The sequence below is a fragment of the Kingella pumchi genome (assembly GCF_022288825.1).
GTDB lineage: Bacteria > Pseudomonadota > Gammaproteobacteria > Burkholderiales > Neisseriaceae > Kingella_D > Kingella_D pumchi.
Map to the genome: position 1 here is coordinate 489 of NZ_JAKOOW010000032.1, position 56,084 is coordinate 56,572.

General features: G+C 61.1%; 53 protein-coding genes (1 of these 53 only partly in view). 14 read left to right on the forward strand and 39 right to left on the reverse strand.

The features are described 5' to 3' along the window. Positions 1-118: 118 nt before the first annotated feature. The 8 genes from dnaE to MB824_RS08575 form a co-directional block, all read right to left on the reverse strand. A complete protein-coding gene (gene dnaE / locus MB824_RS08540) occupies positions 119-3,565 on the reverse strand; it encodes a DNA polymerase III subunit alpha (RefSeq protein WP_238748044.1) in 3,447 nt (1,148 codons plus the stop codon). Positions 3,566-3,861: 296 nt separating this feature from the next. After that, positions 3,862-4,599: an endonuclease/exonuclease/phosphatase family protein gene (locus MB824_RS08545; protein ID WP_238748045.1), complete on the reverse strand. Its 738-nt coding sequence runs from the start codon at positions 4,597-4,599 to the stop codon at positions 3,862-3,864. A 179-nt stretch (positions 4,600-4,778) separates the two neighbouring features. Continuing rightward, entirely contained in the window at positions 4,779-5,609 is an 831-nt protein-coding gene (locus tag MB824_RS08550; RefSeq protein ID WP_238748046.1) for a transporter substrate-binding domain-containing protein, read from the reverse strand. Between the two features lie 209 nt (positions 5,610-5,818). Beyond that, positions 5,819-6,823 carry a murein tripeptide/oligopeptide ABC transporter ATP binding protein OppF gene (gene oppF / locus MB824_RS08555; protein ID WP_238748047.1) on the reverse strand — a complete coding sequence of 335 codons (1,005 nt, stop codon included), beginning with the start codon at positions 6,821-6,823 and terminating at the stop codon, positions 5,819-5,821. Continuing rightward, positions 6,820-7,836 carry an oligopeptide ABC transporter ATP-binding protein OppD gene (gene oppD / locus MB824_RS08560; RefSeq protein WP_238748048.1) on the reverse strand — a complete coding sequence of 339 codons (1,017 nt, stop codon included), beginning with the start codon at positions 7,834-7,836 and terminating at the stop codon, positions 6,820-6,822. The genes oppF and oppD overlap by 4 nt, the downstream gene beginning before the upstream one ends. A gap of 37 nt (positions 7,837-7,873) precedes the next feature. Further along, positions 7,874-8,779 carry an oligopeptide ABC transporter permease OppC gene (gene oppC / locus MB824_RS08565; protein WP_238748049.1) on the reverse strand — a complete coding sequence of 302 codons (906 nt, stop codon included), beginning with the start codon at positions 8,777-8,779 and terminating at the stop codon, positions 7,874-7,876. Between the two features lie 113 nt (positions 8,780-8,892). Further along, entirely contained in the window at positions 8,893-9,816 is a 924-nt protein-coding gene (gene oppB, locus MB824_RS08570; RefSeq protein ID WP_238748050.1) for an oligopeptide ABC transporter permease OppB, read from the reverse strand. Positions 9,817-9,917: 101 nt separating this feature from the next. Further along, the gene (locus MB824_RS08575; protein ID WP_238748053.1) at positions 9,918-11,555 is read right to left on the reverse strand and encodes an ABC transporter substrate-binding protein; all 1,638 of its coding nucleotides are present in this window, start codon (positions 11,553-11,555) and stop codon (positions 9,918-9,920) included. Between the two features lie 386 nt (positions 11,556-11,941). Between MB824_RS08575 and fba the strand changes: the two genes are divergently transcribed. Further along, complete coding sequence (gene fba / locus MB824_RS08580; RefSeq protein WP_238748055.1) at positions 11,942-13,006, forward strand: class II fructose-bisphosphate aldolase; 1,065 nt, start codon at positions 11,942-11,944, stop codon at positions 13,004-13,006. A gap of 202 nt (positions 13,007-13,208) precedes the next feature. On the opposite strand, the gene MB824_RS08585 is transcribed toward fba, so the two are convergent. Then, complete coding sequence (locus MB824_RS08585) at positions 13,209-13,616, reverse strand: bacteriohemerythrin (protein ID WP_238748058.1); 408 nt, start codon at positions 13,614-13,616, stop codon at positions 13,209-13,211. Positions 13,617-13,955: 339 nt separating this feature from the next. Between MB824_RS08585 and MB824_RS08590 the strand changes: the two genes are divergently transcribed. The 4 genes from MB824_RS08590 (at position 13,956) to MB824_RS08605 (ending at position 17,859) form a co-directional block, all read left to right on the forward strand. Next, complete coding sequence (locus MB824_RS08590; RefSeq protein WP_238748060.1) at positions 13,956-14,228, forward strand: oxidative damage protection protein; 273 nt, start codon at positions 13,956-13,958, stop codon at positions 14,226-14,228. A 178-nt stretch (positions 14,229-14,406) separates the two neighbouring features. Then, a complete protein-coding gene (gene acpP / locus MB824_RS08595) occupies positions 14,407-14,643 on the forward strand; it encodes an acyl carrier protein (RefSeq protein ID WP_238748062.1) in 237 nt (78 codons plus the stop codon). 125 nt (positions 14,644-14,768) lie between these two features. Next, the gene (fabF, locus tag MB824_RS08600; protein WP_238748063.1) at positions 14,769-16,016 is read left to right on the forward strand and encodes a beta-ketoacyl-ACP synthase II; all 1,248 of its coding nucleotides are present in this window, start codon (positions 14,769-14,771) and stop codon (positions 16,014-16,016) included. 292 nt (positions 16,017-16,308) lie between these two features. Further along, positions 16,309-17,859: an L-lactate permease gene (locus tag MB824_RS08605; RefSeq protein ID WP_238748064.1), complete on the forward strand. Its 1,551-nt coding sequence runs from the start codon at positions 16,309-16,311 to the stop codon at positions 17,857-17,859. 301 nt (positions 17,860-18,160) lie between these two features. Here MB824_RS08605 and MB824_RS08610 read toward each other — a convergent pair whose 3' ends face one another. From MB824_RS08610 to MB824_RS08630, 5 genes are all read right to left on the reverse strand, one after another. Beyond that, positions 18,161-20,356, reverse strand: a complete 2,196-nt coding sequence (locus MB824_RS08610; RefSeq protein ID WP_238748065.1) for a RelA/SpoT family protein — start codon at positions 20,354-20,356, stop codon at positions 18,161-18,163. Between the two features lie 141 nt (positions 20,357-20,497). Then, positions 20,498-20,950, reverse strand: a complete 453-nt coding sequence (locus tag MB824_RS08615; RefSeq protein ID WP_238748066.1) for a DUF6636 domain-containing protein — start codon at positions 20,948-20,950, stop codon at positions 20,498-20,500. Between the two features lie 211 nt (positions 20,951-21,161). After that, complete coding sequence (waaA, locus tag MB824_RS08620) at positions 21,162-22,442, reverse strand: lipid IV(A) 3-deoxy-D-manno-octulosonic acid transferase (RefSeq protein WP_238748067.1); 1,281 nt, start codon at positions 22,440-22,442, stop codon at positions 21,162-21,164. Between the two features lie 187 nt (positions 22,443-22,629). Then, positions 22,630-23,211 (reverse strand): azurin, encoded by a 582-nt coding sequence (azu, locus tag MB824_RS08625; RefSeq protein WP_238748068.1) that lies wholly within the window; start codon positions 23,209-23,211, stop codon positions 22,630-22,632. Positions 23,212-23,439: 228 nt separating this feature from the next. Further along, a complete protein-coding gene (locus MB824_RS08630; protein ID WP_238748070.1) occupies positions 23,440-23,859 on the reverse strand; it encodes a DciA family protein in 420 nt (139 codons plus the stop codon). A 174-nt stretch (positions 23,860-24,033) separates the two neighbouring features. On the opposite strand from MB824_RS08630, the gene MB824_RS08635 reads away from it, so the two are divergent. The 3 genes from MB824_RS08635 to MB824_RS08645 all read left to right on the forward strand — a co-directional run bounded on the left by MB824_RS08635 (position 24,034) and on the right by MB824_RS08645 (position 26,751). Further along, on the forward strand, positions 24,034-25,008 hold the full coding sequence (locus MB824_RS08635) for an alpha/beta hydrolase (protein WP_238748071.1): 975 nt from the start codon (positions 24,034-24,036) through the stop codon (positions 25,006-25,008). 92 nt (positions 25,009-25,100) lie between these two features. Next, complete coding sequence (locus MB824_RS08640; RefSeq protein ID WP_238748072.1) at positions 25,101-25,796, forward strand: hypothetical protein; 696 nt, start codon at positions 25,101-25,103, stop codon at positions 25,794-25,796. An 85-nt stretch (positions 25,797-25,881) separates the two neighbouring features. Continuing rightward, a complete protein-coding gene (locus MB824_RS08645; protein WP_238748073.1) occupies positions 25,882-26,751 on the forward strand; it encodes a siderophore-interacting protein in 870 nt (289 codons plus the stop codon). A gap of 392 nt (positions 26,752-27,143) precedes the next feature. Here MB824_RS08645 and MB824_RS08650 read toward each other — a convergent pair whose 3' ends face one another. The 7 genes from MB824_RS08650 to MB824_RS08680 all read right to left on the reverse strand — a co-directional run bounded on the left by MB824_RS08650 (position 27,144) and on the right by MB824_RS08680 (position 31,774). Beyond that, positions 27,144-27,800: a class I SAM-dependent methyltransferase gene (locus MB824_RS08650; protein ID WP_238748074.1), complete on the reverse strand. Its 657-nt coding sequence runs from the start codon at positions 27,798-27,800 to the stop codon at positions 27,144-27,146. Positions 27,801-27,843: 43 nt separating this feature from the next. Further along, a complete protein-coding gene (rnhB, locus tag MB824_RS08655) occupies positions 27,844-28,458 on the reverse strand; it encodes a ribonuclease HII (RefSeq protein ID WP_238748075.1) in 615 nt (204 codons plus the stop codon). Positions 28,459-28,467: 9 nt separating this feature from the next. After that, positions 28,468-28,665: a DNA gyrase inhibitor YacG gene (gene yacG / locus MB824_RS08660; RefSeq protein ID WP_238748076.1), complete on the reverse strand. Its 198-nt coding sequence runs from the start codon at positions 28,663-28,665 to the stop codon at positions 28,468-28,470. A gap of 98 nt (positions 28,666-28,763) precedes the next feature. Then, complete coding sequence (ruvA, locus tag MB824_RS08665; protein WP_238748077.1) at positions 28,764-29,348, reverse strand: Holliday junction branch migration protein RuvA; 585 nt, start codon at positions 29,346-29,348, stop codon at positions 28,764-28,766. Between the two features lie 235 nt (positions 29,349-29,583). After that, a complete protein-coding gene (locus MB824_RS08670; RefSeq protein ID WP_238748079.1) occupies positions 29,584-30,399 on the reverse strand; it encodes a septal ring lytic transglycosylase RlpA family protein in 816 nt (271 codons plus the stop codon). A gap of 71 nt (positions 30,400-30,470) precedes the next feature. After that, on the reverse strand, positions 30,471-30,935 hold the full coding sequence (gene trmL / locus MB824_RS08675; protein WP_238748080.1) for a tRNA (uridine(34)/cytosine(34)/5-carboxymethylaminomethyluridine(34)-2'-O)-methyltransferase TrmL: 465 nt from the start codon (positions 30,933-30,935) through the stop codon (positions 30,471-30,473). Positions 30,936-31,066: 131 nt separating this feature from the next. Then, the gene (locus MB824_RS08680) at positions 31,067-31,774 is read right to left on the reverse strand and encodes a ComF family protein (protein ID WP_238748081.1); all 708 of its coding nucleotides are present in this window, start codon (positions 31,772-31,774) and stop codon (positions 31,067-31,069) included. Here MB824_RS08680 and bioH point away from each other — a divergent pair. After that, positions 31,773-32,543, forward strand: a complete 771-nt coding sequence (gene bioH / locus MB824_RS08685; RefSeq protein WP_238748082.1) for a pimeloyl-ACP methyl ester esterase BioH — start codon at positions 31,773-31,775, stop codon at positions 32,541-32,543. The genes MB824_RS08680 and bioH overlap by 2 nt on opposite strands. 117 nt (positions 32,544-32,660) lie before the next feature. Here bioH and MB824_RS08690 read toward each other — a convergent pair whose 3' ends face one another. The 4 genes from MB824_RS08690 to MB824_RS08705 form a co-directional block, all read right to left on the reverse strand. Then, a complete protein-coding gene (locus MB824_RS08690) occupies positions 32,661-33,143 on the reverse strand; it encodes a DUF2004 domain-containing protein (RefSeq protein ID WP_238748083.1) in 483 nt (160 codons plus the stop codon). An 80-nt stretch (positions 33,144-33,223) separates the two neighbouring features. Further along, positions 33,224-34,771 (reverse strand): ABC transporter permease, encoded by a 1,548-nt coding sequence (locus tag MB824_RS08695; protein ID WP_238748084.1) that lies wholly within the window; start codon positions 34,769-34,771, stop codon positions 33,224-33,226. A gap of 171 nt (positions 34,772-34,942) precedes the next feature. Continuing rightward, positions 34,943-35,548, reverse strand: coding sequence for a nitroreductase family protein (locus tag MB824_RS08700; protein ID WP_238748085.1), 606 nt, complete (start codon positions 35,546-35,548; stop codon positions 34,943-34,945). Between the two features lie 10 nt (positions 35,549-35,558). After that, positions 35,559-35,960 (reverse strand): DoxX family protein, encoded by a 402-nt coding sequence (locus MB824_RS08705; RefSeq protein WP_238748086.1) that lies wholly within the window; start codon positions 35,958-35,960, stop codon positions 35,559-35,561. A 120-nt stretch (positions 35,961-36,080) separates the two neighbouring features. On the opposite strand from MB824_RS08705, the gene MB824_RS08710 reads away from it, so the two are divergent. Continuing rightward, positions 36,081-36,989 (forward strand): LysR family transcriptional regulator, encoded by a 909-nt coding sequence (locus MB824_RS08710; RefSeq protein ID WP_238748087.1) that lies wholly within the window; start codon positions 36,081-36,083, stop codon positions 36,987-36,989. Between the two features lie 126 nt (positions 36,990-37,115). On the opposite strand, the gene MB824_RS08715 is transcribed toward MB824_RS08710, so the two are convergent. From MB824_RS08715 to lspA, 4 genes are all read right to left on the reverse strand, one after another. Further along, positions 37,116-37,889, reverse strand: coding sequence for an NAD-dependent epimerase/dehydratase family protein (locus MB824_RS08715; protein ID WP_238748088.1), 774 nt, complete (start codon positions 37,887-37,889; stop codon positions 37,116-37,118). Positions 37,890-38,063: 174 nt separating this feature from the next. Then, positions 38,064-39,197 carry a molecular chaperone DnaJ gene (gene dnaJ / locus MB824_RS08720; RefSeq protein WP_238748089.1) on the reverse strand — a complete coding sequence of 378 codons (1,134 nt, stop codon included), beginning with the start codon at positions 39,195-39,197 and terminating at the stop codon, positions 38,064-38,066. A gap of 113 nt (positions 39,198-39,310) precedes the next feature. Continuing rightward, complete coding sequence (gene ispH, locus MB824_RS08725) at positions 39,311-40,246, reverse strand: 4-hydroxy-3-methylbut-2-enyl diphosphate reductase (RefSeq protein WP_238748090.1); 936 nt, start codon at positions 40,244-40,246, stop codon at positions 39,311-39,313. A 25-nt stretch (positions 40,247-40,271) separates the two neighbouring features. After that, a complete protein-coding gene (lspA, locus tag MB824_RS08730) occupies positions 40,272-40,757 on the reverse strand; it encodes a signal peptidase II (protein WP_238748091.1) in 486 nt (161 codons plus the stop codon). 237 nt (positions 40,758-40,994) lie between these two features. On the opposite strand from lspA, the gene rpmE reads away from it, so the two are divergent. Next, a complete protein-coding gene (gene rpmE / locus MB824_RS08735) occupies positions 40,995-41,216 on the forward strand; it encodes a 50S ribosomal protein L31 (protein ID WP_238748092.1) in 222 nt (73 codons plus the stop codon). A 158-nt stretch (positions 41,217-41,374) separates the two neighbouring features. Here rpmE and grxB read toward each other — a convergent pair whose 3' ends face one another. The 4 genes from grxB to MB824_RS08755 form a co-directional block, all read right to left on the reverse strand. Continuing rightward, positions 41,375-42,019: a glutaredoxin 2 gene (gene grxB / locus MB824_RS08740; protein ID WP_238748093.1), complete on the reverse strand. Its 645-nt coding sequence runs from the start codon at positions 42,017-42,019 to the stop codon at positions 41,375-41,377. Positions 42,020-42,091: 72 nt separating this feature from the next. After that, complete coding sequence (locus MB824_RS08745; RefSeq protein WP_238748094.1) at positions 42,092-42,739, reverse strand: hypothetical protein; 648 nt, start codon at positions 42,737-42,739, stop codon at positions 42,092-42,094. 73 nt (positions 42,740-42,812) lie between these two features. Further along, entirely contained in the window at positions 42,813-43,775 is a 963-nt protein-coding gene (locus MB824_RS08750; protein ID WP_238748096.1) for a peptidylprolyl isomerase, read from the reverse strand. Next, complete coding sequence (locus MB824_RS08755; RefSeq protein WP_238748097.1) at positions 43,772-46,090, reverse strand: LPS-assembly protein LptD; 2,319 nt, start codon at positions 46,088-46,090, stop codon at positions 43,772-43,774. The genes MB824_RS08750 and MB824_RS08755 overlap by 4 nt, the downstream gene beginning before the upstream one ends. Before the next feature lie 55 nt (positions 46,091-46,145). Between MB824_RS08755 and amgK the strand changes: the two genes are divergently transcribed. Further along, positions 46,146-47,150, forward strand: a complete 1,005-nt coding sequence (gene amgK / locus MB824_RS08760) for an N-acetylmuramate/N-acetylglucosamine kinase AmgK (protein WP_238748098.1) — start codon at positions 46,146-46,148, stop codon at positions 47,148-47,150. 117 nt (positions 47,151-47,267) lie between these two features. Continuing rightward, on the forward strand, positions 47,268-47,759 hold the full coding sequence (gene yidD / locus MB824_RS08765) for a membrane protein insertion efficiency factor YidD (RefSeq protein ID WP_238748099.1): 492 nt from the start codon (positions 47,268-47,270) through the stop codon (positions 47,757-47,759). 48 nt (positions 47,760-47,807) lie between these two features. On the opposite strand, the gene MB824_RS08770 is transcribed toward yidD, so the two are convergent. The 6 genes from MB824_RS08770 to MB824_RS08795 form a co-directional block, all read right to left on the reverse strand. Next, entirely contained in the window at positions 47,808-49,154 is a 1,347-nt protein-coding gene (locus MB824_RS08770) for a DUF58 domain-containing protein (RefSeq protein WP_238748100.1), read from the reverse strand. A 9-nt stretch (positions 49,155-49,163) separates the two neighbouring features. Then, the gene (locus MB824_RS08775; protein ID WP_238748101.1) at positions 49,164-50,156 is read right to left on the reverse strand and encodes an AAA family ATPase; all 993 of its coding nucleotides are present in this window, start codon (positions 50,154-50,156) and stop codon (positions 49,164-49,166) included. Between the two features lie 108 nt (positions 50,157-50,264). Further along, positions 50,265-51,668, reverse strand: a complete 1,404-nt coding sequence (locus MB824_RS08780; RefSeq protein ID WP_238748102.1) for a DUF4350 domain-containing protein — start codon at positions 51,666-51,668, stop codon at positions 50,265-50,267. Then, on the reverse strand, positions 51,665-53,215 hold the full coding sequence (locus MB824_RS08785; RefSeq protein ID WP_238748104.1) for a DUF4129 domain-containing protein: 1,551 nt from the start codon (positions 53,213-53,215) through the stop codon (positions 51,665-51,667). Before MB824_RS08785 ends, MB824_RS08780 begins: the two co-directional genes overlap by 4 nt. Then, positions 53,212-54,198, reverse strand: coding sequence for a stage II sporulation protein M (locus tag MB824_RS08790; RefSeq protein WP_238748106.1), 987 nt, complete (start codon positions 54,196-54,198; stop codon positions 53,212-53,214). The genes MB824_RS08785 and MB824_RS08790 overlap by 4 nt, the downstream gene beginning before the upstream one ends. Then, positions 54,195-54,959 (reverse strand): RDD family protein, encoded by a 765-nt coding sequence (locus MB824_RS08795; protein ID WP_238748107.1) that lies wholly within the window; start codon positions 54,957-54,959, stop codon positions 54,195-54,197. Before MB824_RS08795 ends, MB824_RS08790 begins: the two co-directional genes overlap by 4 nt. A 329-nt stretch (positions 54,960-55,288) precedes the next feature. Between MB824_RS08795 and MB824_RS08800 the strand changes: the two genes are divergently transcribed. After that, positions 55,289-56,084: the 5' portion of an autotransporter assembly complex protein TamA gene (locus tag MB824_RS08800; RefSeq protein WP_238748108.1), read on the forward strand. It continues 1,175 nt past the right edge of the window; only the first 796 of its 1,971 coding nucleotides appear in the window; it begins with the start codon at positions 55,289-55,291; the stop codon falls past the right edge of the window.

Sequence of the window (56,084 nt, forward strand, 5' to 3'; positions counted from 1 at the left end):
TACCTGCCTAATCTGCTTCCTGTTTCAGGCTGCCGGTGATATTCGCAGCAGCCTGAAATACAAAAAGCAGCCTGAAAGCCAAACAAACGGTTTTCAGGCTGCTTTTTTCAGGCTGCCGTTAGCGGTCGATCTGCACGGCGCGGTTGCCGAGCAGGGTTTCCAGGGCGGCGAGCAGTTCGGGGTTGGGGGCGGTGCGCCATTGGGCGGCGGGCATCAGGCTGCCGGCGGCGTGGCGGTTGCGGTAGTTCAGGCGCACGGGGATGCGGCGTTCGGCGGCGGGGTCGGTGTGCGGGCGCAGCAGTTCGGCCAGGGCGGCGATGTCGTGGTGCGGCTCCAGATGCAGGGTCAGGGCGGCGGCATAGTGGCAGCGCGCCTGGTTGAGCGTGAGTACGCTGTTGGCGTGGATGCGCAAGCCGCCTTCGCTGCTGAAGGTGTCGGCGGAGATGCGGCAGTCGCACACCAGTATCTGGTCGCTTTTGAGTGTTTCGCGCGGCAGCTCGTCGAGCAGTTCGCCGGCAACGGTTACTTCGGCTTTGCCGCTGTCGTCTTCGAGCTGGATAAAGACGACGCGGCCGCGCTTGCCCATGATGCTGCGGATGCCGGTGGCAAAGCCGGCCACGCGCACGCTGCCTTCTTGCGGGCGCAGTTGGGCGAGCGGGGTTTTGGCCAGTTCGCGCACTTCGCCGGCGTAGGGCGAGAAGGGGTGGCCGGAAAGGTAAAAGCCGACGGCCTGCTTTTCTTCGGCCAGCTGTTCGGCTTCGCTCCACGGGGCGTGGGGAACGAACGTGAGCGCTTCGATGGCGTCTTCGACCATATCGAACAGCCCGCCCTGGTTGGCGTTGTCGGCTTTTTGTTCGGCATGGTTCATGGCCAGTTCGACGTTGGCCAACAGCATGGCGCGGTTGGGCTCGATGCTGTCGAAGGCGCCGCCGCGGATCAGGGCTTCGATGGTGCGGCGGTTGACGTGCTGCTTGCCGACGCGCTCGCAAAAGTCGAACAGGTCTTTGAATTTTCCGCCGGCCTTGCGGGCGGCAACGATGTCGGCAACAGCGGCTTCGCCGGTGCCTTTGATGGCGCCGAGCGCGTAGCGGATGTGTTTTTGGCCGTCGGGTACGAAACGGTAGTCGGATTCGTTGATGTCGGGCGGCAGGAAGGTGATGCCGTTCAGGCTGCTTTGGGCGTCGTCGAAAAAGACTTTGAGCTGGTCGGTGTTGTCCAGTTCGCTGGACATGGTGGCGGCGATGAATTCGGCGGGATAGTGGGCTTTGAGCCAGGCGGTCTGATAGGAAATCAGGGCATAGGCGGCGGCGTGGGATTTGTTGAAGCCGTAGCCGGCGAATTTTTCCATATAGTCGAAGATTTCGTCGGCTTTGGCGCGGGAGATGCCTTGTTTGGCGGCGCCTTCGGCGAAGATTTCGCGGTGCTTGACCATCTCTTCGGGCTTTTTCTTGCCCATCGCGCGGCGCAGCAGGTCGGCGCCGCCGAGCGAGTAGCCGCCGATAATCTGCGCGGCCTGCATCACCTGCTCCTGGTAAACCATAATGCCGTAAGTCGGCTCCAAAACCGGCTCCAGCAGCGGGTGGATATAGGCGAATTTCTCGCCTTTCATGCGGGCGACGAAATCGGGGATGTTGTCCATCGGCCCCGGGCGGTAGAGCGACACAAAGGCGATCAGTTCTTCAAACTTGGTGGTGTGGGCAGTTTTCAGCATCCGCTTCATGCCGCTGGATTCAAACTGGAAAACGGCGGTGGTGTTGGCGTCGCGGAAAATCTGGTAGGCCGCCTGATCGTCGAGCGGGATGGCGGCCACATCGACGGCATCGCCGGTGGTGGCGCGGATATTGTCCTGCGCCATTTCGATAATGGTCAGGTTGCGCAGGCCGAGAAAGTCGAATTTCACCAGGCCGATGTCTTCGATGTCGCCCTTGTCGTACATCGATACCGGCGACGACGACGCATCGGCCTGATACACCGGACTGAAATCGGAAATCTTGCCCGGTGCGATCAATACGCCGCCGGCGTGCATACCCAGGCCGCGCGTCAAGTCTTCCAGCTTTTGCGCCAGCACCATCAGCTCGTCCGCTTCCTCGGCTTCGATCAGCTCGCGGATCTGCGGTTCGGCTTCCATCGCTTTTTCCAGGCTCAGCGGCTTGTTGGCTTCCAACGGAATCAGCTTGGACAATCTGTCGCACAGCGAAAAGGGCAGATCGAGCACGCGGCCGACGTCGCGGATCACGGCCTTGGACGACAGCGTGCCGAAGGTAACAATCTGGCTCACCGCCTGGGCGCCGTATTTTTCGCGCACATATTCGATTACGCGGCCGCGGTTGGACTGGCAGAAGTCGATATCGAAGTCGGGCATCGACACCCGCTCGGGATTGAGAAAGCGCTCGAACAGCAGCGCGTATTTCAACGGGTCGAGATCGGTGATTTTCAGCGAATAGGCCACCAGCGAGCCGGCACCCGAGCCGCGTCCCGGGCCGACAGGGCAGCCGTTTTGCTTCGCCCAGTTGATAAAATCCTGCACGATCAGGAAGTAGCCCGGAAACTGCATCTGGATGATGATGCCCAGTTCAAAATCCAGCCGCGCCTGATATTCCGGCATTTTCGCCGCGCGCTCGGACTCGTCGGGATACAGCTGCGCCATGCGCTCCTGCAGGCCTTCGTTGGAGAGTTTGGTCAGGTAGTCGTCCAAACTCATGCCCTCGGGCGTGGGAAACAGCGGCAGGAAGTTTTTGCCCAAAGTGAGCGTGAGATTGCAGCGCTTGGCGATTTCCAGCGTGTTGGCCAGCGCCTCGGGCACGTCGGCAAAGCGTTCGGCCACTTCCTGCGGCGTGGCGAAATACTGGCTGCGCGCGAATTCCTGCGGCCGTTTTTTGTCGGCCAGCGTCCAGCCACCGGCAATGCACACTCGCGCTTCGTGGGCGGTGAAGTCTTCGCGCGCCATAAACTGTGCCGGATGGGTCGCCACCACCGGCAAATCCATTTCCTGCGCCAGTTTCAGGCTGCCTGAAACCGCCGTTTCCCATTCCGGCTTTTCCGGCAGGCGCTGCAATTCCAGATAAAAGGCATCGGGAAACAGCGTGGCATAACGGCGGGCGGCGGCGGCGGCTTTTTCAGGCTGCCCCAGCATCAGCTGCGCGCCCACTTCGCCCAGATGTGCGCCGGACAGGCACAGCAGCCCGCTGTTGTCGCCCGCTTCCAGCCACTCGGGCTGCAAACAAGCCGGCTCGCTGCGGGCGGCATCGGTGTAGGCGGCGGTTAAAAGTTCGCTCAGGCGCACATAGCCGGCGTGGTTGCGGATCAGCAAAAGCGCACGGTAGGGCGCTTCGGGGCGGTCGGGATTGGCGATGCGCACGTCGGCGCCCATCAGCGGCTTGATGCCCGCGCCCATGCAGGTTTTGTAGAACTTCACCAGCCCGAACACATTCATCAGGTCGGTCAGCCCCAGCGCCGGACTGCCGTCGGCGGCGGCGCGTTTGACCAGGTCTTTGATGCGGATAATGCCGTCGGTAATCGAAAATTCGGAATGGGCGCGCAGGGGGATGTAGCGGGGAGAGGACATGGCAGGCAGCCTGAAAAACAAAGGCGGGATTCTAACACAGCCCCGCCGCCGCCCCGCCTTTCAGGCTGCCTTTGCCCCGCGTGCCGGCAGCCTGAAAAACAGCGGCTTAGGCCGGATGCAGGCAGCCTGAAAGCCGAGCCGCCGCCTGCCGGCGCAAAACGGGGGCATTGCGGTTTTCAGGCTGCCGCGGAGAACGGCACAGCCGGCACGCTTCACAGCAAAAAGCAGCCTGAAAGCACGATTGCGGCTTTCAGGCTGCTTTGGGGATGCGGCAGGCTGCTGCTTTCAGGCTGCCGTTAAATATCGCCACCGGCTGCGGTTTCCACCAGTACCGCCACCGGCAGATGGTCGGAAGCGACAAATAATTGCGGCAGGCCGTGGCCGTTCAGGCTGCCCTTGAGAAAGATATGGTCGAGCGCCTGCGTTGGCCGCCAGCTGGGATAGGTGGGCAAACAGCCTTTGATGTGGCGGTAGCCGTGGGCGGTGAGCACCGAAAGCTGGCGCGCCTGCGGCGGGCAGTTGAAGTCGCCCAGCAGGCACACGCGGCGGTAGGGCGACAGGGCTTGGCGGATGTGGCGCAGCTGGCGGTATTGGTCGAGCCGGCCGAGGCTGAGATGGACGTTGGCAACTACGATTTCATCGTCGCCCCGGCCGATGGCGGCGGCGAGCATGCCGCGGCCGGGAATGCGCGAGGGCAGCGGCGCGTTGCACACTTCGCGCAGCGGCAGTTTCGACAAAATCAGATTGCCGTGCAGCGACAGCTTGCCGACGGCGCGGTTGGTCTGGGCAACATAATGGCTGAACGGCGTGGCATCGAGCAGCTGGCGCACCTGGCTTTTGAAGCCGTTGCGCAGGCCGCCGAGATCGATTTCCTGCAGGCAGACCACGTCAAACGCGCTGATATAGGCGGCAATGCGCGAAAGCGTGCGCTCTTTGGCGGCGCCGGGCAGCACTTGGCGGTGCAGGCGGGTGAGATAGCTGAGATAGCTGTCGGCGGCGATGGCAGCCTGAATGTTGTAGCTGAGAATACGCATGGCGGGCAGTCGGGCAAAAAAGGACGGCGGCAACGATACCGATACGGTCAGCACGCAGGGTACCAAATAATAGGGCGCCGCACATACCGTTTTGCCGGCGCGGCAGGCAAAAAGCAGCCTGAAAACGGATGATCCCGCTTTCAGGCTACTTTATCAGGCAAAACCGGCTTTCAGGCTGCCTATTTCACGCTGACGTCTTCACCGAAAAACTGCTCGCCGAGTTTCTTCAGCGTGCCGTCCTGCTGCAGCTCTTTCATCGCCGCGTTGATTTTCGCCAGCGCTTCGTCGTTGCCCTTGTTGATTACCAGGCCGGCGCCAAGCTTCTCTTCAGACGGCGTGCGCCATACCGATTTCAGGCCGGAATTTGGGGTTTTCTTCAGGTAGTCCAAGAGCGAGAGTTCGTCGTTCAGCGTAATCTCCGCGCGCTTTTGCTGCACGATCAGCAGCCCCTGCGCCATGGTGTCGGTGTGGACGATATCGGCGCCCATTTTCTGCGCGACTTCGTCGTAGTTGGACGAGAGCATCACCGCGGTTTTCACGCCCTTGATGTCTTCGAGCTTGGCAATCGGCGCGTGGTCGGTGCGGGCGACAATCATCTTGCCGCTCCAGCTGTAGGGCTCGGCCTTGTCAAACGTCGCCTGGCGCTCGGGCGTGGTCAGCGCCACCTGGTTGGCCACCAGATCGAAGCGCCCCGCTTTCAGGCCGGCCATCATCGCATCCCACGGCGTTTCCTTAAATTCGACCTGCACCCCCAACTTGGCGGCAACCGCGCGGGTAACTTCGACATCGTAACCGGTGAGCTTGCCGTCCTGGTCGTGGTAGGTAAAGGGCGCGTAAGTGCCCATGGTGCCGACCAGCAGGGTTTCTTTATTGTTGATTTTGTTTATCAGGCTACCGGCCGCGGCTTCAGGCTGCGGGGCACTGCTCTGGGCGGGGGCGCCGCCCTCCTGGCTGCAGGCGGCAAGGCTCAGCGCCAGCGCGGCGCCAAACAGGACTTTTTTCAGCATCATGCTCTCCTTCACGGTAAAAGGACGGGATTGTATAGGCCGGCGCCCGCCAAACATAGAACTTTCGGCGCTATGCTTCAGAACGCGGCCTGTTTTTTTCAGCAAGCGTTGGGTCAAGACCCAACCTGCCTTACTAGAAAGCAGCCTGAAAAACAAAGGCAGCCTGAAAACCGTTTTTGCGGGCTTTCAGGCTGCTTTTTACCATCCGTACTTTAGCGCTGGGCAATCTCGGGGACGCGGTTTTTCAGGCAGGCGGCTTGGTGGATGTCGTTGCCGACCATGGCCGGCTTGCTTTCGGCGCATTCGCTGTCGGCAATCGGGCAGCGGGTGCGGAAGACGCAGCCTGAAGGGGGATTAATGGGGCTGGGCAGATCGCCGGGCAAAAGCTGGATGACTTTGCTGCGCTCGGCATCGGGGTCGGGCAGCGGCACAGCGGACATCAGCGCCTGGGTGTAGGGGTGGGTGGGGTGGTCGTACACCGCGCTGTCGGTGCCAAGCTCGATGGCGTTGCCCAGATACATCACCAGCACGCGGTCGGAAATGTGTTTGACCACGGAAAGGTCGTGGGCGATGAAAATCAGCGCCAGCCCCATTTCTTTTTGCACCTGCTTGAGCAGGTTGACCACCTGCGCCTGAATGGAAACGTCGAGCGCAGACACCGGCTCGTCACAGATAATCAGCTTGGGCTGCAGGATCAGGGCGCGGGCGATGCCGATGCGCTGGCACTGGCCGCCGGAAAATTCGTGGGGGTAGCGGTTAATCTGGCTGCGCAGCAGGCCGACTTTTTCCATCATGGTGTACACGCGCTGCTGGACTTCTTCATCGCTGAGATTGGGATAGTAGGTGCGCAGCGGCTCGGCGATGATGCGGCCGACACTCATGCGGGGATTGAGCGATGCCAGCGGGTCTTGGAAGATCATCTGGATGTCTTTGCGCTTGAGCCGCATGGCTTTGGGCGACAGGCCGACCAGCTCTTCGCCGTCAAACAAAATGCTGCCGGAGCGGGCTTTGACCAGGCCGATAATGGTGCGGGCAAGGGTGGATTTGCCGCAGCCCGATTCGCCGACCACGCCGAGGGTTTCGCCGGCTTTGAGATCGAAAGATACGCCGTTGACGGCTTTGAGGGTGGCGGGTTTTTGCCAGAACATCGCGCCGTCGCGCTTGATGTTGAAGTGGGTTTGCACGTCGCGTACTTGCAATAGGGGCTGGCTGCTCATCGTGCGGCTCCTTCCTGAACGGCTGCGGGTTCGATGGCGATGTTGTGGTGCGGGTGTTCCCAATGGCAGGCGCGCTGGCGGTCGTTGGGCAGGAATTTGAGTTCGGGCGGGGTGGTGCGGCAGATGTCCATCACATAGCTGCAGCGCTCTTGGAAGGGACAGCCCTGCGGCAGGCGCAGCAGGTTGGGCGGGTTGCCGGGGATGGTTTTGAGCTCGGCTTCGTTGCCGTCCAGCCGCGGCACGGCGCCGAGCAGGCCGATGGTGTAGGGATGGGTGGGGTGGTAGAAGATTTCGTGGGTGGGGCCGTAGGCCATGGTGCGGCCGGCGTACATCACCAGCACGCGGTCGCAGATGCCGGCCACCACGCCCAAATCGTGGGTAATCATAATGATGGTGGTGTTGAAGTCGCGTTTGAGCTCGTTTAACAGCGCCATAATCTGTGCCTGCACGGTTACGTCGAGCGCAGTGGTGGGTTCGTCGGCAATCAGCAGGCGCGGACGGCACAGCAGCGCCATCGCAATCATCACACGCTGGCGCATGCCGCCGGAAAATTCGTGCGGATACATGCCGATGCGTTTTTTCGCTTCGGGGATTTTGACCGCATCGAGCATTTTCAGCGACTCGGCCCAGGCGTCGGACTTGCTCATGCCTTTGTGCAGGCGCAGCACTTCGGCCAACTGGTCGCCGACGCGCATATAGGGATTGAGCGAGGTCATCGGGTCTTGGAAAATCATGGCGATCTGTTCGGCGCGGATTTTGTTCAGCTCTTTGGCGGGCAGGCCGAGAATCTCGCGGCCGTCGTACTGCACCGAACCGGAGGTGATGCCGTTTTTCGCCAGCAGCCCCATGATGGCGAAGGCGGTTTGCGATTTGCCGGAACCGGATTCGCCGACGATACCGAGGGTTTCGCCCTGACGCAGCACGAAGTTGAGATTGTTGACGGCGGTAACCTGGCCGTCTTCGGTTTTGAACTGCACGCGCAAATCGCGTACTTGCAGCAGTGGTGTGTCCATAGTTTTTTTCCGTTTGTTTCAGGCAGCCTGAAAATACTCAGCGGTCTTTCGGGTCGAGGGCGTCGCGCAGGCCGTCGCCGATGAAGTTAAAGCAAAACAACGTGGTAACCAGAAAGGCGGAGGGCACCAGCAACAGCCACGGCGCTACCTGCATGGTCTGCGCGCCTTCCTGCAGCAGCGCGCCCCAACTGGTCATCGGCTCCTGCACGCCCAAGCCGAGGAAGCTGAGAAAGGATTCGAACATAATCATGCCGGGCACCAGCAGCGAGGCATACACCACTACCACGCCCAGCACGTTGGGCACGATGTGGCGCAGCACGATATTGACGTCGGACACGCCGCAAACGTGCGCCGCTTCGATAAATTCCTTGCGCTTGAGGCCGAGGGTCTGGCCGCGGACGATACGGGCGATGTCCAGCCACGACACCATGCCGATGGCGACGAAAATCAGGATCAGGTTGCGGCCGAAGAAAGTAACCAGCAGGATCACGAAAAACATAAACGGGAAGGCACCGAGAATTTCCAGCCAGCGCATCATCAGGGTATCGACCTTGCCGCCCAGATAGCCGGATACCGCGCCGTACACGGTGCCGACCACCACCGCCACCAGCGCGCCGGCCAGGCCGACCATCAGCGAAATGCGCCCGCCGATGGCCACACGCACCAAAAGGTCGCGGCCGAGGGTGTCGGTGCCCAGATAGTGTTTGGTTTCTACTGACGGGGCAATCTGCATATTGCTCCAGTCGGGATCGGCGTAATTGAAGCCGGAAAACAGCGGTACGAAGATTACGAACAGGGTAATCAGCGCGACGATTAACACGCTGGCCAGCGCGGCCTTGTTGCGTTTGAAACGGCGCCAGGCGTCCTGCCACAGGCTGCGGCCTTTGATTTCGGCTTCCGCCGCCATCTGCTCAACGGCTTCGGTTTGTTTCTTGCTCAACATAGCAAAATGGTTCCTTGATTGCGGTATGGGTATTTTTCAGGCTGCCTGCGGCGGCGCAGCGCTTTGGGACAGCATCGGGCTGGCGCAAAGGCTGCACGGCGGCGGGCAGGGATTTAGTCGATGCGGATTTTGGGATCGATCATCGCGTACAGGATGTCGACCACCGCATTAAAGAGAATGGTCAGGACGCCGACGAGAATGGTCAGGCCGAGTACCATTCCGTAGTCGCGGTTCAGCGCGCCGTTGACAAACAGCTGGCCGATACCGGGCAGGCCGAAGATGGTCTCGATGACAATCGCGCCGGTGATGATGCCCACGAAAGCCGGGCCGAGATAGGAAATCACCGGCAGCATCGCGGGGCGCAGGGCGTGCTTGAGCACGATATAGGGAGTGGACAGGCCTTTGGCGCGGGCGGTGCGGATAAACGGGCTGTTCATCACTTCAATCATCGAACCGCGCATAATCCGCGAAATGCCGGCGATATACGACAGCGACAGCACAAACACCGGCAGCACCATATTCTGCACCGCGCCGCCGTTCCAGCCGCCGGCCGGAAACCATTTGAGCATCACGGCAAACACCAGCACCATCAGCGGGCCTTTGACGAAGCTGGGCACGACCACGCCGGTCATCGCCAGCGCCATGGTGCCGTAGTCGAGAAAGCTGTTTTGCTTGAGCGCGGCGAAAATGCCCAGCAGCATGCCGACAATTACGGCAATGATGAAGGCGTACACGCCGACTTCCAAAGACACCGGCAGCGCCTGCGCCAAAAGCTCGTTGACCGAGTAGTCCTTGTATTTGAAGGACGGCCCCAAATCTCCGTGCGCCAGCTGTTTGAGATAGTTGAGATACTGAAGCCAGATGGGGTCGTTCAGATGGTATTTGGCTTCGATATTCGCCAGAACGGCGGGCGGCAGGTTACGCTCGCCGGTAAAGGGACTGCCAGGCGCCAGCCGCATCACGAAGAAGGACACGGTAATCAGCACCAGCATGGTTGGAATGGCTTCCAAGAAGCGGCGGAGAATCAGTTTCAGCATAGCGGTAGTGTTTGTGAAGTTTATTATGGGAAAACGGTTTTCAGGCTGCCTGAACAGCCTGAAACCTTTTTCCTTATTGGGAGAAGCTCAAGCGGCGGCGGTCAGTGTTTCATCACTTTCCAGTCTTTTGCCTGCCAGTAGTTCAGCGGGTCGCGGTCGGAATAGCCGCTCAGATAGGGTTTGACCAAACGGGCGCTCACATAGTGGTAGGCGAAAATCGACGCGCTGTCTTTGTCGAGCTCAGCTTCGGCCTTGTGATAAAGCTCGGCGCGCTCTTCGCTGCTGACGCCGGGTGCCAGCGTCCGGCGCATCAAATCGTCATAAGCCGGGCTGTTGTAGCGGCCGTAGTTGCTGCTGTTGTTGGACTTGAACACGTTAAGGAAGGCCGACGGTTCGTTGTAGTCGCCGCACCAGCCGGAGCGCGCCATTTGGAATTTGCCGTTGCGCTTGCCGTCGAGATAAGTTTTCCATTCCTGGTTGTTGAGTTCGGCTTCGACAAAACCGAGATTCTCTTTCCACAGCGCGGCGACGGCGACAGCGTTTTTCTTATGGTTTTCGTTGGTGTTGTAGAGAATTTCAAACTTCAGCGGCTTCTCGGCGCTGTAGCCGGCTTCCTGCAGCAGTTTTTTCGCTTCTTCCAAGCGCTTGGCCTTATCCCAGGCTTTCCAGTCCGGCACATAGTCTTTCATGCCCTGGGTGGCGGTCGGTGTCAGCTGGTAGGCCGGCGCTTCGCCGCGGCCGACAATTTTCTCGACAAACAGCTCGCGGTCGAAAGCCAGCGACAGCGCGCGGCGCACTTTCGGATTGTCAAACGGCGCCTGGCGGTGGTTGAACTCGTAATAATAGGTGCAAAGATAGGGGGAGATTTTCATCTGATCGCCCATTTCTTCTTTCAGCTGCTTGAACTGGTCGCTGGGCAGATCGTTGTAAGTCATATCGATTTCGCCCGCCTTAAAGCGGTTGACATCGGTAATCGGCGAAGAAATCGGCAAAACGGTCAGGCGGCTGATGCTGTTGTCGGCGTTACCGAAAAATTTATCGTTGCGCTCGAGCACGATTTTTTCGTTGACCACCCACTCGGCAATACGCAAAGGGCCGCTGCCGACGAAGTTTTCAGGCAGAGTCCACTTGCTGCCGTGCTTTTCCACTACTTTGGCATTAACCGGACGGGTGGAGCTGTGCACCAGCATATCGGGGAAATACGGTACCGGCGAAGACAGGGTGATTTGCAGGGTTTTGGCATCCAGCGCCTTTACGCCCAGCTCTTCCGGTTTGGCTTTGCCGTTGGCGATTTCTTCGGCGTTTTTCACTTTGGCATCGCCCAGATAGGAAGCGTAGGGCGAAGCGGTCAGCGGATCGACCACGCGGCGCATGCTGTAAACAAAATCATCGGCGGTAATCGGATCGCCGTTACTCCATTGCGCCTCGCGCAGGTGGAACACCCAAGTCTGGTTGTCGGCAGATTCCCATTTTTCCGCCAGCGCGGGAACGGTTTTGCCGTCGGGATCGGTGCCTGTCAGACCGACCAGCAGTTGGTTGAGAATATTGCTTTCGGGCACGCCGGAAGATTTGTGCGGGTCGAGCGTTTCCGGCTCGGCGCCGTTATTGACCACAATTTCCTGCTTTTCGGCCGGTTCGTTGCTCACCTGTATGGGTTTTTGCGCGGCAGGTTCGCCGCTGCAGGCGGCAAGCGCCGCGCCCAGCCCCAAGGCCAGCCAGATTCGATATGCTTGGTTCACTTGAATACCATCCTTTCAGCTATTTTTCTTTTGCCCCCGAGCCCGAAAGCGCGGAGGGAGGGTGGCGGCAGCTTTCAGGCTGCCTTTACGATACGCCGCGTGCGTAGCCGGCTGATAATTCAAAAAAAAATACCGCAGACTACAGGCAATAAAAAAACGGCGGCCGCTACCATGCGGTCGCGGCTGCGTATCTTTAAAAAAATTTACGCTATTGTCAAGCAAGTTTACGCGGATAAAAGTAAAAAAACTGAATCAGCTATCGTTTTCAGGCTGCCTGCGCCCTTGGTTTGCCTTTGGCGCTGCTGATATAATCGCGCGCTTCATTACATAGCGTTACAGTTATATCGCTAATTACCCGTACTGCTTACAACAGGAGCACCCGCTTTATGGCACTCGTTTCAATGCGCCAGCTGCTCGACCACGCCGCCGAACACAGCTACGGCCTGCCCGCCTTCAACGTCAACAATCTCGAACAGATGCGCGCCATTATGGAAGCCGCCGATGCGGTAAACGCGCCCGTAATCGTGCAGGCTTCGGCCGGCGCGCGCAAATACGCCGGCGCGCCCTTTCTGCGCCACCTGATTCTCGCAGCGGTGGAAGAGTTCCCGCATATTCCGGTGGTGATGCACCAAGACCATGGCGCTTCGCCCGATGTGTGCCAGCGCTCCATCCAGCTCGGTTTCAGCTCGGTGATGATGGACGGCTCGCTACTGGCCGACGGCAAAACCCCGTCCAGCTACGAATACAATGTCGATGTAACCCGCACGGTAGTCAATTTCTCCCATGCCTGCGGCGTGTCGGTGGAAGGCGAAATCGGCGTATTAGGCAATCTGGAAACCGGCGAAGCGGGCGAAGAAGACGGCGTCGGCGCAGTCGGCAAGCTCTCTCACGACCAAATGCTCACCAGCGTGGAAGACGCCGTGCGTTTTGTGAAAGACACCGGCGTCGATGCGCTGGCGATTGCCGTCGGCACCAGCCACGGCGCCTACAAATTCACCCGCCCGCCCACCGGCGACGTGCTGCGCATCGACCGCATCAAAGAAATCCACGAAGCGCTGCCCAACACCCACATCGTAATGCACGGCTCCAGCTCCGTTCCCCAAGAATGGCTCAAAGTGATTAACGAATACGGCGGCAGCATCGGCGAAACCTACGGCGTGCCGGTGGAAGAAATCGTCGAAGGCATCAAATACGGCGTGCGCAAAGTCAATATCGACACCGACCTGCGCCTGGCATCCACTGGCGCCATCCGCCGCTTTATGGCCGAAAACCCGTCGGAATTCGACCCGCGCAAATACCTGGCCAAAACCGTGTCAGCAATGAAGGACATCTGCATCGCCCGCTACTTAGCCTTCGGCTGCGAAGGCCAAGCCGGCAAAATCAAGCCGGTATCGCTGGAAAAAATGGCCGAACGCTATGCCAAAGGCGAGCTGGCACAGATTGTGAAATAAAGCCCGATTCATACGGCAAAAGGCAGCCTGAAAACCTTTCAGGCTGCCTTTTCAAACGCCACCCACCGCACGCAGCCGGCTTTTTCGTCATCACCGGCGCAATAACGGCGGTCGGCCGGGATACAAAGCGGGAACGCTCAAACAATAAAGCAGCCTGAAAACCCCAATCATGGTTTTCAGGCTGCTTTTATCGGATAGCGGCTTAACGGCGCACGCCGGATTTTTTCACACAGTCGATATAGCCGTGGTCGTTCAGACGGATGTGGCGGAACAACCAGCCGTCGAGCAGGTTCAGCATTTCGGCTACGGCTTCGTTGTCGCCGTTTTCATAGCGGCTTTGGAAATCAACCATCTTGGTAACGAAGTTTTGGTGTACTTTTTTGTGCGGCTCCAGCATCGGATACTGGGCTTCGGCAAGCATCTGCTCTTCCAGGCCGAAATGCACACCGGCGTAGTCGATTACGCCTTGGATTTCGTTCAAAATCTGTTCGCGATCGCCGGTTTCGTTGACATCGTAGAGTTTGTTGATGTGGTCAACCAGGATTTTGTGCTGCTCGTCGATGTCGTCAAAGCCGGTGTCCAGATCGGCAGTCCAGAAAATAAAAGACATAATAAATGCTCCTTCAAGGGGTTGTGGGTGTGCGCAACGGCCGCTGCTGCGGCTGTTGCGGGGATATGCGCCCTTAGAAGCAATTTCAGCGCCTTTACCCGTAATACGGCAACAATCATTGACTTACGTCAAGTTTCACCCCTACCAAGCGCAAGCGCATACGCAAAAAGCAGCCTAAAAAGCAAAAAATCAAGAATAAACAATATAATATATACTCACTCTCATTTATTTCGGCTCAATTTCGGCACCTATGTGCCAAAGTTCGGCGCATGACGGCTACGGCAAATTTTGCTAATATGCGCGCCGGTTTCCACACATTCCTCTTTAGGAGAACACCAAATGAGCCGCATGGTACATTGCGTCAAACTCGGCAAAGAAGCCGAAGGCATGAAATTCCCGCCGCTGCCCAACGAACTGGGCAAGCGCATTTTCGAAAACGTTTCCCAAGAAGCATGGGACGCTTGGACGCGCCACCAAACCATGCTCATCAACGAAAACCGTCTCAGCCTGGCCGACCCCCGAGCCCGCCAGTATCTGGCGCAGCAGATGGAAAACTACTTTTTCGGCGACGGCGCCGATGCGGTTGCCGGCTACGTTCCCATCAGCGAATAACACGGCGCACAGGCAGCCTGAAAAGATTTTTCGGCCAAGAGTAGCCAAAATCGCATAATTGCGTTTAAAATCGCGCAGCATCAATTATAGGTAAAAAGCTCTAGGCGTTCGCCGCCGCAGCGATACTTCCCTAATTTTCCCGCCGCAAGGCTTAGTTTTCATTTTAAGGACTACACAAATGTCAGACATCCAACAAAAAGTCATCAGCATCGTTGCCGAGCAACTGGGCGTTCAAGAAGCCGACATCAAACCCGAATCTTCCTTTGAAGACGACCTGGGTGCCGATTCTCTGGACGTGGTTGAACTGGTAATGGCTCTGGAAGAAGCTTTCGGCTGCGAAATTCCCGACGAAGAAGCCGAAAAAATCAGAACCGTTCAGGCCGCGATCGACTACATCAAAGCGCACCAGGCCTAATTTCGCCGCACTTACGCCACAGCCTCTGATTAAGGATATTCCTGCATCGGAGGCTGTCGCACTCTTGACCGGCGCAAAAAACCGGCAGCGGCGGCGCATTCTTTACATCACACAGAGAAACACTTATGAATCAAAGACGAGTAGTCATCACCGGTTTGGGACAGGTATCGCCGGTAGGCAACGACATCCCGAGCGCATGGGACAACCTGCTGGCCGGCAAAAGCGGCATCGGCGCCATTACCCGTTTTGATGCCTCCGATCTCGCCTGCCGGATTGCCGGCGAAGTCAAAGATTTCGACATCAACCAGTACATCGGCCCCAAAGAAGCGCGCCGCATGGACAGCTTCATCCACTACGGCATCGCCGCCGCCCTGCAGGCCGTGGCCGACGCCGGCCTTGACGACTGCCCGACTCTCGACAAAGACCGCGTCGGCGTCAATATCGGCTCCGGCATCGGCGGCCTGCCCTCCATCGAAGAAACCGCCCGCGCCGTTTTTGCCGACGGCCCGCGCAAAATCAACCCCTTCTTCATCCCCGCCTCGCTGATCAACCTGATTTCCGGTCACGTTACCATTCTCAAAGGCTACCGCGGCCCCAGCTACGGCATCGTTTCCGCCTGCACATCCGGCGCCCACGCCATCGGCGATTCCGCCCGCCTGATCAAATACGGCAATGCCGACGTGATGCTGGCCGGCGGCGCCGAAGGCGCGGTATGCACCCTCGGCATCGGCGGTTTTGCCGCGATGAAAGCCCTTTCCACCCGCAACGACGACCCCGCCACCGCCTCGCGCCCGTGGGATAAAGACCGAGACGGCTTCGTGATGGGCGAAGGCTCCGGTGTTCTGGTGCTGGAAGAATTGGAGCATGCCAAAAAACGTGGCGCCAAAATCTATGCCGAGTTGGTCGGCTTCGGCATGAGTTCCGACGCCCACCACATCACCGCCCCCAATGCCGAAGGCCCCGCCCTCGCCCTGCGCCACGCGCTGGCCGACGCCGGTCTGAACGCCGACGAAATCGACTACGTCAACGCCCACGGCACCTCCACCCCGCTGGGCGACGCCAACGAAACCAACGCGCTCAAAGCGGTATTCGGCAACCATGCCAAAAAACTGGTGGTCAATTCCACCAAATCGATGACCGGCCACCTGCTGGGTGCCGCCGGCGGCGTGGAAGCGGTGTACAGCGTGCTGGCGGTTCACCACCAAGTGTCCCCGCCCACCATCAACATTTTTAACCAAGACATCGAAGGCGGCTGCGATTTGGACTACTGCGCCAACCAAGCCCGGCAAATGCCCATCCGCGCCGCAGTTTCCAATTCCTTCGGTTTCGGCGGCACCAACGGCTCGCTGGTATTCAAGCGCTTCGAGTCCTGATAAGCCCGCACCGCGCCAAAAGGCAAACGCCCCCCCCATCCGCATCAGGGGCGTTTTCACTTTCCGGCGATACCAAAAGCAGCCTGAAAACCGCCAATCCGACTTTCAGGCTGCCTTTTTTATACTGCGAGCCAAAGCCGCAGGCAGCCTGAAAAACGGCGGGGCATTGCGGCTCAAGGCCGACTACGTTTTTGCCGGCCGGATATATAGCCCTTAGCCGCAAACAATTCCGGCTATGCGCGGGGCGAAATAAGCTACAATCGCGGCTTTCAACCCGAGGATAAAGAACACCATGAGCATTTTGCTTTCTGTTTTGCCCATTCTGCTGCTGTTGGTGCTGATGATGTGGCTGAAAATGAGCGGCGACAAAAGCGCGCTGCTGGCGCTGGCCGCCGCCGCCCTGGTGGCGGTATTTGCCGTACCGAATATGGACGGCTTCGGCACGCTGCCTAAAAATTATTCCGCCGCCTATGTCGGCTGGGCGTTTGCCGAAGGCGTGCTCAAAGCCGTTTTTCCGATTTTAATCATTATCCTGATGGCGCTGTTCAGCTACAACGTGCTGCTGGAAAGCAAGCAGATTGACGTGATCAAACAGCAATTTATCAGCATCTCCGAAGACAAGCGCCTGCAAGTGCTGCTGATTGTGTGGGGCTTCGGCGGCCTGCTCGAAGGCATGGCGGGCTTTGGCACGGCGGTGGCGATTCCGGCGGCGATTTTGGTCGGGCTGGGTTTCAAGCCCGCCTTTTCCGCGCTGGTTTCGCTGATCGGCAACAGCGTGGCCACCGGCTTCGGCGCGGTGGGCGTGCCGGTGCTGACGCTGGCCAAAGAAGTGTACGGCACCGAAGTGACCGCCGCGCAAACCCATGCCGTGGCGGGCGATACCGTTATCCAGTTGGCGGTATTGATGTTTCTGGTGCCGTTTGTGATTCTGTTTCTTACTGACCGCAGCCGCAAATACCTGATTCCGAATATTATCCTGGCCGCCGTTATCGGCGGGATTTCGCTGGCGGTGCAGTTTGCCGCCGCCTACTTTATCGGCGCGGAAACGCCGGCCATTTTGGGCAGCATCGCCTGCATTATCTTCATCGTGGCCTATGCAAAAATTGCCGAAGGCGGCAAAGGCGGCAGCTTCACTTGGGGGCAGATCGGCAAAGCCTGGGCGGTGTACGGCTTTATCCTGCTGTTTATCATCCTTGCCAGCCCGCTGTCAGGCCCCGTGAGCGGCTTTCTGAAAAGCCATCTGGTGAGCAAAATCCACCTGCCGATCTACGCCGAAGGCAAAACCTTCAACTTCGGCTGGCTCTCCAATGCCGGCCTGATGCTGTTTCTCGGCGCCTTTATCGGCGGCCTGGTGCAGGGCGTGAAAGCCGGTAAGCTGATGGCGATTCTGGGCGCCACCACGCTGAAAATGAAAGCATCAGCCACCACCATCATCAGCCTGGTGGCCATGAGCGCGATTATGAGCCACAGCGGCATGATCAACGTGATTGCCAACGCACTGGTTGCCGCCACCGGCGGGCTGTATCCGCTGTTTGCCCCGCTGGTGGGCGCCATCGGCACCTTCGCCACCGGCAGCGACACTTCGTCCAATATCCTGTTCGGCAAACTGCAGGCCACCGTGGCCGACCAGATCGGCGTGGACAAAAGCTGGCTGGCCGCCGCCAACACCGCCGGTGCCACCGGCGGCAAGATTGTTTCGCCGCAGAGCATCGCCATCGCCGCCGCCGCCATCGACCAGCAAGGCCAGGAAGGCAGCTTCCTGCGCTCCGCCATCCCCTATGCCCTGGCCTATGTGGCGATTGCCGGGATTATGGTGTACTGCTTCGGCTGGCTGGCGCTGTAGTTCGGCCGCATAAAAAGGCAGCCTGAAAACGGAAAATACGTTTTCAGGCTGCCTTGTTTTTTCAGGCTGCTTCAAAAATCAGCGTAGTTGAGATTACAAACCCAAGCCGGCTTTACTTTTGCCAAACACCCAATTTCCCGCCCGACGCCATTCCCGCGCAGGCGGGAATCTTGTCGGAATTTCAGCAATGGTTTGTTTTTTCAAATATTTTCAAATACCGAGCAAGATTCCCGCCTGCGCGGGAATGACGTTGTTTGGTGAGATTGGGGCGGGAAAAGGTTTCAGGCTGCCTTTTGCTTTTTCACAGCCGCGCCACGCTGATTACGCCCTTAATCTCGCCCAGCGCCGCCAGTACGCGCGGCAGGTCGTTTACCTGTTTGACTTCCAGCGTGAAGCGCATGCTGGCTTCCAGGTTGCGGCTTTGGGTTTGCACGGCGGTTACGTTGGTTTTGTGGCGCGAGAGCGTTTCGGAAACGTCGCGCAGCAGGCCGTTTCGGTCTTGGGCGCGGATTTCGATGTCGATGGCGAACACTTGGCTGCCGTCGTGCTGCGCCGCCCATTCGGCGGCCATCACTTTTTCAGGCTGCGTGGCGGCCAGATGCTCGAAAGACGGGCAGCCGCGCCGGTGTACGGAAATGCCCCGGTCGCGGGTAACGAAGCCGACGATGGCGTCAGGCGGCGCGGGTTTGCAGCATTTGGCCAGCGTGGTGAGCAGGCCGGCTTCGCCGTCCACCAGGATGCCGTTTTTGCGGCCTTGGCTGATTTTGGATTTTTTGACGATGCTGATCTCGCTCACCGGCTCTTTTGGCGTTTCGTCCAGGGCGCCGGCGGCTTTTTGCACGGCGCGGGGGGTGATTTCGCCCTGGCCGAGTGCGGTGTAAAGCTCGTCGGTGCTTTTGAAGCCGAGTTTTTCGCACAGTTGCTGGTAATTGGGCTTGCTGCCGAGCTTGGCGATGGTTTTTTCAAACTGGCTGCGGCCTTCTTCACGCACGGCGTCGGCGTTTTGCTGGCGGATGTAGGCGCGGATTTTGGCGATGGCGCGTGAAGATTTGACCCAGCCTTCGTAGAGCCAGTTTACCGACGGCGCGCCTTCTTTGGCGGCGATGATTTCGACGCGCTGGCCGTTTTCCAGCGGGGTGGAGAGCGGCACGATCTGGCCGTCCACTTTGGCGCCGCGGCAGCGGTTGCCCAAATCGCTGTGCAGGGCGTAGGCAAAGTCGATGGGGGTGGCGCCGGCGGGCAGGGAAAACACTTTGCCGTGCGGGCTCAGTACGTAGATGGTGTCGTTGAACAGCTCGGTTTTGAAGGCGGCGGCCAGATCTTCTTTGCCGCTTTCGGCCATGTTTTCACGCCAGTCGAGCAGCTGGCGCAGCCAGGCGATTTTCTGCTCGTAGGCCGAATCGCCTTTGCCGCCTTCTTTGTAGCGCCAGTGCGCGGCCACGCCGAATTCGTTGTACTGGTGCATTTCTTTGGTGCGGATCTGCACTTCGATGCCCTTGTCTTCAGGGCCGACGATCACGGTATGCAGCGATTTGTAGCCGTTGCCTTTGGGATTGGCGATGTAGTCGTCAAACTCGCCGGGAATCGGCTGCCACAGGCTGTGGACGATACCCAGCACGGTGTAGCACTCCGGCACGGTGCCCACCAGCACGCGCACGGCGCGGATGTCGAACAGGCCGTCGAAATCGAGCTTTTTCTTCACCATCTTTTTGTAGATGGAATAGATGTGTTTGGGGCGGCCGGCAACGTCGTAATCGCGGATGCCGTGCGCCGCCAGCTCGGCTTTCAGGCTGCCTAAAAAGGCGTCGATGTATTGCAGGCGCTCGTCGCGCTTTTCATCGAGCAGCTTGGCAATGCGGCGGTATTCTTCGGGATTCTGGTGGCGGAAGCCCAAGTCTTCGAGCTGCCATTTGAGCTGCCACACGCCCAGGCGGTTGGCCAGCGGCGCGAAAATATCCAGCGTTTCCTTGGCGGCGGCGCGTTTTTCCGGGCTGTCGGGCACGCTGCCGAGAAACTGCATGGTGCGGGTGCGCAGCGCCAGCGCAATCAGCACCACGCGGATGTCCGACACCATCGCCAGCAGCATCTTGCGCATGGTTTCGGCCTGCGCCGCGCGCTCTTCGGGCGAAGCCAGCGCATCGACGCGGACAAAATGGGTGAGCTTGCGCACTTCGTCGATGCCACGCACCAGCGTGCACACCGTTTTGCCGCAGCATTCGGCCAACTCTTCTTCCCATTGCGGCCAGTGGCGCGGCATATCGGCCAGCACCGTTGCCGCCACCGCGTCGGGCAGCAGATCCATCTGCGCCGCCGTATCCGCCGCCGCCAGAAGGTGCGCGAGCAAAGGCTCGCCGAAAGAAGTCTGCGCGTCGGCCGGATAATGGGCATCCGCCGCCGACAAAGCCGCCAGCAGGCAGCGTTTGTCGTTTTCAGGCTGCCTTGCGGCGTAGTCCAGATAGGCTTGGCGGAAGGTTTCGTATTCAGGTGTGGCGCTCATGGCGGGATTCCGTGGCGGGTAACAGGCAGCCTGAAAACCGGCAGGCAGCCTGAAAAAAGATCGGTTTAGATGGTTAGATTTAACAGTCGCGAACCGCGCCGGCTGCCTGAAAGACGCTCAGGCAGCCTGAAAGATTCGGCATCAGAACAACTGCTGGAGCTTGCTGCTCAGCTTAAAGCCGTGGCCGCTGCGGTTTTTGCACAGCATGCCGTCTTGGTGGCTGGTGCACTGCCAGCCGCGGCCGCGGATGGTTTTGCCATAGGCCAGAGTGGGGCTGCCGGCTTTCATGGAAGTGTCGCCGCGGCAATCGACGGTCGGCCGGCCGTTGGCTTCCAGCGAAAAGCTGTTGCCCCAATCGAGCGGGCATTCTTCAACGCTCGGGCGTTTTTGCTGCGGCCGGATGTTTTCCACGGAATCGCGGATTTCGCAGGTAACGCCCCACCAGCCGTCTTTGCCGAACTCCAGGCGGGAATCGCCGGCACAGTGGATTTTGCCGCTGGGGCTGTTGAAATGGATGCTTTCGCCGGCAGACGCGGCGGCAGACAGGCCGAGCAAAACGGCGGAAAGGGTAAAGGGCAGCAAAATGCGGCGCATGGGGGGTCTCCTTAATAGCTAATAGCGGGTGCCGCAGCAGGCGCGGCGGCAGGCGGGATTCTAGCCCATCGCGGCGGGGCTGCCCAAACTTTGGCGCCCGAAAATGCGGACAGTGGCGGGAAAATGCCTACAAAATGGCTGCCCGCCGCGTTTTTCGCCTGATTTTCGCATTTTTATGGCAAAAAACCGCACCGCAACAGGTTTGGTTTTTTCAGGCTGCCTGAACGCCTTGCCGCCGGCTCAGCGCTTGGGCGACAGCATCGGCGGTTTTGGCGCTGGCGCCGCGGTAGCGGCCGACAAAATCCTGCGCCTGCACCGCCAAATCGGCATAGCGCGGCGGCTTGGCCAGCAGTTCGCCGGCCAGTGCGGTTAATTCATCCGCACTTTGCACCTGCAGGGCGGCGCCGGCGGCCAGCGCGCCTTCGCAGGCAGCCTGAAAATGGTAGGTGGACGGGCCGAACAGCACCGGCTTGCCGCAGGCTAGCGGCTCGATGATGTTCTGGCAGCCGGTATCGACCAGGCTGCCGCCGACAAACGCCAAATCGGCGGCCAGATAGTAGGCAAACATTTCGCCCATGCTGTCGCCGATCCACACTTGGGTGTCGGCGGCAAGCGGCTGCCCGTCGCTGCGCCGCTGCACTTTGAAACCGAGCGCCTGCGCGCTGTCGAAAGCAGCCTGAAAACGCTCGGGGTGGCGCGGCACGAGCACCAGCAGCGCATCGCCGCGGTAGGCGCGCCAGGCTGCAAGGATTTTCGCCGCTTCGTCTTCGTCGCCGTGGGTGCGGGTGCTGGCGGCAACCAATACCGGCCGATCGCCAATCAGGCTGCGAAACGCGGCGGCGGCGGTTTCGGCGGCGGGCGGGATTTCAACATCGTATTTGGTGTTGCCGCACACCAGCGGCGCCGGCGCACCAAGCTCGGCCAGCCGCGCGGCATCGGCTTCGGTTTGGGCAAAGCAGCCTGAAAGCTGCCCCAGCATCGGCGTAACCAGCCGCGCGACTTTGCGGTAGCTGTCGAAAGACTGGGGCGACAGGCGGGCGTTGGCGAGAAACAGCGGTACGTTTTCTTCGCGGCAGCCGTAGAGCAGGTTCGGCCACAATTCGGTTTCCATCAGCACGCCGAAGCGCGGCCGGTGTTCGCGCAGAAAGCGGCGGATCCAGTCGGGGCGGTCGTAGGGCAGATAGCGGCATTGGGCATCGGCAAACAGGCTTTGCGCGGCGGTGCGGCCGGTGGGGGTCATCTGGGTGAGCAGCAGCGGCGCGTCGGGAAAGCGGCGGCGCAGTTCGGCCACCAGCGGCACGGCGGCACGGGTTTCGCCCACCGACACCGCGTGCACCCAGATGGCATCCTGCACGGGATCGGGATAGGCGCCGCCAAAGCGCTCGTTCCAATGCTCGAGATAGGCGGGCGCCTGCTCGGCGCGGCGGCGCAGATAGCGGCGGATCAGCGGGGCGGCGAAATACCATAGGGCGGAATAGAGTTTGCGTAACATGATGGCGGGTGCGGGAAGTTTTCAGGCTGCCTGTTCGGCGGCGGTGGAAAAGGACAAACGGTTTAGCAGGGCGCAAGGCCGTGCGGCGGGCGGATTATATAGCGGATACGGCGCTGCCAGAGCGCAAAAAGGCAGCCTGAAAACGCCGCGCGGGCTTTTCAGGCTGCCTTGGGTTCGGATGCGGGGATTAGTCCACCAGCTTCACGCTGCCTTTCATCACGCCTTCGTGGCCGGGGAAGGAGCAGAAGAATTCATAGTCGCCGTCTTTGCTCAGCTTGGAAGTGTCGAGCTTCAGCGTGGTTTCTTCGCCGCCGCCGATCATGCCGCTATGGGCAAGGATGCGCGGGTCGTCGGCCTGCAGGTAGTCTTTGTCGGCACCGGCTTCGTTGGCGCCTTTGAGAATTTCGGATACGTCGGCGGTTTTGGCGATTACGATGTTGTGGCCCATCGCCGCTTTCTTGGCGGAACCGGTGTGCTTCAGGGTAACGGTGAACTCTTTGCACGAGGCTTTAACGTTGAGTTCTTTCACGTTGTACTGCATGGCGTCGTTGCTTTCCACCACGGTGGCGCACTCGCCGGCAGCCGGAGCGGCGGCTTCGCTGGCAGGAGCGGACGCAGCTTTGCTGGCAGGCGCATCAGATGCGGGCGCGGCTTCGGAAGCCACGGTTTCCTGCGCCGGCGGCGCGGCGGGCTGTTCGGCGGGCTTGTTGTCGCCACAGGCGCTCAAGGCCAGGGCAGCGGCGGCAATCAGGCTCATGTAATATTTCATAACAAACTCCTTAAAACGGTAAAGAAAAGAATGGGAAGCCAAAGGGCGAAACGGCAAAGCGCGTATTATGCGCTCTTTTTTGAAAGCCATTATCAGGTTTTATGCGGGAATGCGTAAAAGGATGTAAATTATCGCCGGCTTGGCGGCGGTTTTTAGCGGATTTCGTGCCGCGGGCGGCGTTGTTTTGGTTTAACCAAAAAGCCGTTTCAGGCAGCCTGAAACGGCAGTTCAGCGGCGGTGGCGTTCGGCCAGCGCGCGCATGGCGGCGGCCAGCTCGGGATGGTGCGCCAGCTCGCCGGCAGTGCGCTCGAAGCAGTCCAACGCCTGCTCGCTGATGTGAAAGTCCTTTTCCGGCGCGGCGGCGGCAGGCTGCGGCCGCGCCTTGATGCTCAGCCCGCTGATGCCGGCATCGGCCTGCTGCAAGCCGGCCAGCAGGCTGCCGGCGAGCATTTTCAGCCGCGCCGCCGCCATCGCGCTGTCGGCATAAACCACCAGGCTGCCTTCGCGCACACAAACAGCATGGCAGTGCGCGGCAACATTGGCCGGCAGAAGGCTTTTGAACAGCGCATCGAGCTGCTGCCAATGGCGCGCGGCATGCAGCAGCCCGCGCAGGTGGGCATCGCGGCCGGCGAGTCGGTCAAGATGCATGAAACAAACCCCTACTGAATAAAACAATGCCGGCAAATTATAGCCGATTGCGCGGCAGGCAGCCTGAAAGCGCGCGGCTAACGCAAAACTGCCAAATCTTGATAATCTTTTGCATTTGTTGCAGAATGCCGTGCTGTTTGTTTTTCAGGCTGCTTTGGCCGACCCGCACACACCATGACTTCACCTTTGAAAAAATACCTTGCCGCCGCCCTATTGCTGCTGCCCTTTGCCGCGCCGGCGGCGCAGCCTGAAAGCCATCCCGCCGCCCAAGTGGGCGCGCAGGAATTTATCTTGCGCGACAGTGCCGGCCTAAAGCGCGAATACCGCATCCAAGTGGCGGCGGTGGGCAAAGCGCCGGCAAGCGGCTATCCGGTGCTGTATGTGCTCGACGGCGACGCGCTGTTTCCGATGGTTACCGGCGCCGCACAAAACATGGTGATGCGGGCAGAAGAGAACAATGCCGTGCCGCTCTTGATTGTCGGCGTCGGCTATCCCAACGGCGAACTTTTTGATTTCGCCGCCCGTGCCGAAGACTACACGCCGCCCTCGGCCGATTACGCGCAAAGCGGCGACCGCATGAGCAAGCGCTTTGGCGGCGGCGAGCATTTCCACCGTTTTCTCACCGGCCGGCTGCGCGACGAAATCGCCGCCCGCTATCCGGTAAACCGCAGCCAGCAATGGCTGATGGGGCACTCCTACGGCGGCCTGTTTACGCTCTACAGCCTGCTCGTCCACCCCGGCAGTTTCAACAACTACCTGGCCGCCAGCCCTTCGGTGTGGTGGAACCAGCGCCGCATTCTTGAAAACATCCCGCCCTTTGTCAAAAACGCCGCCAAGCTGAAAAAACAAACCGCCGGCCGCGCGCCGCTGGGGCTGCGCATTACCGTCGGCGAATACGAGCAGACGCTGGTGCCGTGGATGCCGCAGGAAGCCGCGCGCAAAGAGCTTTTGGAAAAACGCGGCATGGTGCGCGACGCCCGCCACATCGCCCAAGAGCTCTCCGCCGTGCCGCCGCAGGTTTTGCACAGCGAATGGAAACTCTATCCGCAGGAAACCCACGCCACCGTGCTGCTGCCGGCGATTAACGACAACCTTAAATGGCTGTTTGCCCGCTGCAAGGCCGATGACACCTGCCGGCCTCAGCCCTGATATTTATTGTTTTTATGGTTTTCAGGCTGCCTGAAACCCAAGCAGCCTGAAAACCGCTCTTCCCCCAACCGCTTTTAACGAAAGGCAAAACCATGAAAAAAACCGCCCTGCTGCTGGCCGCCGCTTTCGGCGCCGCCGCCCTGCCCGCCGCCGCGGCCGATTTCGGCCACGAGCAAACCCTGAGCATCGACGGCAAACCCGCCTATCTGGCCGAAACCTCCGCCCGCGTGCTCGCCAACAAAGACTTCTCCGCCCCCGAGCTGGTGGACGACATCACCGACGGCCTGGGCAAACAAAAAATCCCCGGCTACAAAATCATGGTGATGGGTCGTACCTATTCTGTTACCGCCGAAACCAAACCGCCCAAAGAAGGCCAGACCCAATGGCGCGAAACCGCCTATGTGCACCGCGGCATCAAGCTCTTCATCGGCGTGCCGGTAGTCAAAGGTAAGGCCGACATCGCCCATGCCCGCCTGCTGAACATCGGCGTGGTGGACGATGACGGCGGCTCCGCCCCGCACAGCGCCGAAGACAAAATCCGTCCGGTCGGCAAACAGCTGATGAGCAAAGAAGCCAAAGTCGAAAACCCCGTGCTGCGCATCCGCGAGCTTGAGCTGCCGAACATGAAAAAAGGCGAAGCCAGCGGCGGCGGCGTGAAACTCGAAGCCGAAGCCACCGTCGACGGCAAACACATCCATACCAAGCTCGACAGCACCTTCACCCGCTTTTACACCGCCAAGCCCACCAGCAGCGCGCCCTTCAAGGCCGACGCCCGCTTCGTGAAATAAACCCGCTTGCACCTTTCAGGCTGCCTGTTGCCCGCGCCAAACAGCGCGGATTACAGGCAGCCTGAAAACTCTTTGCCGCGGCGTTTTGCCGTTTCAGACTGCCGCGCCGCATCCGAACCACCACACCATCCCGATTCCGACCATGACCGCCCCCAATCCCAAACGCGCCCGCCACATCCGCGTGCTCAGCCACCAGGATTTGAGCCCCAACCTGCGGCGCATCGTTTTTCACAGCCCCGATTTGGCCGACTACCCCTTTGTCTGCAACGGCGCCCACATCAAACTGCTGCTGCCGCTGCCCGGCCAGGAAGTGCCGGTGCTGCCCGAAGCCACGCCGCAGGGGCCCAAATGGGCAGACAAATCCACCCGCCCCATCGGCCGCACCTACACCCTGCGCGGCTACGACCGCGACGCCTGCACCATCAGCATTGATTTCGTCCTGCACAGCGACGCCGGCCCCGCCGCCGATTTCGCCCGCAACGCCGCCGCCGGCCAAACCCTCGGCGTTTCCGCCCCCGCTGGCCCCTCGCCGATGCTCAAACCCGCCGCCCGCTACCTGTTTGCCGGCGATTTGTCGGCGCTGCCCGCCATCGGCTCGATGATTGAAGACATGCCCGCAACTGCCGCCGGCGACGTGCTGCTGTGGCTGCCCGAAAAGGCCGACCTGCCCGCGCTGCCGCTGCCCGAAGCCGTGCGCCTGCACACCTTTTTCGGCGGCATGGAACAGGCCGCGCCGCTGATCGAACGCTTCCGCAGCCTGCGCCCCGCCGCAGACAGCGACACCTTCGTCTGGATCGCCGGCGAAGCCGGCATGGTGGCCGAACTGCGCCACAGCGCCCGCCGCGACTGGTCGCTGCCCGCCGCCCGCTGCTACGCCGTCCCCTACTGGCACCACGGCGAAAACGAAGAGTCCTACCACAACAAACGCCACGACTTTTTGGACAGCGAAGATTAAACTTTCAGGCTGCCTGCCACCTTGCCGGCAGCCTGAAACGGCAAACACGCAAAGCAGCCTGAAAGCCCGATGTACGACGTCGTTTTCCCCCTTTCGAACACAACAACCGTAGGGTGCGCCCCGCGCACCAAAGCAACCCAACCGGATAGCCGGTGCGCGGTGCGCACCCTACGGAAACGGCAAACATAAAAAGCAGCCTGAAAGCCGTTTTAAGCGGTTTCAGGCTGCTTTTGCCTTACGCTGTCAGCCGCAGGGACGCTCCGCGCACCCAAACAGCAAACCGATGCAAAACGGTGCATGGCATTCGCCCTACCCCGCACGCAAAGCAGCCTGAAAACCATTGCAAACGGCTTTCAGGCTGCTTTTGTTTGGCGGCGGGGCTGGCGCGGCACTTAGTTCTGCCGCTGCAGCAGCCAGCCGGAAACGGTCAGGCTGCGGAAATAGTGTTTGCGCACGGCAAAGCCGTTTTCGCCGGCCAGGCGCTCGAAGTCTTCGGCGCTTAGGGGGTGGATGTCTTCGGCAAAGCGTTGGGCGATTCTCGGCGCGGCTTCGGGCGGCATGCCTTTGGCCAAGGCAAATTGGGTCAGCGCCGGCATTTCGTCGCTTTCCACCACGTCGGTCTGCACCAGCCAGCCTTGCGGTTTCAGCCGCGCGGCGATTTGCGCCAGCAATTCGCCCTTGGCGGCGCGCTCGGGAATAAAGTGCGACACCAGCTGGCAGAGCACGGCGTCGAAAGGCTCGGTGGGCGGCAGCTCGGCGAGAAAGCCCAGATGAAAATGCAGATTGACGATGTGGGCGGTTTTCGCGCGCGCCTGCTCCAGCATCGCTTCCAGCGGCTCGACGCAGGTGAAATGCCAGCTCGGATTCTGGCGGTGCAGCGCCAGCACGTCGGCACCGGTGCCGGCGCCTACCACCAAAATGCGGGCGTCGTCAGGCAGCAGGGTGGCGAGCAGCGCGGCGCTGCTTTGGTGCAGCAGCTCGTGGCCGGGCAGAACGAAACTGATGCGCTGGTCGTATTGTTCGGCGTCTTCGTGGCGGAAATGGGACATGGCAGACTCTTTATGTTTGACGGAAATGCGAATCATACAGCGTTTAACTGTCGCCAAACAGCTGCCCCTGTGCCAGTACTTCGCGCACGGGGGCGAAGGCGGCGCGGTGTTCGGGCAGGGCGCCGTGGCGGCGCAGCGCGGCCAGGTGTTCGGCGGTGCCGTAGCCTTTGTGGCGCTCGAAGCCGTATTCGGGGTGGCGCTGCGCCAGCGCGTACATTTCGGCGTCGCGCGCGGTTTTGGCCAGCACGCTGGCGGCGGAAACCACGGCGATTTTGCCGTCGCCTTTCACCACCGCCTGCGCCGGCACCGCCAAATCCGGCGGCACGCGGTTGCCGTCTATCCACACTTTTTCAGGCTGCCGCCCCAGGCCGGCCACCGCGCGGCGCATGGCGAGCATGGTGGCGTGCAGGATGTTGAGTTCGAGTATTTCCGCCACATTCGCGCTGGCGATGCTCCAGGCCGTTGCCTGCTCTTTGATGGCGGCGGCCAGGCGGTCGCGCTGTTTTTCGCTGAGCTTTTTCGAGTCGGCCAGCCCGGGCAGATCGTAAGCGGCGGGCAGGATAACGGCGGCGGCAAACACGCTGCCGGCCAGCGGGCCACGGCCGGCTTCATCGACGCCGGCATGGCTGGGGGAAACGGCAAAATCGGTTGCGTTCATGGTGCGCTTTCAATGCGGCGGCAGGCCGTCGAAATCGGGATCGTCGTCGGCACAGGGCACAACGTGCCGCTCGTCCGCCCACGCGCCCAAGTCGATCAGGCGGCAGCGTTCGCTGCAAAACGGGCGGTAGCGGCTCTCGGCCGTCCACGCCACCGGACGGCGGCAGGTGGGGCAGGCGACGGTGCGCACGGAAGGGGTTTCGCTCATCGGGGTTCCTTAAAAGCAGCCTGAAAGGCGGCAAAACGGGGTTTTCAGGCTGCCTTTGCCGGCGGCGCGGGCAGCCTGAAAACCATAACAAACGGCGGTTACTGGCTTTTCAGCAGCTTGCGCAGCGCCAGCCGCACGCCTTCGCCGGTTTCGGTGCCGGCGGGCAGGTCTTTGGCGGCGGCGCGGGCTTCGCGCTCGCTGTAGCCCAGCGCCAGCAGCGCGCCGACTACGTCTTCGCTGCCACCTTCGGCTGCCGCGGCCACAGCGGGCAGGCCGTCGCCGCCGGCCAGTTTGCCGCGCAATTCCAACACCATACGCTCGGCGGTTTTCTTGCCGATGCCGGGCGCGGACGACAGCCGTTTCACGTCTTCCTGCGCCACCGCCTGCGCCAGCTCGGCCACGCTCATCGCCGACAGGATGCCGAGCGCGGTTTTGGCGCCGATGCCGCTTACTTTCAGCAGCTGGCGGAAGGCGGCGCGCTCGTCGCGTTCGGCAAAACCGAACAGCAGATGCGCGTCTTCGCGCACAATCAGCTGGGTGTAAAGCTGCACCGTGCTGCCGATAGCGGGCAGGCTGTAAAGGGTTTGCATGGAAACATCGACTTCATAGCCGACGCCGTGGACGTCTATCACGATTTGCGGCGGCTGTTTTTCCAACAGCGTGCCGGAGAGTCTGCTGATCATGGGCGGATGGGGAAAAGTGTGAAAAAAAAACGCGCTGTCTGTCGTTTCAGGCTGCCTGAAGCGGCAGGCGGCGCGGACGGCGGATTATACGGCGTTTTGCCGCCGCCGCAGCTTTCAGGCTGCCCGAATCCGGTAAAAGCAGCCTGAAAGTCCTGTTCGCAGCCGGATAACAGGCAAATAAAAACCCGCACCGTTGCGGTGCGGGCGTTTGCCTTGCAGGCAGCCTGAAAAAGGCTTAAATCACGTTTTGGCGGCTCAGGCGGCTGTGCATTTCGTCGGCTTTGCGCTGCTCGGCGAAGGGGCCGACGCGGACGATGTAGCCGCTTTTGTCTTCCACCAGCGAAGCGGTCTGCTCCAGCTTGGCGGCGCTCAGGCGGCTAGCGGTCAGCTCTTGAAAAGCCTGGGCTTCGGCTTTGTCGGCGAAGGTGCGCAGGCTGACATACAGCTCGTTGCCGCTGCCGTAAACCTTGCCGGTGCTGTCGTCGGGCTGCTGCTGGGCGACGATGGTGGCCGGCGTGTTGTTGCGTTTGGGCGAGGGCACCTGCTCGATGCGCACTTGGGCGGTGCCGCTTTTCAGAAAGCCCAGTTGGGAGGCGGCGGCTTTGGAAAGGTCGATGGCGCGGTTGCCGTGGAAGGGGCCGCGGTCGTTGATGCGCACAATCACGCTTTTGCCGTTGGCCAAATTGGTGACTCTGGCGTAGCTGGGAATCGGCAGGGTGGGATGGGCGGCGGTCAGCTGGTTCATGTTGAAACGCTCGCCGCTGGAAGTTTTCCTGCCGTGGAAACCGGGGCCGTACCACGAGGCACGGCCGGTTTGGACGAAATTCTTGACGTGGGCTTGGGGATAGTAGCGCCGGCCGGCCACTTTGTAGCTCAAATTGGCGGTGGGATGCAGTTTTTCCGCGTTTTGCGGCGCTTTGTAAACGGTGCGGGCGGCGGCCTTTTTGGCGCTGCCTTGCGGGGCTTGGGTTTTGGAGGCGCAGGAACTCAGGCTGCCCAAAGCCATCATAACGGTGAGGGTGGTGAAAAAAGTATTTTTAAGTTGGGTCAAAACGAAGTCCAGTTCTTGAGTTGGAGGGGTGGGTGGCGCGGCCGGTTTCAGGCTGCCTGCGGGAACTCCCGCTAGACGGAACCGGCGTAGCCGAGTTGCCGCCACGCTTCGAAAACGGTAACGGCAACGGTGTTCGACAGATTCATGCTGCGGTTCTCGGGCATCATCGGCAGGCGGATTTTCTGCTCCGCCGCCAGCGTGTCGAGAATTTCGGCCGGCAGCCCGCGGCTTTCCGAACCGAAGACAAAAACGTCGCCGGCCTGAAAAGCCGTGCGATCCGGCCGGCTCTGCCCTTTGGTGGTCAGCGCGAAAATGCGGCGGCCGCAAAGGGCGGCCAGGCAGTCGGCAAAACTTTCGTGCACCGCCAGCTCGGCAAATTCGCGGTAATCGAGCCCGGCGCGGCGCATCTTGGCGCTGTCGAGCGGAAAACCGAGCGGCTTCACCAAATGCAGCCTGCAGCCGGTATTGGCGCACAGGCGGATGATGTTGCCGGTATTTTGCGGAATTTCGGGCTGGTAGAGGACGACGTCGAACATAAATCTGAAAAAACAAACGATAGTTTTTATTGTTATGATTTATAAAGTGTTTTGCACTTTTCCTAACAAAAAAACCAGCGAACTATGCCGCAAAGCGTGCCCGCACGTCAAATATTTTTTGCCAAATTACCCTATTGATTTCGCGCCAGAATCCACACGAAAACCGCCGCAGCCCCCGCGCGGCGCAGGCTGCGCCCGAGTTCTGCCACGCTCGCGCCGGTGGTCATCACATCGTCGATCAGCAACACTTTTTTTCCCGCCAACTCCGACGGGGCAGCCTGAAAAATACCGCGCACATTGCGGCGGCGCTCGTCGCGCGGCAGCGTGCTCTGCGGCGGCCGGTGGCGGCGCGATACCGCATCCTGCGCCGCCACCAGCAGCCTGAAACGGCCGCCGAGCGCCGCTGCCAGCTCGCCGCTTTGGTTGAAGCCGCGAAACAGCCGCCGCTCGCGGCTCAAGGGCATCGCCAGCAGCGTATCGATGCCGGCTTCATTCAGCCACGGCGGCGGGTTGCCGGCCATCAGCGCCGCCAGCGGCCGCAGCATCGCGCTGTCGCCCAGATGCTTCCACTGGTGCACCATCTGCACCAGCGGCGCACGGTAGGCCAGCGACGCCCACAGCCCTTCGTGCGGCGGCAGCTGTTTCTGGCAGGCACCGCACACCGCGCCCGCCGCGCTGGGCAGGGCGCACAGCGGGCATACTGAGACCGCATCGGAATAAAGCCGCCGCAAGTCGTCCGCGCAGCCCGCGCACAGACCGTCCAAGCCCGCTTTGGGTGGCGAGGCAGCCTGAAAGGCGTGGCATAATAGGCAGCGCTTTGGAAACAGGAAAGACAACATGAACGCTTCCCCCTTGCTGATGATTCACGGATGGGGCGCCAACGGCCGGATTTTCGACCTGCTGCGCCCGCACTTTACGCGGCGCGAAACCGCCGCCCCCCACCTGCCCGGCCACGGCGACGCGCCGCTGGAGGGTGCGTTTTCGGTTGAAGCTGCCGCCGACGCGCTGGCGCAGTCGCTGGATGCGCCGGCGCATATTCTCGGCTGGTCGCTCGGCGGGCTGACGGCGCTGCATCTGGCCGCCCGCCACCCGCACAAAGTCCGCAGCCTGACGCTGTGCGCGTCGTTTGCCAAGCTGCACGCCGCGCCCGACTATCCCGAGGGCGTGCACAAAACCATGTTCGAGCGCATGGTGGCGCTGTTTGGCGAAGACTATCCGAAATACATGCGCCAGTTTCTTGAATTGCAGCTGTTGAACGTCGCCGACGCGCGGCCGATGATCGACGCCGTGCTGCCCGATGTTGTCCGCCACGGCGCGCCCGCGGCGCTGCAGCAGGCGCTGGACGCGGTCAATCAGGCCGACGCGCGGCCGCTGCTGGCGGATATCCGCAAGCCGGTGCTGCTGGTTTACGGCAACAAAGACGCCATCACCCCGCCGCGGATGGGCGAATATCTGGCCGCCAAACTGCCTGCCGCGCGGCTGGAAGTGTTCGACAAAGCCGCCCACGCGCCGTTTCTCAGCCATCCCGAGCGCTTTTCGGCGCTGGTGGAAGGCTTTGTTTCCGGCGTTGAGAGCGGCGCGGCGCTGGCAAACGGCGCGGCGGTTTGAAACCTGTTTAACCGACACCCAAGCCGGCAAGATATTTTCAGGCTGCTTTAACGTTTGTTCAAACGATTAAGGCAGCCTGAAAGCCGTTTGGTGCTTTTCAGGCTGCCTTTTGGGGCGTCAGCTTTCCCAGTTTACGCCGGTGATGTCGCCGGCGGCGGTGCAGGACACGGCGAGAATCTGGTCGCTGCGCTCGGGGTCGATCATATAGTCGAGCACCAGCGCATCGCCTTCGCCGAAGGGGTCTTGGTGCCACAGGGCGATGCCGTACAGCGTCATGGCATCGGCAAAGACGGCAGGCTCGGCGGGCAGCGCGTCGCCGCCGTCCATTTCTTCGCGGTGCAGGCTAATGTATTCGCCATCGTCTTGCAGATACCGCACCAGCGCGGCGCGGGCGCGGCGGTCGAGTTCGGCCAGGTTTTGCAGGCGCTCGGCAAACTGGTCGAGCTCGGCGGCATCGGCTTCAGCGCCCTGCCGCGCCCAGATTTGAATTTCGACGCTGCGGCCGGCAACATCGGCTTCGCTCTCCCACAGCACATCGACATCGTCTTCAATGGCGTCGCTATCGAGCAGGCCGAAATAGGGGTGGTTGAATGCGGGCATATTTTGCTCCTTAAGGTGGGTAGAGAATGGGAATGGGAAAAAGCAGCCTGAAAGCCGTTTTCAGGCTGCCTGAACGGAATTTAGGTGCGGCGGCGGCGCCTTTCGGCGGCATCCAGCAGCAGGAAAACGGCGGCGGCCAGCAGCATCAGCACCAGCGTCAGCACCAGCGCCTGCGCGCGGTTTTCGGCACCGGGGCGGCTGAGATATTGGTAAATCAGGGTGGTGAGCGTTGTCCATTCGGGGCGCGACAAAAACAGCGTGGCGGCAAATTCGCCGATGCCGGTGGCGGCCGCCAGCGTCAGGCCGCGGCGCAGGGCGGGCAGCAGCAGCGGCAGGGTAACGCGGCTGGCAGCCTGAAAAGGCGTGGCGCCGTACACGCGGGCGGCGTCGGTATAGGCCTGCGGCAGCGCGTCCCAGGCGGCGAGCACGTCTTTGGTCACGAAAGGATAGGCCAGCAGGGCATAAAGCGCGATCAGCATCGGCAATTCGGCCGCCCAGTCGTTATACAGCAGCAGCACGCCGAAAGACAGGCACACCGGCGACACCATAAACGGCAGAAAGGTCAGCGCGCGCACCCAGGCGAGCCGGCGTGCCAGCGCGGCATGCGCCACGCCGAGCACGGCAGACAGGGCGACGGCGGCGGCGGTAAAGCGCAGGGTATTGGCGGCGGCGGCCAGCGTTTCTTTTTCCAGCAGCACACGCCAGCCGTCGGCGCCGGCCAGGGCAGCCTGAAAAGCCACCGCCGCCAGCGGCAGGGCGCAGCAGAGCGCCAGCAGCAGCAAAGACGCCCATTGCAGCAGGTGCTGGCCGATGCCGCGGGCGCTTTCAGGCTGCCACGGGCGGACGCGGTTTTCGCTGCTGCAGCGGCTGGCCAGCGCATAGCCGCCGCCGGCCAGCGCGCTGACGGCCAGCACCGGCCACACCAGCACGGCGGCGTGTTCCATATCGAGCTGGTAGGCGATAAGCTGGTAGATTTCGACTTCGATGGTGGCGTAGTCCTGCCCGCCCAAAAGCAGCGCCAGCCCGAAGCCGGAAAAGCAGTAGAGAAACACCATGCAGGCGCCGCCGGCCAGCCAGGGCAGCAGCACCGGCCGCTCGACGAGCCAAAACTGCCGCCAGGCGCCGGCGCCCAGCGTTTGCGCGGCATACAGGCGGTTGGCCGGCACCTGCAGCAGCCCCTGATAGGCCGCCCGCACCATCACCGGCAGGTTGAAAAAAACATTGCCGTAAAGCAGCAGCCACGGCGTGTCTTCCCAGCCCGGCCACAGCGCGCCGTGGCTGCCGAACAGCGCCAGCACGCCGATGCCGGCCACCAGCGTCGGCGTAACGAAGGGCAGCATCAGCAGCCGCAGCACCAGCGCGCGGCCGCGAAACTTGAGCCGCGCCAGCACCCAGGCGGCGGGGATGCCGATAATCATCGTCAGCGGCACGGTGGCCGCCGCCTGCAGCAGCGTCCACAGCAGGCGGCGGCGGTAATAGGCATCGCCCGCCACTTCGCGCCACAGCGGCACACCTTCCTGATACGAGAGCAGCGAATACAGCGGCGCCGCCACCATCAGCGCCAAAAAGCCCGCAGGCAGCAGGGTGAGCGCAAAGGTGGCGGCGGCAGAACGCAGCTTGGGCGGCATGGCAGTCTTTCGGATGGGGGCGACAGCGGCCGATTGTAGCCGTTTTCGCCGCGGCGGGCAGCCTGAAAACGCTGCGCCGTCCAAGCAGCCTGAAAAACGGCAAACAGGCAGCCTGAAAACCTTTAAACCAGATTTTCAGGCTGCCTGCCGCTTTGCGTATAAGCCGTGATATTAGGCGCCAAACACCTTAAAGCGTCCATCCAGCGGCGCAAAGGTTTTGTCGCTTGCCGGCGCGGCGATACCGCCGAACACCAGCTGCGCGCGCAGCATCCACGAAGCGGGGATGCCCCATTCGCGGGCAACGGCGGCATCAATCAGCGGATTGTAGTGCTGCAGATTGGCGCCGATACCGGCGGCAGCCAGCGTCGTCCACACCGCATACTGGTGCATGGCGTCGGCGTGTTCCGCCCATACGGGGAAGTTGTCGGCATAAAGCGGGAATTTTTCCTGCAAGCCTTTTACCACGTCCTGGTCTTCAAAAAACAGCACCGAACCAGCAGCGGCTTTAAACATCGCCAGCTTCTGCGCCGTCGGCTCGAAAGACTCGGCGGGCACGACGGCGCGCAGCGCGTCTTCGGCAAACTGCCACAGTTTTTCGTGTTCCGCACCAAACAACACCACCGCGCGGGTGGACTGCGAATTGAAAGACGAGGGCGTGTGGCGCACCGCGTGCTCGACAATCGCCGCCACTTCGCCCGCAGGCAGCGGCAGGTTTTTATTCAGGGCGTACACCGAGCGGCGCGCTTCGGCCGCCTGTTGCAGGGCTTGGTAAGACATATCGGACTCCTTATTGGGAACGGGATTTGCACAAAAGATTGTCCAGCGACCACGCACCGCCGCCCGCTGCGGCAAAATAGAGAAACAGGAAGCTGAACAGCGCGGCCGACTCGCCGCCGTTGGCAATCGGGAACAGCGCGTTGCCCTGCGAAGCGTGCGCCATAAAATAGGCCACCGCCATCTGGCCGGACAGAATAAAGGCAACGGGACGGGTCAGCAAGCCCAAAAGCAAGAGCAAGCCGCCGCCCACTTCCAAAATCGCCGCCGCCAGATAAATGCCCAACGGCGAGCCGCCGCCCATCGAAACGGGGAAAGAGAAAAACTTGGCCGTGCCGTGCAGCATAAACATATAGGCCGAAGCAATGCGCAGCAGGGAAAGCACGGCGGGGGCGAAACGGTTCAAAGCGTTCATGGGGACTTCCTTTCAAATAACAACAATTATCACAAAGCAGGCATTATAGATAAAGCCCCGCCGCAGATATATACTCGCGGCATTGACGCAACCTTTCCCGACAGGAAACGAAAGACACACATGGACACCCTGTTCAGCCTGCGCGTATTTCGCGAAGTCATCCGCTGCGGCAGCTTCACCCGCGCCGCCGACAAGCTCGGCATCTCCACCGCCATGGCCAGCAAGCACGTTTCCCATCTGGAAAAGCAGGTCTGCGCCAAACTGCTGCAACGCAACAGCCGCAACCTGCACCTCACCGAAGCCGGCGAACAATACCACCGCTGCTGCGTCCAAGCCCTCGAAACGCTCGACACCGCCGCCGAACGCGCCGCCGGCGGCGCGGACACCCCGCAGGGCCGTCTCAAAATCACCATGCCCATGTGGTTCTCCAACCCCGTGTTCAGCGGCTGGCTGGCCGAATACCGCCGCCGCCACCCGCAGGTTTCCCTCGACCTGATACTCGACAACCGCAAGGCCGACCTGATCGCCGAAGGCATCGACCTCGCCCTGCGCGTCAGCACCGACGATCTCCCGCCCAGCCTGATTGTGCGCCCGCTCTCCGACATCCGCTTCTACCTCGCTGCCGCGCCCGACTACCTCGCTGCACACGGCACCCCCGCCACCCCGCAGCAGGCCGCGCGGCTCGACTTCGTTCTGCCCAGCTATGTGGACATGGATAGCGTGCGCATCACGCGCGGCGGCGACAGCTTCACCCTCGCCCCCGCCGCCCCCGTACGCGCCGACAACACCCTGATGGTGCACCAGATGGTGCTTGCCGGCTGCGGCATCGGCTACCTGCCCGAATGGACGGTGCGCCGCGACTTTGAAAGCGGCCGCCTCGTGCGCATCCTGTCCGACTGGCACATCCTCACCGCCACCCTCTACGCCGCCTACCCCAACCGCACCTTCCTCAGCGCCAAAGTGCGCAGCTTCATCGATTTCCTGTGCGAAAAAACCGGCGCCGCCGCGCAAAGGGCAAAAGCAGCCTGAAAACGCCATTTGCGGCTTTCAGGCTGCTTTGGGATAGTCAAACGGCGGCAATTTCAAGGCAGCCTGAAAGCAGGTTTGCCGACGCGGCAAAACCAATGCGGGCAGCCTTTTCAGGCTGCCCGCAGTCTAAGGCGCATACGGTTCGCCGGCGTATAGGCTGAATACGGTTTTGCCGCCGCTCTCATCGGCCGGATCAAACTGCGGCGGCGGCAGGCCGAGTTTGGCGGCTTCGGCGGTGTAGAAGTCCCTACGGCTGGGATGCGGGGTTTCGACCAGATTGCGGATGCGCCGGCCGTTGGGGTTTAAGGCAGCCTGAAAAAAGGCGTCCACCGCCGCATCGCGGTGCAGCATATTGGCCGGCCGGTTACCGCCGGCAATCGCGCCGCCGCGTGCGAGCAGGCGCTCGAGCGGGTGGCGCTCGGCGGCATACAGTCCGCCCAGGCGCAGAATGTCCACCGCCGCCACGCCGCTGCCCAGGCAGGCTTGTTCGGCGGCGGCGATCTGGCGGGCGGACTCGGTTTGCGGATTCAGGCTGCTGTTTTCGTCGCAGCGGCGCGCTTCGTCGCCATACACGCTGATGCTGGATGCAAACAGCAGATGGCGCACGCCGTGCCGGTCGGCGCAGTCGGCCAGATGCGCCACCGCGTCGGCATAGCCGGCCAGCTGCGAAGGCGGCAGCAGCAGTATCCACGTTGGGAAATCCGCCCATTCAGGCTGCCACGGCCGCGCCGACAAATCGGTGAAATCGACGGCCAGCGGCAGATTGACGTCGTCCGAAGCGCAGCGGCGCTTGACCGCGCGCACGGGGATGCCGCTCAGATAAAAGCGTTCGGCCAGCGGCCGGCCGACAAAGCCGAAGCCGAAAAGCAGCACGCCGGCGGGTGGAGAAGGCGGATTCATGGTTGGCAATACTCTGGGCAATAAAGGGAGAAAGGCAGCCTGAAAGCGGCTTGGGCAAGGTGCCTGCCGGCGCGGGAATGGGATGCGGGGAACTTTCAGGCTGCTTTTGAGTCATTTGCAAAGGCAGCCTGAAAACCGAAAACCGGCTTTCAGGCTGCTTTGTGGCGGCGGGGTTTAGTCGAAAACGTCTTTGACCTTGTCCCAAAAACTTTTTTCGCGCGGGCGCTGGTTGTGACCGCTGCCGGTGGCGATGCGCTCGAATTCTTCGAGCAGCTCTTTTTGGCGGTCGGTCAGATTAACCGGTGTTTCAACAACGATGTGGCAGTACAGGTCGCCAATATGGTTGCCGCGCACCGATTTGACGCCTTTGCCTTTCACCCGCAGGCGTTTGCCGCCCTGGGTGCCGGCGGGCACGTTGAGTTTGACTTTGCCGGTGAGCGTGGGCACTTCCACTTCGCCGCCGAGCGCGGCCACGGTGAAGCTGATCGGCAGTTCGCAGTGCAGGTCGGTGGGGTTTTCGGGATCGCGGTGGAAGACTTTGTGCGGCCGCACACGCACGTGGACGTACAAATCGCCGGCGGGCGCGCCGTGGCTGCCGGGTTCGCCTTCGCCGGTCAGGCGGATGCGCTGGCCGTCGTCGATGCCGGCGGGAATGCTGATGTCGATGGTTTTGCTGCTTTTCACCACGCCGTCGCCACGGCACTGCAGGCAGGGGTCTTTGATTTCCTTGCCCGAGCCGTGGCAGGTCGGACAGGTTTGCTGCATTTGGAAAATCGCCTGGCGCACGTGGACGGTGCCCGAGCCGTGGCAGGTGCGGCAGGTGGTGGCGCTGGTGCCGGGTTTGGCGCCGGTACCGTGGCAGACGCCGCATTCTTCGTGGCTGGGCACGGTAATCTGTTTTTTCAGGCCGGCAGCGGCTTCTTCCAGCGAAATTTCGATGCCGTACTGCAAGTCTTCGCCCTGATAGCTGGGCTGGCGACCGCCACCGCCGCCGAACATCTGGCTGAAGATGTCGCTGAAGTCAAAACCCTGCGCGCCGCCGAAACCGCCAAAGCCTTCAAAACCGCCCTGGCCGCCGCCGGCTTCAAAGGCGCTGTGGCCGAACTGGTCGTAGGCGGATTTTTTCTGCGGGTCGGACAAAACATCGTAGGCTTTTTGGATTTCTTTGAATTTTTCTTCGGCCGCCGCGTCGCCGGGATTGCGGTCGGGATGGTATTTCATCGCCAGCTTGCGGTAGGCTTTTTTGATTTCGTCGGCGCCGGCGGAGCGGGAAACGCCGAGCGCTTCGTAATAGTCTTGTTGGCTCATGGTGTGTTTAAAATTGGGTTAAATAACAGATGGGCGCCGATATTGGGGCGGCGCAGGCAAAGTCAAGGCAGCCTGAAAGGCTTTTTCAGGCTGCCTTGATGGCGGCGGGTGCCTTATTCGCGAAACTCTTTGGGCAGCACGAAAACAATGCTCTCTTCGGTGCCCTGCCCCTGCTTCAAATCGCTCACACCCCATGATTTCAGGGTGTCGATCACTTCCTGCACCAGCACTTCGGGGGCGGACGCGCCGGCGGTTACGCCGACGCTTTTTTTGCCGTCGAACCATTCGCGCTGCAGATAGCTGGCGTTATCGACCATATAGGCTTCAACGCCGCGCAGCGCCGCCACTTCGCGCAGGCGGTTGGAATTGGACGAATTGGGCGAGCCGACCACAATCACGATGTCGCATTCGTCGGCCAGAGCTTTCACCGCTTCCTGGCGGTTGGTGGTGGCGTAGCAGATGTCTTCTTTGTGCGGGCTTTTGATGGCGGGGAAACGCTCGCGCAGGGCGGCGATGATGTCGCGGGTTTCGTCCACCGACAGCGTGGTCTGGCTGACATGGGCAAGTTTGTCGGGATTGCGTACTTCGAGTTTGGCCACATCGGCCACGGTTTCCACCAGCAAAATCGCGCCTTCGGGCAGCTGCCCCATCGTGCCTTCCACTTCGGGATGACCGGCGTGGCCAATCATAATCACCTGATAGCCCTGCTCATCGAGCCGCGCCACTTCTTTGTGCACTTTGGTAACCAGCGGGCAGGTGGCGTCAAACACGCGGAAACCGCGCTCGGCCGCTTCGTCCTGCACGGCTTTGGAAACGCCGTGGGCGGAATAAATCAGCGTTGCCCCCGGCGGCACATCTTTGAGCTCTTCGATAAAGATGGCACCTTTGGCACGCAGGCCGTCCACCACGAATTTGTTGTGCACCACTTCATGGCGCACATAAATCGGCGCGCCGAATTTTTCCAGCGCTTTTTCGACTATGCTGATGGCCCGGTCCACGCCGGCGCAAAAGCCGCGCGGGTTAGCCAGAATAATGGTTTTGTTGCCCATGTCTGCAATCCGTATCTGAGCCTTTTCAGGCTGCCTGCCCTTTGTTTTTTCGCCCCTGCGCAAAACTCTCCAACACCAGCAAAAACGCGCCGACGCAGATAAAGCTGTCGGCCACGTTAAACGCGGGGTAATAGTGGTTCTGCCAGTAAAACAGCAGAAAATCGACTACCTGGCCGTGCAGGAAGCGGTCGATTACATTACCCATCGCGCCGCCGATAATCATCGCCGCCGCCCAGTTGCCCAAGCGGCCGAAGCCGCCTTTGACCACGTTCCAGCCCAGCCAGATGCTGATGGCAAAGGCCAGCACCACGAAAATATAGCGCTGCGCCCCGCCCATATTGGCGAGAAAGCTAAACGCCGCGCCGGGATTGTAAACCAGCGTCAGATCAAAAAAGCCGTCGATCACATTCAGCCGCTCGTACAGCGCAAAACGCTCCAGCACCGCGAATTTGCTGATTTGGTCGGCGGCAACCACCGCCAGCGACAGCAGCCAATAAGGTAGGGTTTTCATGCTTTCAGGCAGCCTTCGGTTCCGTTCAAAGGGCGTGATTGTACTATAAAGATTCCCGTTGCAATTCCCGCCGCCGCGGCCGCCCCCTTGAAAGCCGTCCGCCACCGCCCCATCTGCGCTGCCTATCCGGCGGCCATCCTGCGGTTTTGCTTGCCAAAAGACACCGAAATCAGGATAATGCGCCGCTTCTTGAAGCATAGGCACATTCCCTATGCCCGCAACCCTAAAGGAAACCCCATGAAACAAAACATCCACCCGAACTACCACGAAGTGAACGTAAGCTGCTCCTGCGGCAACAAATTCACTACCCAATCCACCATGGAAAAAGAGGACTTCAACATCGAAGTCTGCTCCCAATGCCATCCTTTTTACACCGGCAAACAGAAAATCGTCGATACCGCCGGCCGCGTGGACAAATTCAACCAGAAATACGGCAATATGTTCAAACGCAACGTATAAAGCAGCAAACGCCCAAAACCGCCCGCAGCTTCGGCCGCCGGCGGTTTTCTCTTGCCGCAGCCTGAAAGCCGCGCAGCCCGAAAACCGGGAATCCGGTTTTCAGGCTGCTTTTTGTTTTGGATTGTCCGGTCGGCAGCTTTCAGGCTGCCTGAACCGGCTTAAACGGCGCGCTCGGCAAACAGCGGCACGCCGCTTTTTTTACTCATGTTTTCAACATAGGCGGCGGTTTTGGCCGGCAGTTGCAGGCCGCGCACCATGGTCAGGTTGCGCAGCAGCGGGAAAACCAGAATGTCTTCCATGCCGATGCGGCTGCCGACGGATTCGGGAGAATGGATCAAACCGTCGATTTGTGCCAAATCGGCGGCAATACCGGCGAGCAGCTGCGGGGTGTCGGCCAGATGCCGGTCAAAGTCGCCGATAACGGCGGTTTTTTTCTCGCGGAAATAGGCGATGGCGGCTTCGTTGGGAAATTCGGGCAGACCCAGTTGGATGTCGCGTGGCCACACCAGCGGCAGCACGGCTTTGAGCATGCGGTCGAACCAGGCTTGGACTTCGGGGCGTACGCTGTCGTCGAGTTTGCCGCCGGCCTGTTCGTTGAAATAGCGCACGATGTCCAGGCTTTCACCCATAAAGCTGCCATCGGGCTTTTGCAGGATGGGCAGCACTTTAACGCCGGTCATGCTGATCGGCGTGGCTTCGTCGTCATTGGGCAGGTACAGGGTTTCGACTTCGCTGCCGAGCAGACCGGCGGCCATGCGGGCGCGGACGCAGAAAGGACAGTGGTCGTAAACATAGAGTTTCATGCTTTCTCCTTTTGGGGATGGAACGGCTAGGGCGTGTTGACATTCAACTTTTGAAACGGATTTTCAGGCTGCCTATCTGCCGTCGAATACGCTGAGGATGTGACCCCGGTCTTTGAGACGGACAGACTCGAGAACATACTCCAGCTGCTTGCGGTTGCGCGGACTTAAGGGCTGTTTTTGCAACTGCTGCAGTATTTTTCCGGCTTGGGCGAAGTCGCCGCTGATGCGGTACATATTGGCCAGCGCGTAGCGGGTGTTGTTCAGCTCGATGGGGTCGTGGGTTTCGCGCAACGCCTGTTTGAGATAGCGGAAGGCTTTGGCGTAAAGACGCTGTTTTTCGGTACGGCTGAGATCTGCGGCGCCGTTGGCGGCTTCAAAATACAAATAGCCGACCCGGCTGGCGCTGTATTCGCCGGAAAGTTCGGCAAAGGCGGCCAGATAGTATTCGTCGCCGGCATTTTTGGGCAGGCTGCGGTAGGCTTGGCTGTTGACGATTCGGCGGTAGCGCGCCAGCTCCTGCGGGGTGAATTTGCCGTAGCGGTCGGTTTTGAAGACGAGTTTGTTGCCCGGGCAGATTTGGTAGGGAACGTCGTCGTACATCTGCGCCCAAAATTTTTCGCCGCCGACGGGGCATTCGATTTCCGTACCCGCGCGGGGGCTGAGGGCGGCGGCGCTGCTGCTGAGGGCGGCAAGCAGCAGGGGGATGAGTAGTCTTTTCATCGGGTGTTTTCTCTTAATCGGAGGCAGCCTGAAAACGGCTTTCAGGCTGCCTGAAACGAACATTGCCGCGTAATCAGTATTCGCGTACTACGGCGCTTTGCTGAAGCTGGCCGACAAACTGCTGCAGCGCCTGCTGGCGGGCTTCGCCGGCCAGCTTGCTGCGCACCGCCTGATATTGGGCTTTGGCCGGATCGCTTTCGGTGCGGCTGCCGACCAGCTGGATAATCTGCCAGCTTTTGCCGGCGGCAATCGGCGGCGACATCTGGCCGGGCTGCAAACTGTGCAGCACGGCTTCGACGCGCTCGGGCAGCATGCCGTCGCTCACGCCTTCAATCAGGCCGCCGTTGGCGGCGCTGCTGTCTTGCGAGTAGCGGCGGGCGACGGCGGCAAAGTCGCTGCCTTTGGCCAGCGCCTGGGCAATCTGCGCCGCCCGCTGGCCGACGCCATCCATCTGCGCTTCGCTCTCGGCGTTGAGCAGGATGCGGCGCACGGTGTAAACGGTGTAGGGCTGGGCGGCGGGCAGCGGCTGACCGGCGGCGCGGGCTTGGTCGATGTATTGGCGGATTTGGCCGTCGGTAACGCGCACGCTGCTGCCGATGTCGTAGAACATGCGCTCGATCAGCATGTCTTTGGCGGTTTCCAGGCGGTACTGGCTGCGGCTCCAGCCGGCGGCGGCGGCGCGCTGGTACAGGGTATCGACGGTAATTTTCTGCTCTTGCGCGCGGCGGGAAAGTTCGGCGTCTATCGCGGCGCCGGGCACTTTCAAGCCCTGCTGGCGGGCGGCGTCGGCCAAGAGCGTTCGTTCGACGAGCCGGCTTTTGGCGGCTTGGCTTAATTGTTCGTCGGGAATGTCTTTGTTGGCGGGATTGGCACGCAATTCTTTGACCATGCGGGCGATGTCGCCGTAGGTGATGATGCTGGAATTGACTTCGACGGCAATGCTATTGAGCGGGCGGATGGCGTCGCCGGCGGCAAAGGCAGCCTGAAAGGCGGCGGCCAGCATCAGGGCGGCGACGGTGCGGACGGGTGCGTTCATTTGCGGTTTACCTCGTTGGTTTTGCTGTAGCCCGGAATGGCGAGCCGCAGCTGTTCGTAAGGGTCTTTGCCCAGGCTGCTCAGGTCTTTGAGCTGCAGGGTGACGAAAAAGGCGTTTTTGCGGCTGTTGAGCCCGTTTACATAGCGCTGGCCGACCACGCTCACGCTCCAGCAGCCGCAGGCGCTTTTGTATTCCAGCCCGGCCATCTGCTCGAGCGGAGTGTGCGGCGACAGGCTGTAGTTGAAGCGGCCGATGGCGTAAAGCCGCTCGTTTATCGGCCATTGGGCGGCGAAGTCGATGTGTTTGAGCTTGCCGTAAAAGCCGGTGTAGATTTCTTCGCGGGCGCCGTATTTGAAGCGGGCGCTGATGACTTTGCCCGGCTCGGGATTGTAGCTGGCGCCGATGTCGAAACGCTGGGTGGCTTTGGCCGATTCGTTGTAGTGCCAGGAAAGGTCGGCGTGCCAGTTGTCGCCGATGCGGCCGCCGGCAAAGGCGGCGATGTCGCTGCGCCAGCGGCGGCCGTGCTCGATGCTGCCGTCCAGCAGCACGTTGTCGTCGCGGAAATAGTATTTGCGGCCGATGCCGGCGCGAAAGCGCTCGGCGCCGGTGGCGGCGTCGATCAAACGGCTCTGCAGGCCGACCGACAGGCTGTTGCTGGCATTGATGCGGTCTTGGCCGGAATAGCTGTTTTCACGAAACAGCTGGGCATAGCTGAAGCCGTTGAGCGAAGTATCGAAATTGGGCAGATCGTTTTGCGATTTGGAGGGGATGTAGTTGTAAAACGCGCGCGGTTCTAAAGTTTGCAGATAGCTTTTGCCAAACAGCGTGGTTTTGCGCTCGAAAGCCAGGCCGGCATCAACATTGGTCAGCGGCAGCACGCGAGAGAGCGTGCGGCTCTCGTAGCCGTCTTTGCCCTTGAGCCAGTAGCGGGTGGCGTGGACGCCTATTTTCGGCCGCACATAACCCCACGGGCGGCTGAAATCCCATTGCCACGAAGGATAAATCACCAGCCGGCTGCCGCTTTGCAGCTCGCTGTGCTCGAAGCGGGTGAACTGGGTGTCGATATTAAACTGCCCGAGCCCGAAATTTTTCTGCCAGGCGGCCGAGAAGCGCGGCAGGATGGCATAGGGCCGCTGCTTGCGCCCCTGCGCGTCGCTCAAGGTTTGGTATCTCTGCACCGACAGGCGCATCTGCACCGGCTGGCCGAACAGGTCGCGCCGGTAGTCCAGCCAGGCGCTGCGGTTAAGGTGGACGTTTTCGGCGATTTCGTTGCGGCCGTAAAAGTCGCGGTAATAGTCATCGTCGGACACCTGGCGGTAGTCGATGCCGCCGGAAAGGTCGGTATTGAAGCGGTGCAGATGGGCGAATTCGGCTTCGTAACGGTGGCGGTGCGGGCTGCGACGATCGTGCGGCAGGTATTTGGCTTTCAGGCTGCCTGAATATTTGTCCTGCAGATAGCGGAACTCGCCGCCGAGCGTGGCGCCGCGCGCAGTGATGATGCCCGGGGCGAGTGTGGCATCGTAATTGGGCGCGAGATTGAAGTAATAGGGCAGCTCGAGCTCGGTGCCGTCGGAGCCGATTTTAATGGTCGGCACCAGCAGGCCGCTTTTGCGGTTGCCGTTGAGCGGGAAGTCCGCCCACGGCGTGTAAAGCACCGGTACGCCGCCGAATACCAACCGCGCGTGGCGGGCGGTGCCGATGCCACTTTCGCGGTCGGCTTTCAGTTCGGCAGCCTGAATGTACCACGAGCGGTCGCCCGGATTGCAGGTGTTGAACTTCACGCCGCGCATCGCGTAATGGTTTTTGTCGCGCATTTCCATTTCGGCGCTGACGCCCTGCAGGCGGCGGCTTTCGTGTTCGACGGCAAACTGCGCATCCGCCGTACGGCCGCTTTCACGCGACAAATCGTAATGAAGCTCCTTGCCGCGCACGGTCTGGCCGTCGCCGCGGGTCAGGGTGAAGCTGTCGCCGGCGCGCACGACATCGGCCTGCTGGTCGTAATCGACCCAATCGGCGTTCAGGGTCTGGTCGTTGCGCTCGATGATGACATCGCCTTCCGCCCGCGCGCGCACATTGGTCTGGCCGGCGATGCGATCGGCGCTGATGCGGGTGGCGTTTTCCGGCAAAACCGCGCCGCCGCTGCCTTTGGCCGGCGGCAAATCGTCGCCGGACTGCGCGCCGGCACGGCAGCTCAAATCCGAACGGCTCCAGCCGTCCGCCGCCGTTGCGGTGCCCTCGGCAGCGGCCGCCGTTGAGAAAACGGCGCCCAAAGCCAGAACCAGTGGTGTGTGTGCGGATAAACGCGGCAAAATCATACCCCGTATGCGGTTTTACATTAAAATGGCGGCCATTTTAACCGAAAATCCGATTATGCAACGAGAGACCCAGCTAAAAAGTTGGCTGCAGCAGCAGTTTCCCGGCCAGGAATTCGCCCTCGAATTCGCCGCCGCCGACGCCGATTTCCGCCGTTATTTCCGCGCCCGTTTTGCCGACGGGCGAAGCATTGTCTGCATGGACGCCCCGCCCGACAAAATGGACACCGAACCCTATGTGCGCGTGCGCGAAATCTTCTCCATGCTCAATGTGCCGCAGATTCTCGCGCGCGACGAAAAACAAGGCTTTATCGCGCTCAACGACCTGGGCAAAGTGCAGTATCTCGCCGCCATGCAGCACGATACGCAGCCTGAAACCCACAAAGCCCTGCTGCTCAAAGCGCTGGACGAGTTAATCATCCTGCAAAAAGCCTCCCGCCCCGGCGTGCTGCCCGAATACAGCCGCGACATCCTGCTGCGCGAAGCCAATCTCTTTCCCGACTGGTTCGCCGCCAAAGAGCTGGGCAAACCCTTCAACTTCAAACAGCGCCAGCTTTGGCAGCAGGGTTTGGACGCGCTGCTGCCCGAAATCGAAGCGCAGTCCAAAGTCTTCGTCCACCGCGACTTTATCGTGCGCAACATCATGCTCACCGGCGGCCGCCCCGGCATTCTCGACTTCCAAGACGCCCTCTACGGCCCGATCAGCTACGATCTCGTTTCCCTGCTGCGCGACGCCTTTATCGAATGGGAAGAAGAATTCACCCTCGACCTCGTTATCCGCTACTGGGAAAAAGCCCGCGCCGCCGGCCTGCCCGTGCCCGCCGAGTTCGACACCTTCTACCGCTGGTACGAATTCATGGGCGTGCAGCGCCATCTCAAAGTAGCCGGCATCTTCGCCCGCCTGTGGTGGCGCGACGGCAAAGACAAATACCGCCCCGAGATTCCGCGTTTTCTCAACTATCTGCGCCGCACCACCCGCCGCTACCCCGCCCTCGCCCCGCTCTACGCCCTGCTGCTCGAGCTGGTGGGCGACGACGAACTGGAAACCGGCTACACCTTTTAACTTCAGCTTTCAGGCTGCCGCCACACCCCAAGCAGCCTGAAAACCGTTTTTCACTTTCAGGCAGCCTGAAAGCCGGATTGGGCTTTTCAGGCTGCTTTCAAACCCGACACCGCCGCCATGAACGCCATTTTCTGCAGCCTGAAAAAACTGCCCGCCCGCCTGGTGCTGGCGGCGATTGCCGTTTACCAGCGCCGCATCTCGCCGCACAAAGGCTACGGCTGCGCCTACCGGCTGAAGCACGGCGGCAGCGGCTGCTCCGGCGTCGGCCGGCGGCTGATCCGCCGCTACGGCCTGCTCAAAGGCTGGCGGGTGCTGCAAAAGCGCTTTGAACGCTGTCGGGCGGAAAACCTGCGCCGCCGCGCCGGCGGTATGGCCTACCACCAGCGCGGCGACTGCGTTCCCGATATTGCCGACTGCGCGCCGGATGTCCTGCATCTGCCCGAAACCTGCGGCGACAGCGCCGCCTTCAAATCCCGCTTCTGCCGCAGCGCCGACTGCGCCTTGGAGTTTTGCAACTGCTTCGATATTTTCGACTTCGGCCGCTCCAAACGCAAAAAACGCCGCCAGACAGCCCCCAAACGAAAGGCAGTAAAACAAAAAGCAGCCTGAAACTTTTTCAGGCTGCTTTTTTGCGTGCCGACGGGCGTTTCAGGCTGCCTACCAACCCCGGCCGCGTTTGAGTTTCAGATAGTGGTTGATCAGCTGGCTGCTCAGTTCTTTGGGCAGCACGTTGATGGCGAGGATGCCGGCAAACTGGAATTTCTGCATGATTTCGGCGCTTTGTTTTTCGTAATGCAGGGCGCCGAGATAGCGGTGAGCGTCGTCTTCGCTGTTTACGGCATCCTGCCGCGCGCTGTCCACGGCGTGCGGACGCAGGGCGGCGAACAGCACCATGTGGTGCTTGCGCAGGCGCTGGACGTGCTGCAGCAGGCGTTGGTCGTCTTCGTGGTCGATGTGGGAGAGCACGACGACTAGGGCGCGGCGTTTCTGCTTTTGCAGCAGCAGATTGACGGCGCTTTCAAAGTCGGCGGCCTGCTGCGAGGGTTCGATGTCGAACACGCCCTGCACCAGCCGGCCGAGCTGCTCGATGCCTTTGTGCGGCGGCACGAAGCGGCTTTCGGGGTGGGCGAAGGTGAGCAGGCCGGAGGCATCGCCGTGCTTGAGCGCGGTGTAAGAGAGCAGCAGCATCGCCTGCAGGGCGTGGTCGAAATGGCTTTTGTCGCCCATCTGCAGGCGCATGTTGCGGCCGCAGTCGAGCAGGAAAAAGAGCTGCTGGTCTTGTTCGTCCTGATAGGTGCGGACGATGGGGCGGCTCATGCGCGAGGTGGCTTTCCAGTCGATATTGCGGATGTCGTCGCCGTCTTGGTAGTCGCGCAGCTGGTGGAAGTCCTGGCCGAGGCCGAGGCGGGGCAGTTTTTTCACGCCGACCAGATTGAGCCAGCGCTGCAGGCCGATCAAATCGGCGCCGAGAATGCGGCTGAAATCGGGCAGCACGTCGATTTGCGCGGGCAATTCGGCGCGGTGGCGGCGCTGCCAAAGTCCGAAGGGGCTGGGCAGCCAGTATTCGATGTGGGAAAAGTAGGCGCGGCCGCGGTGGCGCGGACTGGCCTGGTAGCGGGCGATGCTGATGCGCCCGGGCAGGGTATCGACGTGCAGCAGCGGCGGGCTGCATTCCCAGTCGGCCGGAGCGTGGTCGGCCAGCATCAGCTGCTGCGGCTGGCGCCACAAGCCCTGGTTTGGCGGACTGACGGTGATTTCGACGGTATGCGCCCGCCCTTGGGCAAACTGGTGCGGCAGGTGGCGCTCGAATTGGGGCTCGGGCGGATGGTGTCTGGAAAAGGCGTCAAACAGCGCGGCCAGCGCCACCAATACCGCGCCGCCGGCACCGGCCTGCTTCGCCAACAGTCCGTCGCTGCCCTGCCCCAGTTTTTGCAGCAGCAGCCCGAAGGCGGCTATCGCAACGCAGGCTGCCATTACGGCAATCAGCCGTCTGGTCGGTCTCATGGCAGCGCCTTACAGCCGCGGGGCGGAAACGCTGGCGGCCAGCTCGTTCAGCACCTGCTCGACGTGCACGCCTTCCATCTCCATCTGGGTGGACAGGCGCACGCGGTGGCGCATGGCGGGCAGCCACACGGCTTTGATGTCGTCGGGGGTGGTGTATTCGCGGCCGGCAATCAGCGCGTAGGCGCGGGCGCAGCTGATCAGGGCGATGCCGGCGCGCGGCCCGGCGCCGACGGAAAGCGCCGGCCAGTCGCGGGTGGACTGCACCAGACGCACGGCGTAGTCGATAATCTGCGGATCGACCTGCACGCGGGTGGCGAGCTTTTGCAGCTGCTCGATCTGCTGCGGCTGGAACACATGCTGCGGGGTGTTGTCGTTGAGAATGTCGTTGCCCCTGCTGGCGATCACGGCGCCGACCATGCGGGTTTCGTCCTGGTGGTTGGGGTAGCCGATCATCACTTTGAACATAAAGCGGTCGAGCTGGGCTTCGGGCAGCGGGTAGGTGCCTTCCTGCTCGATGGGGTTTTGGGTGGCGAGCACCATAAACGGGCTGGGCAGCCGGTGGGTGTTGCCGTCGAGCGTGACGCTGCGCTCCTGCATCACTTCCAGCAGCGCGGACTGGGTTTTCGCCGGCGCGCGGTTGATTTCGTCGGCCAGCAGCAGGTGGGTGAACACCGGCCCCTGGCGCAGCTCGAAGCGGTTGTTGTGGGCGTCGTAGCGGTAGTGGCCGGTTACGTCGGACGGCATCAGGTCGGGGGTGAACTGGATGCGGCGGAATTCGCCGGCAAAGGTCTGCGCCAGCGAGCGCACCAGCAGGGTTTTGCCGGTACCGGGCACGCCTTCGAGCAGGACGTGGCCGCCGGCGAGAAAGACGGTCAGCACTTCGTCCACCACTTTCGACTGGCCGATCAGCACGTCGTTCAAACGCTGGCGCAGGACTTGGACAGCGCGCATGCCCTGCTGCATCGGGGCGGCGGCGGACTGGGTGTTTGGGGTTTCGTTCATCGGTTCTTCCTTAAGGTTCGGATTGCGGATAATTGCTTGGGATGCAGGCAGCCTGAAAAGCGCTGCGGATGGTTTTCAGGCTGCTTTTTCGGTTTCAGGCTGCCTGATTCAGTACCATTTATGCGGCAGGCGGCGCATCAGCAGCCGGTGCTTGGAAAGCATGGCCAGCCATTCGACGGGGCCGACGTGCGCAGGCAGCGGCTCGAGCCAGGGTTTGACGGTATCGGCGGAAAGTTTGGTCTGGCTGCAGACAAAGTCCAGCCGCTTGGCGGGCGTCAGCTGGTGCCACGACGGATAACGGCGCTCCAGATGTTCGAGCAGTTCCTGCTGCAAATCGGCCAGAATCGAGCGCTCGGAGAAGTGGCGCGCCAAGAAGCGACCCTGCGCCAGCAGATGCTGCCCCAGATAGCGCTCGGGCGCGGGCGGCAGGCTGCGCACCGGACCGATGCGGGCAGCAATCCGCCATACCGCCAGCGCCAGCACCGCCAGCAGCGGCCAGCTTAGGGCGGCGTATTTGGTGAGAATAATCCACAGCACCGGCTTGCGCAGCGGCGGCGTGCGGCTGCGCAATTCGCCCAGCAGCACGATTTTGCTTTTGCCCTGCGCCAGATAAGACACCAGATAGGCGTGGTCGTAGAGCTTCAGGCCGCTGTCGGCGCGCGGCGGGTATTCGGGGTTTTTCAGCCAACTGGTGGTGCTGCTGAAAGTCAGGCTGCCTTCGCCGTGGCGCACGCGGACAATCTGGCTGCCGCTCAGATGGTTTTCGCCTTGGAACATCACCTGGCTGCCGGCCTGCGGCTGCAGCAGGCGGCCGTGGTGGTTATTGTCGAAATACAGGGTTTTGCCTTCAGGCAGCTTGATGCTGTTGATGTAGAAGCTGCACTGTTTGACGTTCAATCGGGCGTACTTGTCCTGATTGAAATCGCGTTCCAGCCGTTTTTCGTCATCGGACATCACCTCAGCGGCGGCAAGACGTTTTTTCTCGCTGTCGGCGCAGGCCGGATGGATGGCAACCGCCTCTTGCTCTTTTTCCGCTTCCGGAAACTCTTTTTCGCCGTGCTTCAGCTTCAGGGTTTCGAACAGGGCTTTGCTGTAGCCGTAGCGCTCTTCCTGCTCGTCTTCTTCATCTTCATCGTCGTCTTCGGCTATGCTGTAATCGGTCGGTGTTTCGATGACGACATGGTTGCCGCGCGCCACCCAGTCGAGCAGGATTTCGGCATCGGTACGGGTTTTCAGGTTGCTGTCGGACACAATCAGCAGCTGGTTGGTACCGGGGGCGATCAGATTGACGTTGTCGCTTAACTGCACCAGCTCGATGTCTTTGTCCTGGCGGCCTTGGGCTTTGAGCAGCGCCTGCACGCCCAGCAGCTCTTTTTCCCGATGGCTCCATTCTGCGCGGACGTCGTTTTTCCACACGGTAACTTGGCGCCGCTCCCAGCCGGTGGCGAAATACAGCCCGCCGCCGAGCAGCGCCAATACCAGCACCAGCAGCAGGATTCTGACTTTACTCATGCCGCACCTCCTGCCGTGTTGCGCTTATGGTTTTTCAGGCTGCCTTCACTCTCGGCAAGGGCAAACAGGCGGCGGTAGTCGCGGCACAAACTGTGCACCGCTTCGCGGTCGGGCTGCCAGTGGGCATAGGCCAGCGCCACCCAATTGGTGGTCAGCAGCCGCCAGTAGGCGGACAGTTCCGGCTTCAGGCGCTCGATGCGGCGCTGCACTTCGCCCTCGGTATCGCTGCTGCGCAGCGGAATGCCGTAACGGCGCGCAACCTGCGACAGGCTGCCGCGGTACAGCAGGCTGAGCGCGGCGCGCGGGTCGCGCTCAAACAGGCGCAGCACTTCGCCCGCCACGTCGTCGGGCAGGCTCTCGGGGGTGATTTTCATGCCGAACAGGGTATCGGGCACTTCAACGCCTTCGAGTTTGCCCGAGTAATGCGCCGACCAGCGCCACAGCAGAAACAACACGCCGCCCAGCGCCAGCGCGGCAATCAGGTAAATCACCATATTGACGCCCACCGGCGCTTTGGCTTTGGTTTTGGGCAGGGCGACATCGAGTTCGGGCGGTTTGTATTTCTGGTCTTTCTTCACCCATTTGGTTTCTTTTTCGAGACGGGGAAAGGGTTTGGACGACAGTTCGTTTTTCTTGATGCGCTCGATTTTCTGCTCGTCCGGTAGCGGCTCAGCCTGCGCTTTCAGGCTGCCTGAAAGGGCGAAAACGACAAACACCAGCGGCAGCAGCGCCCACAGCGCGCTTTTGCTCTTGGTAAGCCGCTCTTGGATTTTGCGCGCCGCCAGCCGGATGTCCCAGCCTTCGGCCAGCGTGCGCGAATTGAGATACAGGCTGAAGCCGCTGGCAACATAAATCGGCTGCCAGAAGCACAGCACCAGCACATAAATCAGATTGGAAATGCGGTTGACCACGATGCCGTCGTCGGTAACAAACAGGGTTTCAAACAGCCGCCCGAGTTCGTTCCACGCCCGCAGATTGGTAAAGGGATTGCCGAAGAAGGTGGAAGTCGGATCTTCCCACCACAACCAGATGCCGAGCAGCAGCAGGCCGAAAGACAGGATCATTTCGATGTGGATGCCGACGAAAGTGAGCCAGCCGGCCATCGCGCTGCTGCGGCGCGACAGCTCGCTGCTGCGGCGCGACCACGCTTTGCCTCCCAAGCCTTCCAGCACCGTCAGCGGCAGCACCAGGCTGCGGCGGATGCTCAGGCGGCGCCAAGTCAGATCGCCGATCAGCCGCGGCCGCCACAGACTGCGCCAGCTGCTTTTCAGGCAGCCTGAAAAGCCCGGCAGATCTTCAAATACCTGCCGCGACATCAGCTGCAGCAGCGGCGCTTCAAACACCGGCTTCAAGAGCCAGATCAGAAATCCCGCCCACGCCGGCTGCTGCCAGAACACCAGCATCAGCAGGCCGTAAAACGGCAGCGAATACACCGCCCACAGCCCCATGTACAGAAACGGGCGTTCCTGAAACAGGCGCGTGCCCAAATCCAGCGCTTCCCAGCCGTTGCGCGGGCGGAAGTTCAGGCGCGTTTCCCAAATATTCATTCTGCGCCCCCCTGCCGGCCGGCAAACATCAGATAGGCATAAACCAAAACCCACATACCCAGACCGACCACATATTTGACAGCCATATGGACGCTGGTGAGCGGCGACCAAAAGCCTTCGATAATCGCGGCAATAAACAGCATCAAAAAAGCGCCGTTTAAAAGCGCGATGGCTTTTTTACCCTGCACTTTCAAGGCATCGCGGCGCGACAAGCCCTGCGGGTAAAGCAGCGCAGCGCCCAGCCGCAAACCGGCGGCCGCCGACAGCACGATGCCGGTCAGCTCGAAAGCGCCGTGGGTAATCACAAACGAGAAAAACGCCGGGCCGCTGGGTTTGCCGATCATATAGGCCATGCTGCCGCCGATCATCCAGCCGTTGAACACGGTAACAAACACCGTGCCCAGCCCGAACATAACACCGCTGCCGAACGCACGAAAGGCGATGCCGATATTGTTGAACACATAATAGGCAAACATCATCATGTTTTGGCTGAAATCGCGGTTGCTGCCGTCGCCATAGGCTTTCTGCATATCGTTATACATGGTTTCCAAATCGGAAAAACTATCGAAGCCCGGGACCTCGTCCAGCTTGCTCTCCGGCAGCACCAGCACCAGCAAAAAGGCCAGCAAAAAAGGCAGGTAAAACATCAGGTGGGCGGCGATGACCAGCTTTTTCTCGGCGCGCACCGCCTGCGGAAAACCGCTGCGGACAAATTCGACAAAGCGCGGCAGCAGGCTTTGGCGCTGGCCGCGGTAAAGCAGCTGGTGGCCGCGCTCGCACAGCGCCTGCAGATAGGAAGTCAGGCTGCCCGAATAATGGCGGTCGTTTGCCAGCGCCAGATGGTGGCAGACGGTGCGGTAGTGCTGCACAAAGCACTCGGTGCGCGCCGGCGGCAGGCGCTTGTCCTGCTCCAGCAGCTGCAAATCCTGCTCGAATTTCTGCCAGAAAGCGTTGTTTTGCTCTTCAAAAAACAGCTGTCTCATGCCGCAACGCCCTCCTGCTTACGCTCTTCGCCGGCATAGTATTTCGCCAACCCCAGTATCAGCTGCTGCGGGTCGCCGCCGATTTGGCCGCCGAAAATCGACACCGCCATCATCTCCGCCAACTCCTGCGCCCGCACCGGCGCCAGCGACGAGCGGCGCTCGGCAAAGCTGAGCACCGCCTGCTGCTCCTCGCGCGTCAGCACCACCGGCGGCGCCACCGCTTCGACGCCGCGCAGCGACAAACGCGCGGCGGCAGCGCGGTTTTTCTCGGCATAAACCACCACCGTGGACGCCAGCATATCACCCAGGCGGCGGCCGTAGGGGTCGCACAGCGCCACCACCATGCCGACGCCGTGCAAAAACGGCAGGCCGTCTGCCAGCCGCACCAGATTGCGCATCATCGCCGCGCTCCAGCCCACCCGCGTGCCGTCGTCGTTTACCACACGCAGGCCGAAAACGCGCTTGCCGGGCGTCTGCCCGCTCCACAGCACTTCAAACAGCACGTGGTACAGCCACAAAACAAAAAACAGATTCAGAAAAAACAGCATCATAAACACATCGGAATTCACGCCGAGCAGGCCGATAAGAAGGCTCAGCAGCCAGCTTGAAAGCCAAAGCCAAATAAAGCGGATAAGCAAGTCCAAAAGATAGGCGCGCGAGCGCGAGAATATTGAAGCGGGGCGCAGATAGATATCGACAGCCTCGGGCGTTTCCACCTTCAGCAGGGTGTCGATCCGGTTGCGGGAAGAAAATTCGGACATAAATCGGGGAAATCGGAAACGGAAAACCGGCAGCCTGAAACGGTGCCGCGAAAAAGCGGGCAGTTTGCCTGAAACCCTGCCTGCCGACAAGAAGCGGTATCAAAAAACGGCGCACGGATACGGCAGCGGTAGCCGTGTGTTGCAATCGTGCGCCACCGCGCCGCACGGGGCAAAGCAGCCTGAAAACCGGGCGGCGGCAAAACGCAGCAAAGCGGCAGGCATCGCGCCGCTGTTTTCAGGCTGCCTTCGGCGCGGCAGGCAGCCTGAAAAGCAGACGCTGCCGTTCGATGTTAGAATGCGGCTCTTTTTTGTTTCCGCACCACCCGCACATGTCTAAGCGCCCCTTTTGTTTTCTGCTCTGCCTCAGCCTGTGGCTGAGCCTGCCCGCCCTTGCCGACGACAGCTTTCAGGCTGCCTCGGCGCCGGCGGCCGCGCAAACGCAGCCCGAACAGAGCATTCAACAAACGGAACAAAAGCAGCCTGAAAACGCCGAAAGCGCCGCCGCAGAAAGCAAAGACAAAAAAACCGGCGTGTTAAGCCGCATCCGAGAGCGCTGGCTCAAACCGGCCGACAGCGACGACGATATCGACGACACGCCCAAATACACGCCGCGCCACCCCGTGCGCATCGAAGTGGCCGACAAAGACATCAAAAAAATGCTCGAACAGCACCTGCCGCTGATCCACTACCAGCGCACCGAAGATTTGGACAGCGAACAAGTCGGCTATCTTTTGGAAGACGCGCCCAACGACGCGCTCAACATGCTCAAAACCGAAGGCTATTTCAACGCCAAAATCAACATTGTTCCCGAAGGCAAGGGCTATCTTTTGAAAATCGACCTGGGCAAGCGCACCCGCATCGACAAAGTGGGGGTGGCACTGTTGGGCGACATCCTGCAGGAAGACGATTTGGGCAGCTACTACAAAGACGCCTTCTCCGGCTGGCGGCTGCCGGTGAGCGCGCCTTTCCGCCAGGAAGACTGGTCGAGCAGCAAAACTTCGGTGCTCGGCGCGGTGGCGCGGCGCAAATACCCGCTGGCGGAATTTTCCACCACCCGCGCCACCATCAATCCCGCCACCAACAGCGCCGATCTGAAAGTAACCATCGACAGCAAGCAGCCGGTTT

Bases quoted from the DNA above. Each gene is read 5' to 3' on its own strand.
- MB824_RS08605 (WP_238748064.1), top strand. From the start codon at position 16,309: ATGAGCATTTTGCTTTCTGTTTTGCCCATTCTGCTGCTGTTGGTGCTG.
- oppD (WP_238748048.1), bottom strand. From the start codon at position 7,836: ATGGACACACCACTGCTGCAAGTACGCGATTTGCGCGTGCAGTTCAAA.
- yacG (WP_238748076.1), bottom strand. From the start codon at position 28,665: ATGAGCGAAACCCCTTCCGTGCGCACCGTCGCCTGCCCCACCTGCCGC.
- azu (WP_238748068.1), bottom strand. From the start codon at position 23,211: ATGAAATATTACATGAGCCTGATTGCCGCCGCTGCCCTGGCCTTGAGC.
- MB824_RS08635 (WP_238748071.1), top strand. From the start codon at position 24,034: ATGACTTCACCTTTGAAAAAATACCTTGCCGCCGCCCTATTGCTGCTG.
- dnaE (WP_238748044.1), bottom strand. From the start codon at position 3,565: ATGTCCTCTCCCCGCTACATCCCCCTGCGCGCCCATTCCGAATTTTCG.
- MB824_RS08780 (WP_238748102.1), bottom strand. From the start codon at position 51,668: ATGAGTAAAGTCAGAATCCTGCTGCTGGTGCTGGTATTGGCGCTGCTC.
- MB824_RS08710 (WP_238748087.1), top strand. From the start codon at position 36,081: ATGGACACCCTGTTCAGCCTGCGCGTATTTCGCGAAGTCATCCGCTGC.
- fba (WP_238748055.1), top strand. From the start codon at position 11,942: ATGGCACTCGTTTCAATGCGCCAGCTGCTCGACCACGCCGCCGAACAC.
- bioH (WP_238748082.1), top strand. From the start codon at position 31,773: ATGAACGCTTCCCCCTTGCTGATGATTCACGGATGGGGCGCCAACGGC.
- MB824_RS08640 (WP_238748072.1), top strand. From the start codon at position 25,101: ATGAAAAAAACCGCCCTGCTGCTGGCCGCCGCTTTCGGCGCCGCCGCC.
- oppF (WP_238748047.1), bottom strand. From the start codon at position 6,823: ATGAGCAGCCAGCCCCTATTGCAAGTACGCGACGTGCAAACCCACTTC.
- MB824_RS08705 (WP_238748086.1), bottom strand. From the start codon at position 35,960: ATGAACGCTTTGAACCGTTTCGCCCCCGCCGTGCTTTCCCTGCTGCGC.
- fabF (WP_238748063.1), top strand. From the start codon at position 14,769: ATGAATCAAAGACGAGTAGTCATCACCGGTTTGGGACAGGTATCGCCG.
- amgK (WP_238748098.1), top strand. From the start codon at position 46,146: ATGCAACGAGAGACCCAGCTAAAAAGTTGGCTGCAGCAGCAGTTTCCC.
- MB824_RS08775 (WP_238748101.1), bottom strand. From the start codon at position 50,156: ATGAACGAAACCCCAAACACCCAGTCCGCCGCCGCCCCGATGCAGCAG.
- oppB (WP_238748050.1), bottom strand. From the start codon at position 9,816: ATGCTGAAACTGATTCTCCGCCGCTTCTTGGAAGCCATTCCAACCATG.
- MB824_RS08785 (WP_238748104.1), bottom strand. From the start codon at position 53,215: ATGAATATTTGGGAAACGCGCCTGAACTTCCGCCCGCGCAACGGCTGG.
- MB824_RS08700 (WP_238748085.1), bottom strand. From the start codon at position 35,548: ATGTCTTACCAAGCCCTGCAACAGGCGGCCGAAGCGCGCCGCTCGGTG.
- MB824_RS08610 (WP_238748065.1), bottom strand. From the start codon at position 20,356: ATGAGCGCCACACCTGAATACGAAACCTTCCGCCAAGCCTATCTGGAC.
- MB824_RS08545 (WP_238748045.1), bottom strand. From the start codon at position 4,599: ATGCGTATTCTCAGCTACAACATTCAGGCTGCCATCGCCGCCGACAGC.
- MB824_RS08755 (WP_238748097.1), bottom strand. From the start codon at position 46,090: ATGATTTTGCCGCGTTTATCCGCACACACACCACTGGTTCTGGCTTTG.
- rpmE (WP_238748092.1), top strand. From the start codon at position 40,995: ATGAAACAAAACATCCACCCGAACTACCACGAAGTGAACGTAAGCTGC.
- MB824_RS08790 (WP_238748106.1), bottom strand. From the start codon at position 54,198: ATGAGACAGCTGTTTTTTGAAGAGCAAAACAACGCTTTCTGGCAGAAA.
- waaA (WP_238748067.1), bottom strand. From the start codon at position 22,442: ATGTTACGCAAACTCTATTCCGCCCTATGGTATTTCGCCGCCCCGCTG.
- MB824_RS08715 (WP_238748088.1), bottom strand. From the start codon at position 37,889: ATGAATCCGCCTTCTCCACCCGCCGGCGTGCTGCTTTTCGGCTTCGGC.
- lspA (WP_238748091.1), bottom strand. From the start codon at position 40,757: ATGAAAACCCTACCTTATTGGCTGCTGTCGCTGGCGGTGGTTGCCGCC.
- MB824_RS08590 (WP_238748060.1), top strand. From the start codon at position 13,956: ATGAGCCGCATGGTACATTGCGTCAAACTCGGCAAAGAAGCCGAAGGC.
- MB824_RS08690 (WP_238748083.1), bottom strand. From the start codon at position 33,143: ATGCCCGCATTCAACCACCCCTATTTCGGCCTGCTCGATAGCGACGCC.
- acpP (WP_238748062.1), top strand. From the start codon at position 14,407: ATGTCAGACATCCAACAAAAAGTCATCAGCATCGTTGCCGAGCAACTG.
- rnhB (WP_238748075.1), bottom strand. From the start codon at position 28,458: ATGAACGCAACCGATTTTGCCGTTTCCCCCAGCCATGCCGGCGTCGAT.
- MB824_RS08770 (WP_238748100.1), bottom strand. From the start codon at position 49,154: ATGAGACCGACCAGACGGCTGATTGCCGTAATGGCAGCCTGCGTTGCG.
- oppC (WP_238748049.1), bottom strand. From the start codon at position 8,779: ATGTTGAGCAAGAAACAAACCGAAGCCGTTGAGCAGATGGCGGCGGAA.
- MB824_RS08585 (WP_238748058.1), bottom strand. From the start codon at position 13,616: ATGTCTTTTATTTTCTGGACTGCCGATCTGGACACCGGCTTTGACGAC.
- ispH (WP_238748090.1), bottom strand. From the start codon at position 40,246: ATGGGCAACAAAACCATTATTCTGGCTAACCCGCGCGGCTTTTGCGCC.
- MB824_RS08680 (WP_238748081.1), bottom strand. From the start codon at position 31,774: ATGTTGTCTTTCCTGTTTCCAAAGCGCTGCCTATTATGCCACGCCTTT.
- grxB (WP_238748093.1), bottom strand. From the start codon at position 42,019: ATGAAACTCTATGTTTACGACCACTGTCCTTTCTGCGTCCGCGCCCGC.
- MB824_RS08695 (WP_238748084.1), bottom strand. From the start codon at position 34,771: ATGCCGCCCAAGCTGCGTTCTGCCGCCGCCACCTTTGCGCTCACCCTG.
- trmL (WP_238748080.1), bottom strand. From the start codon at position 30,935: ATGTTCGACGTCGTCCTCTACCAGCCCGAAATTCCGCAAAATACCGGC.
- ruvA (WP_238748077.1), bottom strand. From the start codon at position 29,348: ATGATCAGCAGACTCTCCGGCACGCTGTTGGAAAAACAGCCGCCGCAA.
- MB824_RS08650 (WP_238748074.1), bottom strand. From the start codon at position 27,800: ATGTCCCATTTCCGCCACGAAGACGCCGAACAATACGACCAGCGCATC.
- MB824_RS08630 (WP_238748070.1), bottom strand. From the start codon at position 23,859: ATGCATCTTGACCGACTCGCCGGCCGCGATGCCCACCTGCGCGGGCTG.
- yidD (WP_238748099.1), top strand. From the start codon at position 47,268: ATGAACGCCATTTTCTGCAGCCTGAAAAAACTGCCCGCCCGCCTGGTG.
- MB824_RS08795 (WP_238748107.1), bottom strand. From the start codon at position 54,959: ATGTCCGAATTTTCTTCCCGCAACCGGATCGACACCCTGCTGAAGGTG.
- MB824_RS08550 (WP_238748046.1), bottom strand. From the start codon at position 5,609: ATGATGCTGAAAAAAGTCCTGTTTGGCGCCGCGCTGGCGCTGAGCCTT.
- MB824_RS08615 (WP_238748066.1), bottom strand. From the start codon at position 20,950: ATGCGCCGCATTTTGCTGCCCTTTACCCTTTCCGCCGTTTTGCTCGGC.
- MB824_RS08750 (WP_238748096.1), bottom strand. From the start codon at position 43,775: ATGAACGCACCCGTCCGCACCGTCGCCGCCCTGATGCTGGCCGCCGCC.
- dnaJ (WP_238748089.1), bottom strand. From the start codon at position 39,197: ATGAGCCAACAAGACTATTACGAAGCGCTCGGCGTTTCCCGCTCCGCC.
- MB824_RS08745 (WP_238748094.1), bottom strand. From the start codon at position 42,739: ATGAAAAGACTACTCATCCCCCTGCTGCTTGCCGCCCTCAGCAGCAGC.